The sequence below is a fragment of the Haloarcula sediminis genome (genome assembly GCF_035656455.1).
In the GTDB taxonomy this organism is placed as follows: domain Archaea; phylum Halobacteriota; class Halobacteria; order Halobacteriales; family Haloarculaceae; genus Haloarcula; species Haloarcula sediminis.
In genome coordinates, this window is record NZ_JAYMGA010000012.1 from 1 (window position 1) to 53,959 (window position 53,959).

Here is a 53,959-nt window from a genome sequence, read left to right on the forward strand (position 1 = left end):
GGTCTTTTCCTGCTAAAGTCAACACGACCACGGGAGACCGACCGTGGCCTTATCCGCGCGCCATACCTATCAACGAGTATGAGTGAATCGGACGACGCCGACGGTTCGCGGCTGCCGGGGCCGCTCCGGACAGTGACGCCGCCGTCGGGCACCCATCCCGACGCCCAGATGGACGCCATCGGCTGGGTGATACTCCTCGGCCTGCTCGTGCTGTTGCTGCCAGTTCTCCCCATCCTCGTCGTCGTCTGGCTCATCAATGCGGTCCGGGAGTCGCTGGGACAGAACTAGCGGCGTCAGCGCCCGACCAGCGAGAAGTCGGTTCCCTCGCCGGCCGCGCGGGCGTTCTCGTAGGCGACGTGTGCCGCCGCCACGTCCTGAATCGCCAGTCCCGTCGAGTCAAAGAGCGTGATGCCGTCCCCCGGCTCGCGGCCCGACAGCTCGCCGGCGACGATGGCCCCGAGTTCGCCGTGGATGTCGTCGTCGGAAAGCGTGCCCTCGCCCCACGGGACGTTGATCTCACCCGAGTGGGTACACTGTTCGTAGTCGTCGATGACCAGTTTGGCGTCGCGTAAGGTCCGGTCGTCGTGTTCGTGCTTGCCGGCGGCGTCGGCCCCGATAGCGTTGACGTGGGTGCGCTCGCCCAGCCACGCCCGGTCGACGATGGGCGACTCCACCGGTGTTATCGTCGAGAGCACGTCACACCCGGCGGCGTCCTCGATACTACCCGCGCGGGCGTCGAACCGGCCGTCGAAGCGGTCGACGAATTCCTGTTGCTTCTCGGCGTCGCGGTCGGCGACGACGACCGTCTCGATGTCGCGCACGGCGGCGATGGCCTCCAGCTGGGTGTACGACTGGACGCCGGCACCCACGAGCCCGAGCGAGTCCGCGTCGGGGACGGCGAGGTGGTCGGTGGCGACGGCGGCCGCCGCGCCCGTCCTGAGCCGGGTGAGGTTGGTCCCGTCCATCACCGAAAGCGGGAACGCGGTCTCGGGGTCCGAGTAGATGAGCGTCCCCAGCACGGTCGGCAGGTCGTGGTCTGCGGGGTTGTCCGGGTGGACGTTGACCCACTTGACCGCCGCGGCGTCCCACTCGCCGGCGTGGACGTAGGCCGGCATCGACCGGAAGTCCCCGTTGTACTCGGGGAGGTCGATGTAGGATTTGGCCGGCATGACGGTGTCGCCGCGCCAATCGGCGGCGAACGACTCCTCGACGGCGTCGATGACGGCGGGGAGGTCGGCGTGTTCTACCACGTCGTCGGGACCGAGCAACAGCGTCTGCATGGGCTAGTGTGGGGAACGGTTGCACTTAAAAACCGACGCGGGTTCGGGGACTGGTAGCACGGATGGCGGGTACCGGCTCGCCCGTCCGGACCTGTGGGCAGGAGTCCCTCCATCGGACGAACGGTCACCGGAGCATCGACGGTTTGTCGGTGTGGACACTCACAGGTGATCGAGCTATACTATTTGGAGTTTGATTTATTTGTATTAAATCACTTAGCTGTCGGAAACCGGGTACGTGTACTATCCGTAATTATATAATATATCCAATTTAAAATATTGAAATCCCAAAGCCCATCATATATCATGATTGAGGTTGGGGTGCATGCTCCAAGGGTTACCGCTGATACTGTTGTTGCTTGCGGCAGTAGCGTTTATCATAATCGCCACAGCAAAACTGGACCTGCACGCGTTTCTCGCACTCCTCATCGCCGCGTACCTGACCGGACTCGCCGCGGGGCTCGACCCCGCGGAGGCGGCCTCGCTGGTGACAGACGGGTTCGGCGGCATCCTCGGTTACATCGGTATCGTCATCCTCGCCGGGACGATTATCGGGACCTGCCTCGAACGGTCCGGGGCGGCGATCGTCATCGCCGAGACGATTCTCGACTACGTCGGCGAAGAACACACCACGGAGGTGATGGCGATTACGGGGAGTGTCGTCTCCATCCCCGTGTTCTGTGACTCCGGGTTCGTCATCCTCTCGGGGCTGAACCGCTCGCTCGCCCAGCGCTCCGGGCTCTCGCTTTCGACACTCAGCGTGGCGCTCGCCGGCGGGCTCTACGTCACACACGTGTTCGTCCCGCCGACGCCCGGCCCGATCGCGGCCGCCGGGATCATCGGCGCGGACATCGGCCTCGTCATGCTCGCCGGCATCATCGTCAGCGCGCCCATCGTCTTCATCGCCGCGCTGTGGGCCGACAGGGTCGCGTCGAACTACCACATCGACCCCAACCCGGAGATGACCATCGAGGAAATCAAAGACGAGTACGGGACGATGCCCTCGCGGGCCGCGTCGTTTGCGCCGCTGCTCGTCCCGATTGCGCTCATCGCGCTCGGGTCGATTGCGGCCTACCCCGAAGCAGCGAACCCGGAGCTCATCACCGGGCCGCTCCAGCGCTGGCTGCTGTTCATCGGTGACCCGGCGGTCGCGCTGCTCATCGGCGCGTTCATCGCGTTCGCCATCGTCCCTGACTTCGACAGCGATGTCACGGACGAGTGGGTCTCCGATGGTATCAAAAGCGCCGCCGTCATCCTCGCGGTGACCGGCGCCGGCGGCGCGTTCGGCGAGGTCCTCTCCGCGTTGCCCCTCGAAGACTTCATCACTAGTACGCTTGGCGGCCTCGGCGTCGGGCTGTTGGCCGCGTTCGTCGTCGCCGCAGCGATGAAGTCGGCGCTTGGCTCCTCGACGGTCGCCATCCTGACCACGGCCAGCCTCGTCGCGCCGCTGCTTGGCTCGCTCGGTCTGGACACCGAAATCGGCCGGGTGTTCGCCGTCCTCGCTATCGGCGCCGGCAGCATGACCGTCAGCCACGCCAACGACTCCTACTTCTGGATTATCACGGAGTTCTCCGACATGGAGACGGCGACGGCCTACCAGGCGTGGACGCTCGCGACGCTGGTACTCGGCGTCTCGAGTATCATCTGGATCGTCGTCCTCCGGAACGCCGCGGGACTGGTCCTCTAGTCGACGACCACGACCCGCAGGTCGTTGAGGTTCGTCCCGGTCGGCCCCGTCAGGAGGAGGGCCCCACGGGATTCGAGATACGGATACACGTCGTTTTCCGCGAGGGCCTCGCGGGCCGCGTCGGGGTCCTCGACGGTCGTCTCGTCGACCAGTGCGCCCGCCGCGTCGGTCGCCCCGTCGATGCCGTCGGTGTCGACGGCCGCCACCGTGATTTGCCCCTCGTCGCCGCCAGCGAGTTCGAGCGCCGCGCTCGTCGCGAACTCCTGGTTCGGACCGCCCGAGCCGTCCCCGCGGAGTGTCACCGTCGTCTCACCGCCGGAGAGTACAACGGCGGGCGGCGAGACGGGCGTGCCGGTCGCCCGTATCTCCTCCGCGATGGCGACGTGGGTCGTGGCCGCCTCGCGGGCCTCACCGCGGACCCGCGAGGAGAGCACGAGCGGGTCGTAGCCGCGTTCGGCCGCCGCCGACCGCGCCGCGTCGAGGACCGTCATCCCGTCGGCGACGACGTGGTTCGAGACGGCCCCGAGCGCGGGGTCGTCCGCGGTCGGCGTCTCGTCTATCTCGCCGGCAGCGCCGCGCTCCAGACGGGCCGTGACGGCGTCGGGCGCATCGACCTCGTAGCGGTCGAGGACCGCGAGGGCGTCGCCGAAGGTCGACTCGTCGGGGGCGACGGGACCGCTCGCGATGACGCTCAGGTCGTTGCCGACAACGTCGCTGAGAATCAGCGAGACGACCGTCGCGGGGGCGGCGCGACGCGCCAGCCGACCGCCCTTCAGCGCCGAGAGATGTTTGCGGACCGCGTTGATCTCGTGGATGTCGGCCCCGCTCGCGAGCAGGGCGTCGGTCGTCTCCTGGAGGTCGGCAAGCGAGACGTCGCCGGCCGGCGCGACCATGAGCGCGCTGCCGCCGCCGGTTATCGCCGCCAGGACGAGCGTGTCCTCGCCCGCCGCGTCCGCCGCCGCGAGCAGTTCCCGGGTCCCGTCGGCGCCGCGCTCGCTCGGCACCGGGTGGTCGCCCTCGCGGACCGTCACACGCTCCGTCTCTGTGGGGTCGTCCGTGACGACGACGCCGCGGTCGAGCCGGTCGCCGAGCTCGCGTTCGAGCGCGACGGCGACGTGGGCCGCGGCGTTGCCGCCCCCGAGGACGACCAGCTCTTCGTATTCGCCGAGGTCATATGTCGCGTCGTCGATCCGGAGGGTATCCCCGTCGAGCGTGACCGCCTCCCGGACGACCGTTCGGGGATGGCCCGCCTCGATACCGGCCTCGACGCAGTCGAGTGCGACATCGCGGGCCTCGGTCGCGGCGAGGCGGTCGTAGTCCTCGATCATACGGAGCCACCTGCTGTCACGGCGTGCGGGAAATCGCGGCTCGAAAACGAGGTCTGCGCTCGCGTCACCGGCATCGGACCGACGGGGAGATCGGGGCGCCCTATTGCGTTCATAGTCGAGATATATCCCTGGAACTGGTAATACTTGGGTTCGGAATAGCGTCCCCTGGGAGCGTACCGGCACTGTCGAGAAACGCAGCGGTCACGGTCGGAGACAGCGCGACGACCCGCAGTTGCGGGTTACAGCTCGTCCGCTCGGCGAATCTCGTTACCTCGATTCGCCTACATCATACCGCCCATGCCGCCGCCCATGCCGCCGGGGGCGCCACCGGGCGCGCCGCCGGGGCCGCCCTCGTCCCCGTCACCGGAGGTCGAGAGGTCGCCCGCGGCGATGATGTCGTCGATCTTGAGCACGAGGTTCGCGGCCTCTGCAGCCGAGGAGACGGCCTGTCGCTTGGCGTGGGCCGGCTCGACGACGCCGGTTTCGAGGGTGTCCTCGACGTCACCGGAGAAGACGTTCAGGCCGGCGCTGACCTGGCCGTCCTCGTGGGCAGCCCGCAGGTCGACCAGCGTGTCGATGCCGTCCAGGCCGGCGTTTTTCGCCAGCGTGCGCGGGATGATTTCGAGCGCGTCGGCGAAGGCCTCGACGGCGAGCTGCTCGCGGCCCTCGACGCCGTCGGCGAAGTCCCGCAGACGGCGTGCGACCTCGACCTCGGGGGCGCCGCCGCCGCCCAAGACCTGCCCCTGGGTGACGGTGGCGGCGACGACGTCGAGCGCGTCGGTGACGCCGCGTTCGAGCTCGTCGACGACGTGGTCGGTCGAGCCACGCAGGAGGAGGGTGACGCCGTGGGCGTCCTCGTTGGAGCCCTCGACGTAGAACAGCCCCTCGACCTCGTCACGGCGGACCGAGCCCTGACCCAGGTCGGCCTCGCTGGCCGAGTCGAGGTCCGAGACGACGTTGGCGCCCAGGACCTCCTTGAGGAACTCGATGTCGGACTTCTTGGCCCGCTTGACGGCGAGGATGCCCTTCTGGGCGAGGTAGTGCTGGGCCATGTCGTCGATGTTCTTCTGGCAGAACAGGACGTTGGCGCCGGTGGCCTCGACCTGGTCGACCAGTTCCTTGAGCTGCTCTTCTTCCTTATCGAGGAAGTTCTGGAGCTGGCTCGGGTCGTCGACGGAGAGCTGGGCGTCGACCTCGGTCTCTTCGAGTTCGATGGCGGTGTCCATCAGGAGCACCTTCGCGTCGTCGACGGTGGTCGGCATCTCCTCGTGGACCGGGTCCTTGTCGACGACAGCGCCTTCGAGCAGCTCGGAGTCGCCGGCGGCGCTGCCGGTCTGTGTCTCGATGTTCAGGTATTCGAGGTCGACGACGTGGTCGCCCTCGTCGGTCTCGACGGTGACGGCGTTGACCGCGTCGACGATGAGCTGACCGAGCAGCTCCTTGTTGAGCTCGGCGCCCTTGCCGGTCATCGAGGTCTCGGCGACCTTCCGGAGCAGTTCCTCGTCGTCCGGGTCGACTTCGGTCGAGATGTCCTCGATGGCGGCTTTGGCCTCCGTCGCGGCCAGGTCGAACCCTTTGATGATGGCCGTCGGATGGATGTCCTGCTCCAGCAGGTCCTCGGCGTTCCCCAGGAGCTCGCCCGCGATGGCGACGGCGGAGGTGGTGCCGTCACCGGCCTCGTCCTCCTGTGTCTCGGCGACCTCGACGATCATCGAGGCCGTCGGGTTGTCGATGTCCATCTCCTGGAGGATGGTGACGCCGTCGTTCGTGACGGTTACGTCCCCCGTCGAGGAGACGAGCATCTTGTCCATCCCCTTGGGACCGAGTGTCGAGCGAACGGACTCGGCGACCGCTCGGGCGGCCGAGATGTTGTGTTCCTGTGCGGACTTGTCTTTCATCCGTTGGGAGTCCTCTCCCAGGATGATCATCGGCTGGCCCTGCATCTGGCGCTGGCTCATAATCAACTGATTGATTGTCTGTGGTTCTATATAAAAGTGCGGGGTTCGGGGCCGTGCGGGCGAGCGCCGGGGACGGGGGCGTCGGAGTCGAAACCGCCCTACTGCGACCGGACCGGTTCAAATCCGTGTGACAGTATCGCACAGTCCGGTGATCGCAGCGCCGCCCTTTTAAGTACTCACTCGACGGGTTCCTTCCAGTGGACGACGGCCGTCCCGACGATGAACGCGTCGTCGGTGTCCCGGTCGCGCCGGAACTGAATCGTGTTTTTCCCCGGCTGGAGTTGCGTGTCCGCGATGGTGTCCATCCAGTACTGCCACCCCTCGCCGGGCGCGATGTCGAAGCCGGTCAGCTCGGCCCCGTTGACCCGTATCTCGTGGCTGAACTCGGCGACGTCGTACACCTGCATCTCCACGTACGGTTCGACCGGCGCGTCGGTCGGGACGGTGAAGCTGACCTGGTCGGTGCTGTCCCCGGAAAACTCCGCCCACGACACGTCCAGCGAGTCCGCCGACGGGCCGAGATGCTGCTGGAACGAACAGCGAGCGTAGTTGGCACGATGTGACATATCGGAGCCTCGGACGGCTGGTAGATAAAGTGCGGTGGCGCTAGCAGGAGTAAACGATTCAGTAATCACTGATTCAGAGAGTCCACTAGCAATCCGTGTCAAAAGCATTGCTAACAGCCAGAAAGCCCCGCTGGGCTAAACTCGGGGGACTCGTTGCGGTCCTCAGACGCTACGCGTCTTGCGGTCCTTACGTCGTCCGCCTTCGTTTAGCCCAGCGCCCCTTTCAGTCCCACCCATAGCCGGTTGGTCAGTCCTTGCTAGGTGGGACTGAAAGGGGCCGGACGCTCGGCGTTCGAGGCGAAGTAAGCACCGAAACGAAGCGAGGAGCGCAGCGAGCCGCAGTTCGCGAGGGACCAAAGGTCCCTCGTCTTGGCGAGCGGCGAAGCCGCGAGCCAAAGCCGAGCGTCCGGGGGCTTTCTGGCTGTTAGCATCAACTACCAACGGGACCGTCTGGCTGGTAAGAGCAGTATTCGCGTACCCGGACTAACCAGCGATAACTCAATAAAGCGGGTCGGGTCCGGGCGGCATCGCGCGCTTGTGCGCGCTGGCCTCGTACATCTCCCGGACCTGGTCGACGACACTGGGCGGGACGCCGATGTGGTCGGCGGTGGCGTCTCTGGGCACGCCGCCGTCGATATGCAGCGCCAGCACCGAATCGAGCGTGTCATAGGTCATCCCCATCTCGCCGGCGTCGGTCTGGCCCGACCACATCTCGGCGCTTGCGGTCTTCTCGGCGAGGTCGTCGGGGACGCCGACGTGTTTGGCCAGCTGGCGGACCTGCTGTTTGTACAGCCCCGCGATGGGGTGGCAGTCGACGGCGCCGTCGCCGTACTTCGTGTAGTAGCCCACCAGCGCCTCGCTGCGGTTGCCGGTCCCCAGGACGAGGGCGTTCTCGTGGTTGCCCACGAGGTAGTTCAACACGGCGCGACAGCGCACCCGGAGGTTCCCCACGGCGAGCTGGTCGCCCTCGGCCGCTGGGTAGGCATCCAGGAAGGCGTCCACGAGCGGGTTGATCTCGATGACGTCGTAGTCGATACCCAGCAGGTCGTTTGCGACCCGCTCGGCGTCGCTCATGTTGTCGGCCGCGTTGACCTCGCTGGGCATGACCAGCCCGTGGACCGCGTCCCGACCCAGCGCCTCCACGGCGAGGTGGGAGACGAGCGTGCTGTCGATGCCGCCCGACAGCCCCATGACCGCGCGGTCGACCCCCGCCGCGTCGAGTTGGCCCTCGATGAACGCGGTGATGTGCTCGCGGTGCGCCTCGAGTTCGGCCTCCGAGAAGGCCAAATCGAGCGGGTCCGTCGCCCGCATAACCGTGTCGGCGTCAGCCATACCGGAGTGTTGGTCGGACGAAACAAATACCCATCTATCGGCGCGGTATTTTCGGACGTACGTCCACCAGCCGGCCGAGTTTCGGTCCCGGCGTCCACAGCAGTCGAAACGCTACGTTCAAGTGCGCGCCGTGTGACGTTTCAGTCAAGCGCCGTTGTTGAGCGATTCCGACGGAATCGCGATGCACGGGGCGAGTGAAAACGAGCGCCGTTGGTGAGCGAACACGGAGTGTTTGCGAGCCTCGGGGCGCGAGCGAACGAAGTGAGCGCCGTTGGTCCAGTGGTAGGACATAGCCTTCCCAAGGCTAGAGCCCGGGTTCAATTCCCGGACGGCGCACTCCCTGCGGTCGTTTGCCGTCCGACGTTCGCGAACGCTATGCGTTCGCTCACTCCCGGACGGCGCAGTTCTGTGGGCAGCACACGTGAGAGCTGTGCGTGTAGGAGACAGAACGAGCCGTCCGGCCAGTTACTATTCCTTAAACAGGTCTAGGCGGGACATTTATGCCAGAGAATAACACACATGTCACGTACACCCATGGCAGACTGCGACAACTGCAACGACGAGGTTGGCCACCTATGGAAGCACCGGCGACCGACCGAGACGATGACCTACCGGCGCGAGGAGTGGCTCTGTGCCGGCTGTCACCCCCGGGTACACGAGGGGCTGGCCCCGAGCGGGGCCTGACCCGCACATTCATATGGTGGAATAGCTAACCAGTTAGGCATGGACTGCGGGCAAACCGTCCTCGTCTGTGGGGACGACGAGGAACAGGTTGCGAAGACGGCGGCCGGCCTCGACGCGATCGAGGGGGTACTGGACGTTCGGACGGCGACCGGCGGGACGACGGCCGAGTCGGTCGGCGATGTCGACTGTGTGGTCAGTCTGGCGTTCGACCCGCCCGACCTGGTGGCGGACCTCCGGGCGGAGCGGCCGACGCTCCCGGTAGTGGTGTTCACCGAGGGCGGGCCCGAGCGGGTCAGGGAGGTGTTGGCCGACGAGACGCTTTCGTACGTCCGGCCGGGCGGCGACGCGCAGTACACCGTGCTGGCCCACCGCATCGCGTCGGTGGCGAACGAGGACGGACCGACGGCGATGGGGGCGTTTGACCGTCACAGCGAGGTCATCGACGCGCTCGACGACGGGGTGTACGCGCTCGACGACGATGGGGAGTTCGTCTTCGCCAACGAGGCGCTGGCGGAGCTGACAGGCTACGACATCGAGGAGCTGCTGGGCGAGCACACCGCCGTCATCAAGGACCGGGAGACGGTCGAGCTCGCGGAGTCGAAGCTCCGGGAGCTGCTGTCGTCGTCGGGCCGCGACGACATCGGGACCACCTTCGAGCTGGAGCTTCGGCGGGCCGACGGGACGACCATCGCCTGCGAGGACCACATGACGGTGCTGTACGGTCCCGACGGCGACTTTCGCGGGACCGCCGGCGTCATCCGGGACATCGCCGAGCGCAAGCGCCGCGAAGAGCTGCTCTCGGCGCTACAGGAGACCTCCCGGAGCCTGATGCAGGCCCCGAGCCGCGAGGACGTGGCGAGCATCGTCGCCGCCGCGACCGAGCGGGTACTCGGGCTGGAGATGGCCGTCGTCCGGCTGTACGACGCCGACGAGGAGGTGCTCCGGCCGGAAGCGGCGACCGACGCGGTCGTCGAGCGGCTTGGCGAGCGGCCGGTGTATGACTTCGACGGCGGGGAGGCGGGCCGGGTCTTTGCCTCCGGCGAGACGCTGCGCTACGACACGACCCACGAGCTCGACGAGAGCGGCACGACCGTCGGCTCCGGGCTGTACATGCCGGTCGGCGTGCACGGCACGTTGAGCGTGCTCTCGACCGACGAGGAGGCCTTCGACGACATCGACCGGCAGGTCGTCGCGCTGCTTGCGACCAACGCCGCCGCGGCCTGCAACCGCGCGAAGCGCGAACAGGAGGTCAGAGAGACCAGAGAGCGCATCGCGACCATCCTCGAACGCATCAACGGGCTCATCCAGAACACCGTCGAGGTGCTGGTCGAGGCGACGACGCGGGAGGCCGTCGAGGCCGGCGTCTGTGCGGAGCTGGCGGCGACGGAGCCGTACACGTTCGCCTGTATCGGCCGCCCGGCGGTGCGGGGCAGTCGCCTCGACATCAGCGAGTGGGCCGGTGAGACGGCACTGGTCGGAGAGTCGATACCGGTCGACGACGGCGCGCCGGGGGCGACCGCGCTGGCAGAGGGCCACAGCGAGATTATCGACGACCTCGGGGATATCGACGAGGAGTGGGTAAAGCGGGCACACGGGGCCGGCGTCGAGTCGATGATGGCCATCCCGCTTTCCTACACCGACTCGACCTACGGCGTGTTGTTCGTCTGTTCGGACCGCCCCGACGCCTTCGACGACCGCGAACAGGTCGTTCTGGAGGCGCTGGGGCGGGCCGTCGCCAACGCCGTCAACGCCATCGAGAGCGGAAAGATACTGTCGGCCGACAAGGTCATCGAACTGGAGTTTACCGTCAACGACCGGGCCCTACTGCTGAGCCGGCTCTCGGCGTCGACCGAGGCGGCGTTGACCTCCGTCGGGACCGTGACCCAAAACGACGGGTCGCTGCGGCTGTATCTCGACGCCGAGGGCGGCGAGAGCGAGGCCATCCTGACGGCGCTCGAAGCCGACGACGGCGTCCGCAGTGTCACCCAGGTGGCCGAACACGAGGGGTCGGCGCTGTTCGAGGTCACCATGGGCGAGTCGCTGCTGGCGACGCTGGTCGACCACGGCGCGGTGCCAAAGGAGATAACCGGCGAGAACGGCATCGCCCGTTACACCATCGAACTCCCCTACGAGGGCGACGCCCGCGAGGTGTTCTCGCTGGTCGAGGACAACTACGACGGCACCGACCTCGTGGGCTATCACGAGCACGAGCGGCCGGTCCAGACCCAACAGGAGTTCCAGGCGTCGCTCTCCGAGCGCTTTACCGACCGCCAGGAGACGGCGCTGCGGACCGCGTATCTCGGCGGCTTCTTCGACTGGCCCCGCGAGGTCGACGGCGACGAACTCGCCGAGGCGATGGACATCTCCCGGCCAACCTACCACCAGCATCTCCGGGCCGCCCAACAGAAGGTGTACGAGGAACTGTTCGAGTAGGGGGTTGGCACCGAGCGTAGCGAGGAACCACCATGCGAAACGGCGACCGAGGGGCGCCGTGGAGCGCGAGGAAGCGACTGAAAGGAGGGCTCGAAGCGGGGAACGCAGTGCCCCACGGAGCGCGAGGAAGCGACCGCAGGGAGCTTCCCCGGAACAAGCGAGCGGAGCGACCCGCTGGCGTCCATCGCGGACGCATATCGGACCGACACCCGGGTAGTGAACGTCTGGTCCCCGAGACGGTCCCGCTTGCGGGTCGGGTCCCACAATCCTGCGAACTGTTATCACGAACGGCCGCGTAGCCGTAGCATGAGTGTCGAGGGGGACGTTCTCGAACGGGCGCTGGACACCCTGGATGACGTCATCTACATCTACGACGAGACGGAGCGGCTGGTCTACTGGAACCAGCGGCTCAACGAGCTGTATGACCTGAGCGACGAGGAGCTGTCGGGAATGGCAGCGACGGAGTTCTTCCGGCCGGCGGACCGGCCGACGGTCGAGGCGGCCATCGACGAGATACGCGAGACGGGCGAGACTGTCGTCGAAGCGGTGAGTCCGACGGTCGAGGGGCCGGTCCGCTTCGAGCTAACCGGGCGGCGGCTCACCGACGACGACGGCGAGGTACTCGGGTTCGCCGGCATCGGCCGGGACGTGACCGAACGCTCCGAACAGGCGGGCCAGCTCAGCCAGCAAAACGAGCGACTCGCCGAGTTCGCGGACCTGCTGGCACACGACATCCGGAACCCGCTGTCAGTCGCGAGCGGTCACCTCGCGCTCGCCCGCGAGGGCAGCGAGGGGTCGCTCGACGCCATCGAGTCGGCCCACGACCGCATCGACCGCATCATCACCGACATCCGACTGGCGACCCGTGAGGGGACGCTGGCGACCGATATCCGTCCGACCGACGTCGGCGCGGTAGCCCGCGAGGCGTGGGAGTACGTCGACACCGACGACGGCGTCTTCGACGGCCCGGACGACCTCCGTCTCGACGCCGACGCCGACCGGCTCCTGCGACTGTTCGAGAACCTCTTCCGAAACGCGATGGAACACGGGCGGTCTGACGACGGGACCGTGACGGTGCGACTCGACGCCACGCCCGAGGGCTTCGCCGTCGAGGACGATGGCCCCGGTATCGACCCCGCCGTCCGGGGGCGCATCTTCGACCCCAGCGTGAGCGACACCGCCGGTGGGACGGGGTTTGGCCTGCACATCGTCCACACTATCGCGACGGCCCACGGCTGGGACGTCGCGGTGACCGACGCGGCGGGCGGCGGCGCACGCTTTGAGTTCACCGTCTAGGGCATCCCGCCCAGCCCGAACGAGGACAGCAGGCTGGTCACCAGTCCGTAGACGACCAGCCCCAGCCCGCTCACCACCAGCGCGAGCCCGGCGGCCAGAATCAGACTCTCCCAGGCGACCAGGCCGATACCTGCAAGCAGGACGACGATGCCGGCGACGCCGGCGACACCGAGTTTCTCAAACATGGTCGTCCTCCGACCGTCGACCGAAAAAGCCCGTCGAAGGTCGTCGGGTCCGGACGGCAGGGCAGCCACACGGGACAGTGGCCCAGCGTGGCTGCGGTGCCGCGCTGAAGCGCCGTCCCGGACGGCTGTTCTGCCGCCCGGACCCGTGGCTCAGTACTCGAATTCGGTGTCGATCGACTGGGCGGCGGCGACCATCTCCGAGACGGCGTCCTGGCGGCGCAACAGGGTCATGGTGTTGCCCGCCACGTCGAAGGTGCCGTCCATGACGGACTCGGAGACATCGAGTTTGCCCGAGAGCAGGTCGGCCCAGGCGTCGTAGGGGCCCCGCATGGCGAAGTCGTGGTCCGCCTCGTCCGCTACCAGGGCCGTCTCGGTGCAGGCGCCGTCGGCGAGCTCGACGAGGAAGCGAACGGGGTCGCCGTCGTAGCGGTCGTCGGCCCGTATCTCGAAGAGGAACGTCGCCTCGAAGTCGTCGGCAGCGGCCGCAAAGTCCTCCCGGTCGTTGATGCGGTCGCGCCAGGTGGTAGCCCACGCGGCGGCGTCAGCCGGCAGTGACAGTGTCATTGGCAGCCGTTCTGTTGGCCGGGTCTTGGGCCTTTTGACATCACACCGGCCCCGTCGCGACGGGCAATCGTACAAAACTTAACCCTCCCGGGACCGAACACCCGGGTATGAGCGACAACGAGGGCCGGAAGGACCTGCGGATGCCCGAGGACAGCGAGGTGTTCGCCGTCGTCACCAACATGCTCGGGGCGAACCGCGTGAAAGTCCGCTGTATGGACGGGGTGGAACGCACAGCCCGGATTCCGGGCAAGATGCAAAAGCGCATCTGGATTCGCGAGGACGACGTGGTCCTCGTCGAACCGTGGGACTGGCAAGACGAGAAGGCAGACATCACCTGGCGTTACGAGAAACAGGACGCAGACCAGCTCCGCGAGGAGGGACACATCAAGGAGTAGCGCCGAATGCACCGCGCCACAGCGTCGACGGGTGACCGGACGTGACAGACAGCGACTTCGGGCTGCTCGACACCGACGAGGTCGACGGCGTCGGCGACGAGTGGGAGGAGATAGACGTAAGCGACACCGACGCCGACCGCATCGCCCGCAAGCGCGACCGGGAGTTCAGCGAGTTCCGCGAGCGCATCAAGGACGCGGACCAGTTCAAGGTCGAGGCCAGCGTCTTCGACGACGCCACCTACGGCGCGCTGTACAAGCTCGTCCAGGACGGCCACATCGACGCCTTCGGGGGGCCCATCTCGACGGGCAAGGAGGCCAACGTCTACACCGCGCTGGCGGGCAGCCAGGCGCGTGGCGCCACGGACGGGGAGAGCGAGGGGCCACAGGGCCACGAGGTCGCGGTCAAGGTGTACCGCATCAACGCCTCCGACTTCAAGGACATGCGGGGGTACCTCGACGGCGACCCGCGCTTTGAGGGCATCGGCTCGGACAAGAAGAAAGTCGTCACCGCGTGGGTCCGCAAGGAGTCCTCGAACCTCAAGCGCGCCCGCCGTGCCGGGGTGCGGACGCCGGAACCCATCGCCGTCGAGCGAAACGTCCTCGTGATGGAGTATCTCGGCACCGAAGAGGGGCGGGCCAAGCGTCTCAGCGAGGTCCACATCGAGAACCCCGACACCGCCTACGAGGTCGTCAAGGAGTATCTCCGTCGCCTGTACGACGCCGGGCTGGTCCATGGCGACCTCTCGGAGTACAACATCGTCTTCCACGAGGGACAGCTGTACATCATCGACCTCGGGCAAGCGGTGACGGTGCACCATCCCAACGCCGACGACTTCCTCGAACGGGACTGTCGCAACGTCGCGAACTTCTTCGCTCGCCAGGGCGTCGAGACGACGCCAGAGGAGTTGCTCGCGTACGTCCGCGAGCACGCGACGCCGGACGACAGCGAGGACACCGCGCCCGGCAGCGACGACGACGCCGTGCCACAGGGGACCCTCGAAGAGCAGCGGGAGTGAGCGAACCGAAGCGTTTGTGAACAGGTGCAAGGGAGACGGTTTTCTCAAGGTTTAATGTCCGGCCTGCGATACCCACCCACATGAGTACGGCAACGAAAATTGTCCTGGGTACCATCGCTATCGCCGCACTGCTCTCGGTCGCCATCGTCGCGAACCTCATCGTGTTCTCGGCGTAGATGTTCAGCGAGCGCACCCTCGACGGGGACGTGGCCGCTGTGCGTGACGCCTACGTGCCCGAGGCCGTCGTGCTGAACAGCTCGACGGACTTCGAGACGCTGGACCCCGGAGCCGCCGAGGACCTGCTTCTGGTGACCGACTCGGTCGACCCGCTCGCGCTCGACCCGTCGTGGGTCCCCGAGAGCGCCCCGGACCAGCTCCACCGGTACATCGGCGGCGACTTCACTATCGGCCTGCCCGGCGACGGCGGTGTCGCCTGGACCACACAGACCGAACCGCCCTGTGTCATCGTCAAGCCGCGGCTGGAGACCTCGCCCGACGACTTCGTCGACTTCCTCGTCGCCGAGGCCATCGTCGAGACGGGGCTGGGCGAACCGGAGCAGTTCATCGAGTTCTTCGGCGAGGCGTATCGCGAGCTTGCGGCGACGACCGACCCCCAAGTCGGTCCGTCGGGCACCTACCAGCTCGCGGTGGCGCTGTACGACGCCTATCTCGGGCGACAGACGCGGTCGGTCTTCGAGGGATGGGCCGACGACCACCCCGAGCTGCATGCCGCTTGGGCCGACGCCGGCGAGCGGCTGAAGCCGCGGCTGTCGGACCTCTCGGGCGAGCTCGCTCGCGGCCAGACCGACTTCGCCGCCGCCGCGGAACTGGCCTGCAGCGCGGTCAAACACGGACTGGAGCTGCCCGCCCCCTTCGCGGCGCTCGATACCGCGGCCTACGACGACCACGGCGCCGACTACGCCGTCCGGTGGGCCGAGAAGACCTTCGAACAGCTGTCCTGATCACGCTTCGGGCGGCCGGATCGTGAAGCCGACTTCGGCGTCGAGCGCGTCGATGCGATAGGTGTACGTGCCCGGACGGTTGATGCGGAAGTCCGTCTTTTCGACCTCGACCGCCTCGCCGGCCGGAACGTTCTCGCGGTACTGGGAGTCGAGCGCGACGGAGTCAGCCCTGGCGGGGTCGACCGTGACGGTGTCGGTGACAACGCTGCTGTCGCGGTCGCTCAGGTTCCGGAACTCGAGTGTCCAGTCGAACGCCTCGCCGGCGACGGCGTCGTCCGGGAACTCGGCGACGGTCATCTCGACCTCCCCCTCGCCGAGCGGCTCGACGAGTTCGGCGGCCACCTCGGTCGAGGTCGACGTTCCGTAGTTCTCGGAGTTGACGACTACCTCCGCGGTGTAGCTGCCCGGCTCCCAGTCAGCGGTGCCGAAGCTGAACCAGGCCCGGCGGCTCACGCTGTCGCCGTCGGCGACGACGTCCACCTCCTGCGTGTAGGTGTCGAGACGAGTGTCGCCGTCGAAGACACGCGCTTCGGCGAGTCCGCGGGCGCTGCCCCCGCTGGCCGGCAGGTCGTACTCCACGCCGACGACGAGCGGGGCGCCCCGACCGACGCTGTCGATGTCGCCGAGGGCGTCCGCCCTGCGGTCAAGCAAGAGTCCCGCGTCCGTCACAGTCGGCGTCGGGTCGGACCGCTCGGGTGTCGCAGTCCCCTCCCCGGCCGGCGTGGGCGTACCGTCAGTGGCCGCCGTGCCGTTTGCTGCCCCTGTGTTTTCCCCCTCGCTACAGCCGCTGACGGCCGCGGCGGCTGCCCCCAGTGCAGTGAGATAGGCTCTCCGGTCCATGGTGGGCCGGGACTGGCCGCGGTATCGTACTTAAACGTACGGCCTCAGAGCCGTTCCAGCACGGCGTCGGCGTCGTAGTTGAGCGTCAGCTGGCGCGAGCGGCCGCGCCCCTCCACCTCGGTGTAGTCGGCGTCGATGATGCCCAGCTGGTCGAGCTTGTTGATTATCTCGGAGTAGCGGGTGTATCCCAGCCCGCTTTTGTCGTTGAACGCGTCGTAGATGTCGCCGGCCCGTTTGCCGTCGTGCTCGGCGATGACCTCGACCAGCGCCCGCTCGGAGTCCGACAGCTCCTGTAGCCGCCGGGAGAGGTGGACGTACTTCGACTTGTCGTAGGCCGATTCCACGTCCTCCAGTTCGACGGAGCGGGACGCGCGCATCTCGGCGTTCATCCCGGCCCGCCGGAGGAGATCGATACCGACCCGCAGGTCGCCGCCCTGTTGCTCCGTGAGTTCGGCCACGCGGTCCAGCACCGTGGGGCCGACGACGCCCTCGTTGAACCCCCGCTCGACGCGCTCGTCGAGGATGTCGACGATCTCGGCCTGGCCGTACTTGTTGAAGTAGACCTCTTCGGGCCGGAACACCGACTGAACACGGGTGTCCAGTTCCTCGATGACGTCGAGTTCGAGGTCCGAGGAGACACAGATGACGCCGACGCGGGCGCCCGAGTGGGCCTCGTGGGCGCGCAGCAGGGAGTACAGCGTGTCGCTGGCCTCCGATTCATAAAAGAGGTAGTTCACGTCGTCCAGCGCCACCACCAGTACCTCGTCCTCCTCGACGAGCTTGTCGGTTATCTGGGAGAACAGCTTCTTGAAGGATATCCCGGAGGAGGGGGGCTCGTAGTCGAAGATAGCGGCAAAGAGCCGGGAGAAGACGGCATAGCGCGTCGAGTCGACCTGGCAGTTGACCCGCACCGCCTGGACGTCCGTCTGGGCGGTCAGCTCGTCGAAGAGGATCTGGGTCGAGGTGGTCTTGCCGGTGCCGGGCGGGCCCCGCGCGATGACGTTCAGCGGACGCGAGCCCCGGACGGCGGGCCGGAGCGCGTATTTCAGCGTCTCCATCTGCGTCTCGCGGTGTTTGAACGTCTCCGGCAGCCAGTCTATCTCGAAGACGTGTTCGTCCCTGAAGACGGACTCGTCCCACCCGAGCATGTCCTCCTCAGGATTGTCGCTCATCACTTTCACCGAGCTTCGCTGCCCACTTAACCATTTGCCACCGACAGTGAACGTGGAGCTGCGGGGCCGAGACGGTTCCCGAGCGGCCAAACTGACGACCGGGCAGCGACGCCCGCCGCGGGCAACGCGTGGCATCCGTTCGGCGGGTCGCTCACCGCGTCGGTTTCGAGGCCTTCCCGACCCGTCGGGAGCGCCTCGCGCTACTCGAACTTCTCCAGCAACCCGCTGTAGAAGCCGTCGCCGTCCTCGGCGAGTTTCTCGACGATAAGCTCCGGTGTCGAGCGGGCCAGCTCGCCTTTGACCGGCGAGCGGTTGACGCGCAACTCGCCGTCGACGAGCCCCTCGGCCTGGATGCCGTCGACGGAGAGGTCGGCCTCGGCGGCTTCGAGGATGTCCTCGGCGAGGTGGGAAACGAAGACACCGGCGGCTTCCCGCTCGGCCAGCGATTCGAGGATGCCGGCGATGATGGTCGCCGCGGCGCCGGGCTCGGTGATGGATTCGAGCTCGTCGACGAGCACGAGGACGGGGCGGTCGGCCGAGACCTCGCTGACCAGCTCGCCGAAGTCCCGCAGTGTGGTCTCGAAGGCGCCCGCGTCCAGGGTCCCCTGGGTCTTGGCGTGGTAGTGGAGCTCCGATATCCGCCCGACCCGAGCCGACTCGGCGGGGACGGGCAGCCCCATGTGGGCCAGGAGGGTCACGAGCGCGACCAGGTCAAGCGTCGAGGTCTTGCCCCCGCTGTTGACTCCCGAGAGGACGGTGACGCCGTCGACGGCGTAGTCGATCGGCTCGACATCCTCGAAGGGAACGTCAAGCAGCGGCGACCGGCCGCCCTCGATGGCGAACCCCGGTTCGTCGGTCAGTTCGGGCATCGTACAGCCGAAGTCGTCGGCAAAGCGGGCGACGGCAAGCTCCACGTCCAGCTCCAGGGCCGCATCGACCAGCGCCTCGGCGGCGGGCCGCAGCGACGCCAGCTCGTCCGCGATAGCGCGCTTGCGCTGGGTCGCCCGCCGGTCACGCGTCGCGGTCAGCTCCTCACGCAGCCGCGAGACGACCCGTTCCTCGTGTTCGACCGGGTAGGTGGGCTCGTCGGGGAACGCCCGGCGGGCCATCGACGCCGTCTCGCGCAGGTCGAGCGCGTCGACCAGGTGGTCACGGGCCCGCTCGACGGCGGCGGCGTACTCGTCGGCCAGCTCCCGGTCGAGCAGCGAGTCCACGCCGGCGCCCCGCTCGACCAGTGACAGCAGGTCCGTCCCCTCGATGGTCACGTCCCGCTCCTCGATGGCTTCCCGCAGGTGGTCGTTGGCGACGCTCTCGGCGGCGGAGACGGCGGCATCGAGGTCGTCGACCGCCGTCGAGAGCCGGTCGAGCTCGTCGTCGCCCCGGACCCCGCCGTCGGCGTCGAGTTGGGCCAGCGCGTCGGCGAGGGCGTCGAGGTCACAGTCCGGGTCGAGGTCGGCCGCCCGATGGACCGCGATGGCCGCCTGCACCGCGTCGCGGTTCCGGGCGAAAAACGTGAGGACGCGCTCGGGGACGACCGAGGCCGGCTCCGCCAGCGCGTCTGGCTCGACGCGTACGTCCCCCTCGACGTCGACGCCGGCGAAGGCCTCGTCCAGCACCACGACCGTCGCGTACGAGCGGGCCAGTTCCGCGAGCTGGCGGGCGTCGTCGACGAGTTCGACGCTCACCTCCGGGATGGCCGACCCCGCGGCGGCGTACGTCTCGGCGTCGCCGGTCGCCAGACAGCGGTCCCGGACCCGCACGTCGCCGGGCTCTGTCAGGGGTTCGACCCCGGCGAGTGCCTCGCGGACCGCGGGCGTCGGCTCGCGGGCGAGCGCCCGCTCGGTGAAGGCCCGTACCTCGTCGATGCGGCTCGGGACGCCGCTGGGGTAGAGTGTCTCCAGACGCTTGGCGCCGTAGTCGGTGACGGTACGCTCCTGAAGCAGGGCGAGTGCCGCCTCGTACAGCTCTCTGGCCCGGGGCGTGGCGGCGAAGCCACCGGGGTCGTCGTGTTCGGCCCGGATCGCGCCGCGAGCGATGTGGGCGGCCCGGCCCTCGCTGATACCCGGGGCCCGCGAGAGCGCGGCCACGTCGCCCTCGCTGAGGGCCCGCTCGGGGTCGTCGAGTTCGCGCAACGCCTCGGCCGTCTTCGCCCCGACCCCCGGTACCGATTCGAGCTCCATCTGTCGGCTCATTCGCGGCCGGCGAGAAAAAACCTCCCGTGGCAGCCCCGTGTCGGCGATGCGTGGACACTCCCGCCGTACGGACAGATAGTTTAAGCCAACCGGTGTTCGATAGCACACATGACGCGCCGACCGACGAGACGCGAGTACCTGCTGGCGCTGGGAATCTCCGGGACAGCGGGGCTCGCGGGCTGTAACACGACGGAGAGTGAGCCGCCGACGGAGACCGACGCCGGGACCGCCACGCCGACAGAGCCCGACACGCCGGTCGACACGCCCGAACAGCCAAGCGAGTCGGAGCCGATAGACGCCGACTCGATAGGCGGGTGGCCGATGTTCGGCGCCAACCCGGCCCACACCAGAACGGCGCCCGGGGAGACCGGGCCCACGGAAAACGTCACCACGCGGTGGACGTTCCGGGCGGACAATATCATCCAAACGTCTCCGGCCGTCGTTGACGACACGGTCTACGTTGGGAGCCACGATGGCTACGTCTACGCACTCGACGCCGCCGACGGGAGCCGGCAGTGGGCCTTCGAGACAGGTGGAGTCGTCCAGTCCTCGCCGGCCGTCGTCGACGACACGGTCTACGTCGGCAGCAGCGACGGCTACGTCTACGCGCTCAACGCGGCCGACGGGAGCCGGCAGTGGCGCTTCGAGACGGACGGTCCCGTCGTCTCGTCCCCGACAGTCGTCGACGGTATCGTCTACGTCGGCAGCAACGACAACCACGTGTACGCACTCGCCGCGGCCGACGGGAGCCAGCAGTGGCGCTTCGGCACACGGGGCCGCGTGCAGGCCTCGCCGGCGGTCGACGACGGCACCGTCTACGTCGGCAGCCTCGGCCAGCGAATGTACGCGCTCTCCGCCGCCGACGGGAGCCAACAGTGGGTCTTCGAGACCGGCCGATACGTGTACAGTTCGGCGACGGTGGCCGGCGGCCTCGTCTACGTCAGTACGTCGAACAACACCGAGGGAACGCTGTTCGTGCTGTCGGCGAGTGACGGGACCGAACATCGGCGCTTCCAGGCCAGGACGAACCGCGGGCCGACGGTCGCAGTCGCGGACGGTACCGCGTATCTGGGTACGACACACGACGACATCTTCGCCCTCGATGCCGCCACCGGCGCCGAGCAGTGGCGGTACCGGCCCGGCGGCTGGCTGGCAGCCGAACTCAGCGTCGTCGGCGACACCGTCTACGCCGGCTGTGGCGACGGGATAGTCCGCGCACTGGACACCAGCGACGGCAGCGAGCGCTGGACTGTCGATACGGGCGCCCTGATTCGGACGCCGCCGGCAGTCGTCGACGGTATCGTCTTCGTCGGGAACTACGACGACACCGTCACGGCGATTGCCGAGGAGTCGCGCTAACCGTCGCCCGCGTTCGGGGCGTGGACGGCCACGGGCCGACGCGAAGGCGTTTTGCCCGTCCGGCCAGTATCTCGCCGCATGTCCGCTGTCGCCGAGACCGCCGCCGCCGTTCGCGAGGACCTCGCCACACGGGACGGCGTCCTGATAGCCTTCTCCGGGGGCGTCGATTCGAGCGTCGTGGCGGCGCTGGCCCACGACGCGCTCGGCGACGACGCCGTCGCCTGTACCGCGAAGTCGGAGACCCTCCCCGCGGCTGAGCTCGACGACGCGGTGCGGGTCGCCGAGGAGATCGGTATCCGCCACGAGCTCGTCGAGTTCTCGGAGCTGGACAGCGACGATTTCGTCGCCAACGACGAGCAGCGCTGCTATCACTGCCGCTCGATGCGGCTGGGCGCGATGTACGACCGCGCCCGCGAACTCGGCATCGACGTGGTCTGTGACGGCACCAACGCCTCCGACGCCGGCGAGGGGCATCGTCCGGGCCTGCGGGCCGTCGAGGAACTCGACGCCTACTCGCCGCTGCTGGAACACGGCATCGAGAAAGAGGAGGTCCGTGCCATCGCCCGCGAGTACGACCTCTCGGTCGCCGACAAGCCCTCGATGGCCTGCCTCTCCTCGCGCATCCCCACAGGGTTAAACGTGACCGAGGAGCGTCTCTCCCGCGTCGAGAAGGCCGAACGGCTGCTGCGAACCTGGGGGTTCGAGCAGTTCCGGGTCCGGGACCACGACGGGCTGGCGCGTATCGAAGTCGGGGAACAGGAGCTAGAGGCCGCGCTCGACCCCGATTTCGTCCGGGCCGCCCGGGACCACATCGGGGACTGTGGCTTCGACCACGTGACACTCGATTTGCACGGTTATCGGACTGGCAGCGTCAGTCCCGAAGACGAGCAGTCGGGCGAGGACGTGGTCGCGGACGTGTTCGACGCCGACTATCCGAGCGCGGAGTAGTCAGTCGCGCCACGGCGTGGCGCCAAAGCGGACCAGCTCGGGGTCACCGTCGAGCCCGACCTCGGTGACCGAGCAGTTCGGCGGGGAGTTCCGAGCCAGCGAGGCCAGCGAGCCCCGGTCGGTCAGCAACGCCCGAACGAGCTTCAACACGCCACCGTGTGTGACGACGAGGGCCGTCTCGCCGTCGGCCACGGCCTCGGTGACGAGCCGCCAGGCGCGCTCGACGCGGTCGAGAAAGGTCGCCACGGACTCCCCGTTCAGCGGGTCGACGTCGAGCGTGAGGAAGCTCTTCGCGCGGTCGTGGTCGGGGAAGCGGTCGGCCACCTCCTCGGTCAGGAGCCCCTGATAGACGCCGAAGCCCCGTTCGCGAAGCGACGGGTCGAAGGTGGGGGCGGGGAGCCCGCCGGCGGCCTCGCGAACGGTCGCGGCGGTCGCCCGGGTCCGTTCGAGGTCCGAGGCCAGCACGCGGTCGACGGTGTGAGCCGTCCCGAGCCACGCGCCAAGCGCCCGGGCCTGCTCGTCGCCCCGGTCGGTCAGCCCCGTCGCGGCCCACCCCTGGACCCGCCCCTCGCGGTTCCAGGGGGTCTCGCCGTGGCGAGCGAGCAGCAGCGTCGTCACTCTGCACCGCCCCCGCTCGCGGCGCGGCGGGCGACCAGTAGGCCACCCTCGAACGCCAAGAACAGGGCCAGAGCGACCCCGGCGGCCGCGGTCGGCGCCAGGCCGAACTGGTCGACAAGCCGGAACAGGGTCGGGTCCGGCGTCGAGAGGTAGCCGACGACGATGGCGACCGTCCAGACCGGCAGGCGGACCCGGCGGAGGCCGCGCCACAGCCGCGCGCTGCCGTAGTAGTTCTTGTTGAGGTAGGCCGTCAGCTCAAAGAGGAGGATGAGCCCGCCACCGACCAGGATGGAGGGGGCGAAACCGACCTCGGCCAGCGGCCCCGTGAGCGAACTCGGCAGAGCGCCGTAGTAGCCCGTCGGCACCGGGAGCGGGCTGAGGACGTAGCCGACGAGGGCAAAGAGGAGATAGGCGTAAGGCCGGCGCTTGGCCACGTCCTCGGCGGTCGGAACCGGGGAGCTGGTGCCGGTCCACCGCAACAGGAGCAAGGTCCCCTCGAAGAGGCCGATCATCGTCACCGCGACCATCAGCGGCGCCATCCCGGTCGGGTCCGGGCTGAAGACGAAGGCGATGGCCGCGAAGGCCCCCCAGAAGTAGAGGCGGCGCTGGACGAGCCACCGGCGGGTCACGACCCCCATCATGATGGCCAGCATGACAAAGAGCGGAATCTGGAAGACGATGGCGAAGAAGCCGAGCATCAGGATGATGAGGTTGAACGTCTCACCCAGGCCGAACGCGAGGTCGGCCGCCCGGTCGGAGTACGTGATGAAGTAGTCGAACATCGCCCGCAGGACGAGGAAGTACGCGAACGCGACGCCGACCGCGGCCAGCACCAGGCTCGTCGGCACCGCGGCCAAGTAGTAGCGGCGCTCGCTGGGGTACAGTCCCGGGCGCATGAACAGGTACGTCTCGTAGACGAACACCGGCAGCCCGACGACCAGTCCCACCAGCGAGGCGACCTTCAGCCGCGCGAGGATGAGCGCGAGCGGGCTGTAGACGTGCGGGCAGTCGGCACCGGCGGGACCGGCCGCCTCGCCGCCCGGCTGGGCGTCGACGGCGATGCGGGCGCAGCTCTCGGCCGGCCCGTCGAGGAAGGAGTACCACAGGAAGTTGATGAGCTCGTCCGATGCGGGCAGGGCGAGCACGGCGACCCCGGCCATCACGGCCAGGACGATGAACAGCCGCGTCGCCATCTCTTCGACGTGGTCGGCCAGGGGCATCTCCTCGTCGTCCGGGGCGCCCTCGAAGGTCCCGTCCGACGCGTCCGGCGCAGGCTCGGCGCCGGCGGCCGCTCCCGCGTCGCCGGCGGCCGCCGGAACCCCCCGGGGGTCCAGACTCGGGTAGATATCGCTCTCGCGCCGTGAGATGTCCCCGTCGAAACCCGAGCGGTCCCCGTCGTTACCCATCTGGGAGCGGTTTAGCGGGAGGTCGTTGTAAACTTTCTTTTCGAGCGAAGCGGGCCCCGCGGGCCATGAACAAATTGATAACGGTTAGTCGGCTACCCTCACGAGAGATGTCGAGCGCTATCGACGAGGACACCGTCCGCACGGTCCAGAGTGGCCGTGAGACGCTGGGCGCGATGCTTTCGGCCGCCCAGTCGAACCTCCAGAAGGTGTTCATCGTCTTCGTCGTCGGCATGATCGGGACCATCATGGCCCTGCAGTACGGGGCCTGGGACCGCCTGCGGGCGGACCTGCTGTACTCCCAGATGGACCTGACGACGTCACAGGCGACAAACATCGTCGCCGTCACGCCCTTCGACGTCATCCTCCTGCAGGTGAAAATCGGGGCCGTCATCGGGATTCTCATGTCGGTACCCCTGTTGATCTACTTCGGCCGCGACGGGCTGCGCCGCCGGGGCTGGTGGCCGACCGAACACATCCCCGCCTGGAAGGGCGCGCTGTTCGTCGTCACCAGCCTGGGGCTGTTCGCCGTCGGCGTCGCCTACGCCTACGAGCTGTTCTTCCCCATCATGTTCAACTTCCTGGCCGGCAACGCGCTGGCCGCCGGATTCACCCCCCAATACTCCATCGTCAAGTGGTTCCAGTTCGTCTTCCTGCTTGCGGTTTCGTTCGGCCTGGCCGCCCAGCTCCCCCTGATGATGACCATCCTCTCGTATACGGGCATCGTCCCCTACGAGACGTTCCGGGAGAAGTGGCGCCTGGCCGTCCTCGCTATCTTCGGGTTCGGGGCGCTTTTCTCCCCGCCGGACCCGTTCACACAGATTATGTGGGCCATGCCGCTGTGTGGGCTCTACGGGTTCAGTCTCGCGCTCTCGAAGCTCGCGGTGACGGTCAAGCGGTCGGGCGACCTCATCAGCACCCGCCGGGTCGCCCGCGAGCGGTGGAACACCGTCCTGGGCGCGTTCGTGGCCGTCGGCGGCGCGGTGTATCTCCTCCTGACAACGTCGGCATTCGGCGCGCTCCGGGCCATCGACGCCGCCGCCGCGCCCTACTCGGAGAGCCTGAAGGGGAACCTCGCACGGCCCGACCTGCTCGGGCTCTCGGCCACGGAGACGGCCCTCGCCATCGGCGCCGTCGTCGGGCTCGCGGGCGCGGCGGCCGTGCTGTACTACCACGTCCTGCAGGCGCTCTCGGAGAGCGCCGTCCCCGACGGCCGGCGCCACGGCGACCCGACCGCCATCGACATCGGCGAGCTGGACGCCTCGGCGGTCAGGGTCGCCCCCGAGGAGGCCTTCGAGGTCATGACCGAAGAGGAGGCGCTGGGTCACGCCGACCGGGCGCTGTCGAGCGGCGACGAGGAGAAGGCCCAGGCCGTCCTCGACCGCTGGGACGCCGTCCACGAGGACGGCGGGCCCGACCCGGGTCCGGCGGACAGCGACGAAGACGCGGCCGCCGAGAGCGACCAGTCCGAGGGCGGCGACAACGTCCTCGCTTCGACCACGGCCGGGATGGCCGACGCCTTCACCGAGGAGGAGACCACCGAGGACGACATCGGCGGCTACTACTACGACATCCGCTTCATCCTCGACTCGCTGCTCTCGAAGGCGTTCTGGATACTGGGGCTGTTCGGCGCCGTGCTGGCCGGCGTCTTCCTCTTTCTCTACCAGGGCGGCATCGGGGCCATCCGCGAAGTGTTCGTCGGCCGCCTCCCCGAGGGAATGCGCGCCGGCGTGAACATCGTGACCCTGCATCCGGTCGAGCACCTCGTCTTCATCGTGAAGTTCTCGACCATCGTCGGGGCCGTCTCGATAATCCCGCTCGTGGCGTACTTCGCGTGGCCGGCGATGAAAGAGCGCGGGCTCGTCGTCGGCGACCGGAAGATACTGCTGGTCTGGGGCGGGTCGCTCTTTGGCGCGCTCGCGGTCGGCAGCCTCGTCGGCTTCCTCTATGTCGCGCCGGTGACCATCTCGGCCATCGCCCGCGACCAGTTGCAGGCCAACATGATAATCTCCTACCGCATCAGCAGCTTCGGCTGGCTCGTGTTCTTCCTCACGGTCGGCATCGGCCTGCTCGCGGAGATCCCCATCACGATGTTCCTGTTCCATCGGGGCGGCATCATCCCCTTCACCCGGATGTACGAGCGCTGGCGCGAGGTCGTCATCGGCATCATCACCCTCTCGGCGCTGTTCTCGCCGAAAGGCATCTTCACGATGTTTCTGGTCGGCGTCCCCGTCTCGCTTGCGTACCTGCTCGGCCTGGCCATCCTGTGGGTGTACACGCTGGGCGGCCGTCGAACGCCCAAGCGACGGGGCGAACCGGCCGATTAGCGCGGAGACGGACGATTTAAGCCGGCCGGCGGTATTCTCCGGATATGCCCAAGATAAGCGTGGAAGTGCCCGCCGAACTCCTCGACGACCTGGACGACCACGTCGGCGAGGACGGGAAGTTCGTCAACCGCAGCGAGGCCATTCGGGCCTCTATCCGGAAGACGCTTGACCTGCTCGACGACATCGACGAGCGACAGGGACGGTTGGACGATGAGCAGTAGCAGCGAGGATCCCGTCCGTATCGGGCTGCTCGCGCTCTTTATCACGTCGCTGGTGGTCGCCCAGGTCACCGCCTCGAAGCTGCTGGCGTTCTCGCTGCCCGTCTCGCTCCCCGTCGCCGGGGACACGCTCGTGCTCCCGGGCGCGGCGCTTGCGTACGCGCTGACCTTCTTCGCCTCCGATAGCTACGCGGAGCTGTACGGGCGACGGGCCGCGACCGTCCTCGTCAACGTCGGCTTCGCGATGAACTTCGTCCTGCTGGGGCTGGTCTGGAGCACCATCCTCGCTCCCAGCCTCCCGGCGGCCGCACAGCCGGTCGACCCCGAAGCGTTCCGTTCGGTACTCGCGGCGAGTACGAGCATCGTCGTCGCCAGCCTCGCTGCCTACGTCGTCAGCCAGAACTGGGACGTGTTCGTCTTCCACGCCATCGGCGAGTACACCGACGGCGACCACCTCTGGCTCCGCAACATCGGCTCGACGGCCTCCAGCCAGCTACTCGATACGGTCATCTTCGTCGGCGTCGGCTTCGTTCTGCTGGGAGACACCGGGACGGCAGCGGCGCTGTCGCTGATTGTCGGACAGTATCTCCTGAAGCTCCTCATCGCGCTGGTGGACACCCCCTTCGTCTACGCCGTCGTCGCCGTCGCCCGCGGTCGGGAGCGGGGCGCCCGACCGACGCCGTGGTGAGCGAGGAACCGAACGAAGTGAGGTGCCTCGACGAAACGGCGAACGGAGTGAGCCATGGAGTAAGCGAGGCGATTCGCTGCGCTCATCGACTCGAAAGCGAACGGTGAAACCGTGAGCGAAGCGTGGAGGAAACGAGACATCGACCACCGGTCCCTCGCTACTCGGCCGGCTGTGCGAACGCGAAGCGCGGTTTCACGTCGTCGATGCGCACCTCGACCGTCTCCCCTTCCTCGACGCCGCTGACGAAGACGGTAAAGCCCTCGACCTTCGCGATGCCGTCGCCCTCCTCGCCGATGTCGTCGATGGTCACCTCGACCACGTCGCCCTCGCGGACCGGCGCAGTCAGGCGGTGTTTCGCGACGAGATACAGCTCCGAGGAGGAGTCCCGGGAGGCGTCCGGCCGCACTTCACGGACGTACTCGAACTCCGGCTCGATGTCGGCCTTGAGGTCCTGTAGGTCCTGGCCGTCGAACACCTTCGCCGCGAAGTCCCCGCCCGAACCGAGCAGGTCGGTCGCGACCTCGAAGGCCTGTCGGACCAGGTGGACCGAGCGGGCGTGGTCCAGGTCGTAGTCGCCGCTCATGTTCGGCGCCATGTCGGAGATGACCACGTCGACGGGACCGCCGAGTTCGTCCGAACTGCCGCCGACGGCGTCGCGGACCTTCTGTTTCGTCGATTCCTCGGTCATGTCTCCGCGGACGTACTCGACCGTCGGCTCCGGGTCCTCCAGGTGCTCGATGCGCTGGCGGTCGACGCCGACGACGGTGCCGCGCTCGCCGACCTCCTCGGCGGCGACCTGCAGCCAGCCGCCGGGAGCCGCGCCGAGGTCGACGACGGTGCGGCCCTCGCCCAGCAGGCCGGCCGTCTCGTCGAGTTGCTGGAGCTTGTAGGCAGACCGGGCGCGATAGCCCTGCTGTTTGGCTTTGTTGTAGTATTTGTCTTTGCCGGACATTTCCCGTCGGTAGTCCCCGAACAGGGTTAGGCGTGTTGTTTTCCTGAGTTGGGACCCGAGGCGACCGCTCCAGCGTCGTACCCGGTGGATTTCCCGCGCGCACGCGAATCAATGAGGGACTTTTTAATGCATGGGGGCGTAGCCCGGTTCAAGATGTTCAACGCCATCGTGAGTGCGGACACGCTCAAGTCGGCTCTCGACTCAGTGAGCGTGCTGGTGGACGAGTGCAAGATCCACCTCGAAGACGACGGGCTGGAGATTCGGGCGGTCGACCCGGCCAACGTCGGCATGGTCGATCTGCGACTCGACGCGGCGGCCTTCGAGTCCTACGAGACCGACGGCGGCCTCATCGGCGTCAACCTCTCTCGCCTGGAGGACATCGCCGGGATGGCCGACGCCGGCCAGCTCGTCCACCTTGAACTCGACGAGGAGACACGCAAGCTCCACATCGCCATCGACGGCCTGGAGTATACGCTCGCACTCATCGACCCCGACTCTATCCGCCAGGAACCGGACCTCCCCGATCTCGACCTCTCGGCCCATATCGTCATCGAGGGGAAAGACATCAACCGCTCCGTGACCGCGGCGGACATGGTCAGCGACCACATCGCGCTGGGCGTCGACGCGACCGACGAGCTGTTCTACGTCGACGCCGAGGGCGACACCGACGACGTCCACCTGGAGCTGACCACCGAGGACCTCATCGACCTCACGCCCGGCGACGCCCACTCCCTGTTCTCGCTTGACTACCTGAAGAACATGAACAAGGCCATCCCGAAAGACGCCGAGGTCGAGATGGAGCTGGGCGAGGAGTTCCCCGTCAAGATGCACTTTGACTTCGCCGAGGGGCAGGGCCGGGTCACCTACATGCTCGCGCCGCGCATCCAGAGCGAGTAACGTCACCTGCGAGGCTCAGACTTTTTTGTCCGGTCGGCCGGAACGTCGGCGTATGGTCCCCGTGGCGGCTCCCGAGACTGTCCCGTATCCGGACAGTGCTGACCCGCAGCATCTCACTGTCGACGGCCGACGCCTCGCCTACGCCACCTACGGCGACCCGACCGGGCGTCCCGTGCTCTTCTGTCATGGGACGCCCGGCTCGCGGCTACTCGGGCGGCTACTCGCCGCGCCGGCCGCCAAGCGCGGCGTCCGTCTTATCGCCCCCGACCGGCCGGGCGTCGGTGCCTCCGAAGACGCCGCCGTCGGTATCGACGGGTGGCCCGAAGACGCCAGCGCGCTGCTGGCCTACCTCGGCGCCGATGAAGCCGGCGTCGTCGGTTTCTCCGGAGGTGCCCCGTTCGCGCTGGCCTGTCACCGGCTCGACGCCGTCCAGTCGGTGACGCTCGTCAGCGGAACCGGGCCGCCCGGCGTCGGTGACAGGGGGCGGGCACAGCGAGCGATGGGAGCGCTGGCCCGGCACGTCCCGTGGCTGTGTGCGGGGCTGGTCCGGCTCCAGCGGTGGGCGCTCGGTCGCCAGGGCCCAGCGGCGGCGCTCGACCTCGTGGCGGAGAGGCCGCCCGAGACCGACGCGCTCGGGCCCGACGAAATCGCTCGTCTGGTCGAGGCCGACGTGCTGGCGGCGACCGCTGGCGGGCCGAGCGGCGTCGTCCGGGAACTCGGGCTGCTCGCCACACCGTGGCCGTTCGAACTCGGCGACGTTTCGGTTCCGGTCGCCGTCTTCCAGGGCCGACACGACACGAACGTGGCGCCGACGACCGGCGGGGCGCTGGCCGACCGGCTCCCGGACGCCACGCTCGAACGGGTCGACAGCGACCACCTGGGGACCCTCTGTGTGGCCGCGGAGCGCGCGCTCCGGGGTCCGACGCCCGTCTGACGTACCGTTTTGTGGGACGGGACACAACGGACCCGCATGGAGCAACTCGGAGACGCGTACGGGGGTCGCCGGTGGGAGGGGCGGGACCCGCGGCGCGTCTACACCGGGGCCGCCCTCTGCGTGCTGGGCGCGCTAGCGGTCGTTCTCGGCCTGCTGGTCGTGACGACGCCCGTCGGCGGGTGGCTGGGCGCGAGCGACCTCCGGGCCGCCGAGAAGCTCGCCGGGACGCTTGGCGGGCTTGGCATCCCGGCGATGTTTCTCGGAGTCGTGGCCGTCCTCCCGTCCTCTAGGCGCGAAAACGTCGGCGTCCTCGTCGGCGCCGGGCTCTGTCTGGTCGGTATCGCGCTCTTTCAGGTGGCCTACCCCGAGCGATGGACGACCGGGGCGGAGACGCTCGCCTTCGAGACGGCGATGGCGTACTTCCTCGGGGCCGCCGTAGCGTTCTGGTTCGTCTTCACCGCGATGGCGAGTTTCCGCACCCGGAACAACCCACAGGGGATGGTCCGGCTAGAGCTGACCCGGCAGGGCGGGTCGAAGACGGTGACCGTCTCCCGCGAGGAGTACCAGCGCTACGCGGCGGCGATTCGCAGCGACGGCGGCGAGACCGAGGAGATTATCCGGGAACTTGAGTCCCGAGCAGAAGAGTAGTCAAACCGTCCCCGAAACGCCCTCAGTCCGCTGTCTGTGTCCCGGTTCCGCTCTCGGCCGCTGTGGTTTCCCCAGTCGAGGTCTCCTCGTCCGTCGAATCCTCGTCGGTTTCGTCCGCCGGGTCGACCTCCTCGACGTCGACGTCTTTCCCGGCGACGCCGCTCTCGCTGATGACCGGCAGGAGGTTGTAGCCGCCGTTGCCCTTCTTTACGACGTTGATGTCGAAGACGAACTCGATGGGCTCGTCGGCCGTTATCTCGAACGGTTTGGTTATCTGGAGCTTGTTGCTCGGGACCGTCACGTCGACGGACTCCCCGTCGACGACCCCATTTACGTCGCTCACGTACAGCTCTATCTTGCTGTACTCGCCGGTCTCCAGCTTCCCGTCGAGGACGCCGATGGCCTTCTCGCCGACGACCTGTGTGAGGTCGACGGTCGGCGAGTCGAGGTCGAAGACGGTGAAGCCGCCCTCGGCGTCGTCTTCGTCGTCAGTCCCGTCCTCGGCGTCGGTTCCGGTTGCCGTCGCTGTCTCGGTTTCCGTCGCCGTCGCTTCGGCCGTTCCGTCCTCAGTCTCGTCCGCCTCGCCGTCGGACTGCCGGCGGTGGACGCGAGCCCTGTCGAAGGTGACATCCAGCGAGTCGAAATCGTCGATATCCGCCGGTCGGTCGCTGATGAGCAGGCGGAAGCTACCCGTGGTCGAGCCGCTCGGCGTGTCGGTGCTCCCGCTGTCCGTTCCGGCTTCGCCGGTCGGGCTGCTACTGTCTGTCGAGCCGCCACAGCCGGCGGCGAGCGCCGTGCCGGTGACCGTGGTCATACTGAGGAATTTGCGTCGGTCCATACCCAGTCCGTTCGGTTGTCCCCGTATATACGAACGGGACCGTTCAGTGCTACCGGCCCGGATGAACCGAATGAACGCTGGACATGAACGGTTTTACCGACGTGGGACCACCACTCGGCAATGGCAAACTCGAACGCGAAGGGTGACCGCCGCGAGCGGGAACTCGTCAACGCCTTAGACGAGGCGGGCTTCGCGGTGATGCGCGCGCCGGCAAGCGGCAGCGCCACCGAGCGGGAACTGCCCGACGTGCTGACCGGTGACGGGGAGACGTTCTACGCCATCGAGGCCAAATCCAGCGCCGGCGACCCCATCTACCTGGACGGCGAGGAGATAGAGGCGCTGCTCTTTTTCGCGCGGAACTTCGGCGCGAAACCGCGCGTCGCGGTCCGCTTCGACCGCGAGGACTGGTTTTTCTTCCACCCGGGCGAGCTCTACACCACCGACGGCGGCAACTACCGTGTGAAAAAGGAGACGGCGCTGTCCGAGGGCACCGACTTCGACGAGTTCGTCGGCAACACCCGCAAAGTGACCCTCGACGAGATGGCCGACGAGAGCGGCCCGGACCAGGCCGTCCTCGACATCCTCTCGGCGTTCGAACGGGGCGACCTCTCGAAGGACGAGGCGGCCGAGATGCTGTAGCGGGTTAGGAAACGGTAGTCACAGCGGACGGCGTGGCACCGTCGCGGGGCCTCACTCGACCAGTTGCTCGTCGGTCCGGTCCAGCCGCGACCGCGGGAACGCGTAGCGACGGGCGGGGTTCGAGCCCCGGGCGTCACGCAGATACGTCGCCGCCACCACGCGGTCGTCGGCGGGATAGCCGTCGTTGCGCTCGTACTCGGCGACGGTCTCCCCCGTCGCCTCGATGACGCGTTCGTCGGCCCGCTCGTCGATCACGCGGGCGACGACGAGACGCTTGCCCGTCTCGCGGTCGAGGACGATATCGCCGGGGACGAGCCCACAGCGCCGGCAGCGGTGGGGCGGGACCTCAGCCTCGGAGACGAACGTGACACGGCCACACACGTCACATCTCGCCCGCTGACGGCCCGGCGGCGCGACGCTGCGGGCGGTTATCTCGATGGCGACCCGCCGCAGGTGTTTGCATCGCTCGCCGCGGATTCGGTGGTCGGGGCAGCTACAGCTGTGCTCGCGCAGGTCGACGCGGTAGGTGTGGCCACTCTCGGTGGTGACGGCGTACGTGTCGTCGTCGCGGCGGTCGACCAGCATCCGCTCGGTCCAGGCGCGACGGGAGCGGGGCTCAAGTCGCTCGGGGTCGGGTGCCAGTGCAGTCGGCTCGGTGTCGTCCGAGGGGCGAATCAGTGTCATAGCGGGCGGACACGGCTGTTTTCTTCGGTGTGTCCAGTCGAAACGTAGGGTCCGAACGACCCTAAATCCCTCGGCCAGGATTGGTCGTAGGTGTTAGAGCGACTGTGAACGTGGACAGCCAGAAAGCCACGCTAACACGGACCGAGAACCACACCGCCAACAGCCAGAAAGCCCCCGCGCTATCGACTCGCGACTCGCTGTCGTGGGACCGTAGCAGGCCGGGGCTCTCTGGCTCTCAGAATTAATCGTTGCTGAAGCAAAAGCTGTTCCTAGAGCGCTTCGACACCCTTTTGCCCGCCCCGAGGATATCGCGGGACATGGAAATCGAGCGGGAGGCAATCGTACAGGTCGTCATCTCGGCCATCGCCCTCGTGACGTTCATCGCCGCAACCGTCTTCGTCGCCTCGACCTACTCGGCCGACGGCGGGCTGACGCCCCAGGGTGGCACCGCGCTGGTTGGCGCTATCGGGCTCTTCGTCGTCGTGATGCTCGGTGCGGGTATCTGGCTCGAACGTCAGCAGTTCTAGGCCTCGGCCGCGTCGTCGCTGTCGTCCGTGTTCTCCTCGCGCCAGTCTTCCAGTTCCTCGTCCTCGGCGTCGTCTATCTTCTTCTCGTAGTACGCCATCGGATGCGAGATTCGCTCACAGAGCTCGTCCATGTTGACACAGTCCCCGTAGGACTGCATGGTCGAACACGCTGGCGTCGAGTACTCGGTCGGGCTGGTGTCGCCGCGGATGTGATCGACCTGATAGCGGGTCGCCTCCTCGCCGAAGCCGGGGTTGACGTTGAACAGGTCGACGATCTCGTCGGTCGTCATCCCGATGCTCGTGAGGAAGGCGGCGATGGCGAATCGGGAGTGGTGTTCGAGGTGTTCGCCCTTCTGGACCTGGTCGAGCAGGGCCTGCATACACGGCGGGAACAGCTCCGGAACGACGGTGTCTATCTCCCGAGTGAGGTCGAGCTCCGCGAGCACCTCGTTTAGCCGCTCGACCTCGTCGCCGAGCTCGTCGGCGATTGCGTCGGGCACCTGGAACGGGAGTCCCTCGGTGACGCGGTGGCGGATCGCTTGCTTCAACAGGACGTGGAGCTCGTCGGCGGCGATGCGGACCCGCCCGTCGGCCAGGGGCCGGTTGACCAGCCGCCAGCGGTCCCCCCGCTGGTCGGCCGCCAGGTCGAGATACGTCCCCACCTCGACCCAGTAGCCGTCCTCGGCGTCGGTGACGGCGCTCGCGAGGTCGAACTCGGCCAGCAGCTGGTCGAGGCTCACCCGTTCGGTGCTCGTCGACTTGAACTCCGTCGTCGCCGCGAACTCCTCGCTGAAGCGGTCCTGGGCCGTCTCGGCCTCGGCTTGGGCGTACTTCCGGGTACAGACGTTCGTATCGACCAGCGAGACGAGCACGCGGGCCACCGGATAGGAGAGCAGTTCGACGCGGGTGCGCCGGTGTGGCTCGCCGACCGTGCCGTCGGTGATGGCGTGTTCGACCCGCTCCACGGCCCGTTCGGTGACCGCCTCGTCCGTCGCGACCACCTCGCCCAGGTCGACCGCCGCGGTCTCGACGGCCTCGCGGGCGGCGGCCAGGAACGGGTAGCGCGCGTGGAGGGGCTGCATGGACACCGCTTGCGCGTGTGGCCGAATAAAATTGCCGTCCCGCCGTCAGCGGTCGTGTGGAGCGTGGGCCGTTCGGAACGGTGTCAGCGCCCCCGCCTGTAGACCAGCCAGTACGAGAGCGGGAGCGTCACCGCCAGAATCGCCAGCGTCGAAAGCACCTGCGAGTACGGGTCCGGCGGTAACAGGAACGCAGCGGCGGCGAAGCCGACCATGATGAAGGCGGATTCGACCGCGAGAAACTCGACGTGGGACTCACCTGTCACTGATACGAATAGCAGTCTCCCGCTCTAATCGATTCCGATTGTCACAACACTGCGATAGCCCACGGATCGGCCAGCGTACTGCTTGCGGGTCACTGCGTTCCCCGTTCGGCCGTGTCCGAGAGGCCCACTTCGTTCGCGTCTCGCCGGGCCTCTCCGCGGGTCGTGACACTCCCCGCTCACTCTACGACGCCCTTCACTGTGCTCAGCCCGCCCGCGCCTCACGGGTCACTGCGTTCCCCGTTCGGCTGATAGGTGGTCGCTCACTCCGTTCGCGACCACCCTACGTCCCGTGCTGCCAGGAGTCCATATACTCGGCCTGGGTCTCTGTCAGCGCGTCGAACTCGACACCCTCGGCGTCCAGTTTAATCTCCGCGACCTCCTTGTCCAGCCGGTCGGGCACGTCGTGGACGCCCGCCTCGTACGCGTCGCCGTTCTCGACCAGTTCGCGGACCACGACGGCCTGGATGCCGAAGCTCTGGTCCATCACCTCGACCGGGTGGCCAAGCGCGATGGGGGTCGCCAGGTTCACAAGTCGCCCCTCCGCCAGCACGTTCAGCCGGCGGCCGTCGGCCATCTCGTAGGCCTGGACGCCGTCGCGGGCCTCGTAGGTGTCGACGGCCAGCTCCGAGAGGGCGTCGAGGTCGATCTCGACGTCGAAGTGGCCGGCGTTGGCGAGCAAGACGCCGTCCTGCATCGCCTCGAAGTGCTCGGAGACGATGACGTCTCGGTTGCCCGTCGTCGTGATGAACACGTCGCCCTCGGCGGCGGCCTCGGCCATCGGCATCACGTCGTACCCCTCCATGTGCGCCTCCAGAGCGCGACGGGGTTCGACCTCCGTGACGACCACGTCGGCGTTCTGGCCGCTGGCCTTCTTCGCGACGCCTTTCCCGCAGTGGCCGTAGCCGGCGACCACGACGGTCTTGCCGGCCCACGAGAGGTTCGTCGTCATCGCAATCGAGGCCAGCGAGGACTCCCCGGTGCCGTGGACGTTGTCGAACAGCCGCTTCATCGGCGTGTCGTTGACGGCGAAGACGGGGTAGTCGAGCTGGCCGTCCTCGTCCATCGCACGCAGGCGGTGGACGCCGGTCGTGGTCTCTTCGGCGCCGCCGACGATGGTGTCGATGAGCTCGGGGTAGTCCTCGTGGATGGCCGCGACAAGGTCCATCCCGTCGTCGACGGTGATGGTCGGCTCGTGGTCGATGACGGCCTCGATAGCGGCGTAGTACGCCTCGTCGTCGACGCCGCGCTCGGCGTAGGAGGTCACCCCGTCGACGGCGTCCAGGGCCGCGCTGACGTCGTCGTGCGTCGAGAGCGGGTTACAGCCGGTGATGGCGACCTCCGCGCCGCCGGCGGCCAGAATCTCGGCCAGGATGGCCGTCTTCGCCTCGACGTGCATCGCCATACCGATGCGCTCGCCCGCGAAAGGCTGTTCGGCCTCGAACTCCGAGGCGAGCGCGTCGCAGATGGGCATGTGCTGGGCTGCCCAGTCCATCTTCCGGCGGCCCGACTCCCGGGCCGCGTCGGCGTCGTCGAGTCGCTCAGAAATGGGCGCTGTCATGCCCGGAACGAAGGAGAGAGTTCGTAAAACGCTACCGAAGCCGGTCAGTTACCGTTGCCGCGAGCGTGGTCCGGGGGCCCGCCGCTGTCGTTGTCCGTCTCGTCAGCGTCGTTCTCGTCGTCCGTCTCGTCAGCGTCGTCCGTCTCGTCAGCGTCGTTCTCGTCGTCCGTCTCGTCAGCGTCGTTCTCGTCGTCCGTCTCGTCAGCGTCGTCGCTATCCTCGGGCGGACCGGCGTGTTCGGGCGGTCCGTTCCGGTCGTCGTCCGTCTCGTTGTCGTCGGTCTCGTTTTCGTCGTCGCTACCCTCGGGCGGACCGGCGTGGTCGGGCGGGCCGCTCCTGTCGTCGTCGGTCTCGTTGTCGCTATCCTCGGGCGGGCCGGCGTGGTCGGGCGGGCCGCGCCTGTCCTCATCCGCGGGCGGACCGGCCCATGCTGGTGCGTTACCCGGATTGTTCTCGGTCACGTACTCGGCGACCTGCTGGCCGACGCCAGTCGTGTTGTCCGAGAGCAGCGACTGGACGAACGTCGAGACGCGTTCGCCGAAGCCGACGGACTCGTTCCCGCTCGAAACAGTCAGGTCGGCCGTCGTCGAGCCCGTTGCGTTACCGGCGGTCGCGGTCACCTCGACGGAGACGTTCTCTTCGGGCTCGGGAAGCGCCACCGTCCCGTTCGCGTCAGTCGAGTAGTTCTCGCCCGCACCCTCGTACGTGCCGTTGTCGAGGGGGTCGGCGGCCACGGTGGCGTTGTCGACGGCGGTACCGTTGTCAGTCACCGTCACCGTCGGCTCGTCGTCTGCCTGCTCGACCGCCACGTCGAGCGCGTCGTTACCGGCGCTGTCGGCCGCGACGGTCGCTGCCCCCGGACCCAGCGCGAACAGGACCACCCCCACTGTGGCCATCACTGCGAACAATCTGGTATACATCACACGTCTATCCTGGGGAGATATCTGATTAAACCCCCTCTCCCGTTCAGTTCGTTCACCCGGTTCGCTACCGCGACAGGACACACGCAGAGACAGTTAGAGAGTTTATAACGCTATTCGAGGGTTTAACTCACGCTGTAGCCCGCTCGACGAGCGCCGCGGCGTGTTCGCCCGCCCGCTCCCGGACCGCCGCCTCGTCGAAGACGGTGACCTCGCGGTCCCGCATGAGCACCTGCCCGTCACAGACCGTGTGGCACACGTCGCTGCCGCGGACGGCGTAGGCCAGATGCGAGACGAGGTCGTGGGCCGGCGTCAGGTGGGCGGCATCGAGATCGACGACGGCGAGGTCGGCGTTCGCGCCGGCTTCGATGCGGCCCGAGTCAAAGGCCAGCAGTTCGGCCCCGTTCGCGGTCGCCATCTCCACGACCGTCTCGGCGGGGACGGCGCTCGCGTCGTCGGCGGCCAGTTTCCCGACCATCGCGGCGTCGCGCATCTCGTCGAACATGTCGAGGTCGTTGTTCGAGGCCGCCCCGTCCGTGCCCAGCCCGACGGTGACGCCGGCGTCGACCATCTCCTGGACCGGCGCCATCCCGCTCGCGAGTTTCATGTTCGAGGCCGGGCAGTGGACCGCGCCGGTGCGGGAGTCGGCCAGCAGGTCGATTTCGGTCCCGTCGACGTGGACACAGTGTGCGAGGAACGTGTCCGCACCCAGCAGCCCCACGTCGTCGGCGTATTCCAGCGGGCGAACGCCGTGGTCGTCGACGAGCGGGTCGACCTCGTCGGTTGTCTCGTTGGCGTGTAAGTGGATGGGCAGGCCGGCCTCGACGGCCTCCGGGACGAACTCACGGAGGTACTCCTCCCCGACGGTGGTGAGGCTGTGGGGCTGGAACGTCGTCCTGATGCGGCCGTCGGCCGCGCCGTCCAGTTCCAGCGCCGTATCGAGACTGGCCTGCATATCGGCGCGGGCCCCCTCGTCGTCCTTGGCGACGGTGACAGCGGTGTGTCCGAGGACGGCCCGCAGGCCCGCGTCCTCGATGGCCCCGGCTATCTCCTCGACGTGGAAGTACATGTCCGAGAGGGCCGTCGTCCCTGACTGAATCATCTCGACCAGTCCGAGTTCGGCACCGACGCGAACGTCCTCGGGCGTGAGTTCGGCCTCGACGGGCCAGATGTCCTCCTGGAGCCACGCGTCCAGCGGTTTGTCGTCAGCGTACCCCCGAAGGAGCGTCATCGCGACGTGGGTGTGAGCGTTGACGAGTCCGGGGATGACGAGGCCGCCGCTGGCGTCCAGTTCGTCGTCGCCCGCCAGTTCGCCAGGGTCGTCGACGGCGACGATGTCGCCGCTGTCCTGGTTGACGAGCACGTCCGCGCGCTCGACGGTCATATCCGGTCGCAGCACCTGGCCGCCGGAAACGAGGAGGTCGGTCATGGGACGGGGTTGGGAACGCCCGGTAATAGTTGGGCCGACTTCTGCCCCGTCCGTCAGCGTCTTTCCGGTCGACCGCCTTCGTCCGATATCAGATGGGTGTCACCGACCGAGTTCGCGGGGCCGTCAGCGACTCGCGGGCCGGCAAGCCCTACCGCCTGCTCGCGGCCGTCTCCGCCGGGTGGTTCCTCGTGCTGGGGATGCGCTTTGTCGTCCCCGCCGTCCTGCCGACTATCCGCGCTGAGTTCGCGGTGTCGAACACGAGCGCGGGCGCGGCGGTGACGGTCCTCTGGCTCACCTACGCCGCCATGCAGTTCCCCACGGGAGTGTACATCGACCGGGTCGGCGAGCGGACGCTGCTGGTCGGGTCGGCGCTGCTGTCCGGCATCGGGTTGCTTGGCTATCTGGTCGCGCCGACCTACGCGCTGTTTGTCCTCGCGACGGCCGGGTTCGGCCTCGGCACCGGCCTCTACGGCCCGCCCCGGGGAACGCTGCTCTCGCGGACCTTCGACGCCCGCGAGGGCGTGGCCTTCGGCACCGTGATGGCCGCCGGCTCCGTCGGCTCGGCGGCCTTGCCGCTTGTCGCCGTCGTCGTCACCGCCCGCTACGGCTGGCGGGTCGGGCTGGCGGCCGTCGCACCGCTCTTTTTGCTCGTGGCTGCCGCGCTGTGGCTCAGCGTCTCCGACCGGGAGACGGCCACGGACGACCGCTCGCTGCGGGCCGACCTCCGGACGGTGCTGGCCGGCCTCCGCGACCGCCGGCTGGCCCTGGCCGTCGGCGGCGCGATGGTGATGTTGCTCGTCTTCCAGGCCGTCACGGCCTTTCTGACGACGTATCTGGTCACCACGCGGAGTATCACGCAGGGGACCGCCGGAGCCATCCTGGCGGGGCTGTTCGTCGGCGGTGCCGTCTCACAGGCGGTGACCGGCCGGCTCGCCGACCGGCATGGCACCCCGGCGGTACTGGTCGGGGTCTGTGTCGTCAGCGCCGTCCCGCTTGCGCTCCTGCCGCTGCTTTCGGGGCGGCTCGTACTGGGGCTGGGCGCGGCGGCTATCGGCGTCCGGATGAGTTCGGGACCGCTGACCAACGCCTACATCGTCGACCTGCTGCCCGATGCCGTCGAGGGAACCGGGTGGGGGCTCCTGCGAACGTGCTTTTTCTCGGTGGGCGCGACCGGGTCGACGCTCGTGGGCCTCTTTGCCGACCGCGGGCTGTTTGACCTCTCCTTCTACGTGATGGCCGGGCTGACGCTGGTCGCCGGTGGGCTCTTTGTCCTGTTGCCGCGGCGAGAGTAAGAACGGAGGGAAAGACAGTAGGCCCGCCCCCTCCCAGTTCCGATATGCGAATCGCCGTCCCCAACAAGGGTCGCTTGCACGAGCCGGCCGAGGAGTTGCTCGAACGGGCCGGCCTCCATATCGTCGACGGAGCCGACCGCCAACTGTACGCCGACACCGTCGACCCGGAGGTGACGGTGCTGTATGCCCGCGCGGCCGACATCCCGGAGTACGTCTCCGACGGGGCGGCCGACATCGGCATCACCGGCTTAGACCAGGTCCACGAGTCCGAAGTGGACGACCTCGAAGAGCTGCTGGACCTCGAGTTCGGGAGCTGTCGGCTCGTCCTGGCCGCCCCGGAGGAGGGCGACATCCAGACCGTCTACGACTTAGACGGCGGTACCGTCGCCACGGAGTTTCCCAACATCGCCCGGAGCTACTTCGCGGACCTCGACGTCGACGTCGACATCGCCGAGGTCTCGGGCGCGACGGAACTGACGCCCCACGTCGACATCGCCGACGCCATCATCGACATTACCTCGACGGGGACGACCCTCCGGATGAACAGGTTAGAGATCATCGACGAGGTGCTGTCCTCCTCGGTTCGGCTGTTCGCCCGCGAGGACGTGGCCGACGACGAGAAGGTCGAACAGGTCCGGATGGCCCTGCACTCGGTGCTGTCGGCGGAGGGCAAACGCTACCTGATGATGAACGTCCCCGAGTCGGCACTGTCCGAGGTGAAGGAGGTCCTGCCGGGAATGGGCGGCCCGACGGTGATGGACATCGCCGGGAACGACGACGTGGCGGTCCACGCTGTCGTCGACGACAGCCGCGTCTTCGAGGTCATCAACGACCTCAAAGAAGTGGGCGCCAGCGACGTCCTAGTGACCGAGATTGAACGCCTCGTGGAATAGTACCTTTTTACTGCGGGGAGTGCTCGCGGTGCGAGCACCCCCCTTGCAAAAATCTACGCTAAAAACTCCCTTCACGCTCGTTCGCTTCGCTCACTCGCGTGAAGTGAAACCGCTCGCCGGCGGCGAGCGGTATGCTAACTCGGGTCTACCTGCCCTTCCCCGGGGAGCCACACGGAGGCGGCTCCCGGCCGCACGCCGATGGTGGTTTCATACCGCTACCACGGCGTTGTCGGTTGCAACTGGTATCAGCTGTCGCCCAGCCGCCACAGCGAAAGCGCAAAGCCCAGTCCGAGGACGGGAAACACCGCCAGCCCGAGGAAGGTCCCGTCCACGCCGACGGCCGACAGCAGATACCCAGAGATAGCCGCGCCGGCCGCGCCGACGCCAAAGGAACAGAGGTAGGTGTAGCCATAGGAGAGTCCCCGGCCGCCCGGCGGGCTGTTCTCGGCGATAGTCGCCTGATAGAGCGGCTGGAGGGCAAAGAGCAGGAAGCCAAGCAGCGCGCTGACCGCAAGCAGCGGCCCCACGCCGGCCCGTGCGGCGGGGACGAAGCCGACGGCGACCACCGCGAGGCCGGCAAAGACCGCCGCCATGCCGGTGGCCGTCGGGATGCGGTCGGTGAGCTTGCCACCGACGTACTGGCCGCCGATACCGACGGTCAACAGCCCCACGTACAGGTACGAGGCCAGGTCGAACTCGGCGGCGAGCGGGCTGTCGGCGAACAGCCCCACTACGTCGCCCACGGGCGGGAGAAAATCCCCGAGCACGTCCGGGAGGAAAGTGAGCACGCCCCGATAGAACAGCCCGTTGGCCATCACGACGAGCATCGCGAGGGTGAAGCCAGCGGTAAAGAGCGCCCGACTATCCGCGAGAAACGCCGTGAGCGAGGTCGGGGAGCCGTCGACCGAGCCGCCGCCGTCACTCGCAGCCGCGTCGACGGCCGCTGTCTCGTCGAACTCGGCGGTGCGGGCGTAGGCCACGGCGGCAACCGCCGGGAGGACGAGCAGGGCGGCGACGACGCGCCAGTCGACCACGAGCAAGAGCAGGGCTGTGACGAGCGGTCCCAGCGCGATGCCGGCGTTGCCGGCCATCCCGTGGTAGGCGAAGCCGGTCCCCCGGGCCTCGACGCCTTTCGAGATGAGCGCCAGCCCGGCGGGGTGGTAGACGCTGGCCGCGAGGCCCCACAGGCCGAGCGCGACGGCGATGACCGGGACGGAAGGTGCGACGGAGAGCAGCAGGAAGGAGGCGCCCATCCCGACGAGACAGGCGGTGACGAGCGTGTTCGAGCCGTACCGGTCGGTCAGCACGCCGCCGGGCAGGGCCCCCGCGCCGAACAGGGCGTAGCCGACGGCGACGGCGGTGCCCAGCGTGGCGGTCGTCACGGGGAACTCGGTGAGCCAGACGACGACGAAGATGGGGACGGAGAGCTCGTACGTGTGGACCAGCGCGTGGGCCAGCCCGGTAAAGGAGACGATAGCGCGGTCGTTGTCGTCCATCTATATCAGACCGAAGATGTTGTTCAGCGCGAAGCCAAGCACCGCGGCAAAGGCCAGATGCAGCGCCACGAGCGGCGCCGTCGAGCTCGTCGAGAGCCGATAGGAGAGGCTGATAGCGATGCCGTCGGCGACGATTGTGGCGACGACGACCACGAGCACGCCGAGGCTGGGCGAGACCAGCCCCGAGGAGACGCCCCACTGCTGGAGCAACATCGAGACGACAGCGGGGACGAGGGCGGCCTTCGCCGCGAGCTGTGTCGGCGTCTCGCCGATGAAGAAGGTCGCCGCCAGATGGAGGGTGACGGCGTAGAACAGCCACGTCAGCAGAAGCGTGACGATGACTGCGAGGACGCCGCCGCCCGTCAGACTCGGCGTTCCGGCCTGGAGCATACCCGACGGTTGGGCGTGCCAGTGTTTGTGCGTTGTGCTACGCCGGCCGGCGCGAACGGCTCCCGCCTAGTCCAGCAGTCCGAGCTCTTCGAGCCGGGAGACGATCTTGTCGACGGCCTCCTTGGCATCGTCGGGCTTTTTCCCGCCGGTGATGACGAGCTTGCCCGAACCGAACAGGAGCGCCACCACGTCGGGCTCGTCGAGCCGGTAGACGAGGCCGGGGAACTGCTCTGGCTCGTACTCGATGTTCTCAAGCCCCAGCCCGATGGCGATGGCGTTGAGGTTCAGATTCCGGCCCAGATCCGCGCTCGTGACGATGTTCTGGACGACGATTTCGGGGTCGTCGTCGACCTGAATTTGTAGCTCGCGGAGCTTATCGAAGACGATGCGCAGGCTCTGGTGGACGTCGTCCGTCGACTTCGCGCCGGTACAGACGATCTTGCCCGAACGGAAGATCAGCGCCGCGGACTTGGGGTCCTGCGTGCGGTAGACGAGTCCGGGGAACTGCTCAGGGTCGTAGTCGGCACCCTCGAGGTCCATCGCCACGCTCTGTAGGTCGAGCTCCTGGCCGATACCGGTCGAGGCGACGACGTTTTCGATGTTGATGGTCTCCTTGGGGTCAACCATATCTCGACTTAAAACACGTATTTAACCTTTATAAAGGTTCATGGCATGGATTGCCAGTTATCAGGGCGTCCCGAATGATAAATCGTTTTAAATGCGCCGGTCGCCCCGGTCACCGTCATCCCGGTGGACGGGGCCGCCCGTCGGCCGGGCCGCCTCGCCGTCCCCCGATTCGAGCGCCGAGCGCGGCGGACCGGCACGCTGATATCGCCCCGGGAACAGTGCCAGAGCGTGTACGTCCTCGAACTCGGCGGACAGGACGACCCCTTCGCGCGACGCGAGGCCGCGAGCGCGGCGAGCGACGTGTCCCCGCTCGCGCCCGGCCTCGCCACCGCCCGCGGCGTCACTGACCGCGCCCGCCACCTCGCTTACACCCACCGGGCCTGCGAGCTCGTCGGGACCGGCGACCCCGATATCGAGAGTGCAGAAGCCGTCCTCGAAGCGGCCACGCTCGACCGCGAGGGCACCGTCGCGGTCCGGGCCGTCGACGTGCGGGCCAGTACGCGGGTCGACACCCAGGCGGCCGAGCGCGCGCTGGGCGGCGTCCTCACCGACCGCGGGTTCGCCGTCGACCTTGAGACCCCGGACCACACCCTGTATGCGTACTTCGCGGACCCCGCCGGTGACGACGAAACCGACGACGCGGGGGCGGCCTGCTGTGCGCTCGGCTGGCAGGCCGTCGCGTCGCGCCGGGACTTCGGCGGCCGCCAGCCCACCGACCGCCCCTTCTTCCAGCCCGGTAGCATGGACCCCCTGGAGGCCCGCGCGCTGGTGAACATCGCCGGCGCCCGCCCCGACACGACCGTCGTCGACCCGATGTGTGGCACCGGCGGCCTCCTGCTGGAGGCCGGCCTCGTCGGCGCCCGCGCGGTCGGCGGCGACGCACAGGCGAAGATGGTCCGGGGCAGCCGGGAGAACCTCCGCCACGTCCTCGACGGCGCCGGACATCCCGGCCGCGGCGAGTATCCGGACCCCGCCGGCTGGGATCTCTTCCGTTCGGACGCCGCGCGCCTGCCGCTGGCCGACGGCGCCGCCGACGCCGTCGTCTTCGACGCCCCCTACGGCCGCCAGTCCCGCATCGAGGGGGAGCTTTCCCCCCTCGTTTCCGGTGCGCTGGCGGAGGCCCGCCGCATCGCTCCGCGGTGTGTCCTGGTCGCCGACCGCGACTGGGCCCCCCTGGCCCGCGAGGCCGGCTGGACCGTCACCGACCGGTTCGAGCGCCGCGTCCACCGCTCGCTAGTGAGGCACGTGCACGTGCTGACGTGACTGGACAGGAGTCAGGCACGTGTACATGCTGACGTGACTGGACAGGGGTCAGGCACGTGTACATGCTGACGTGACTGGACAGGGGTCAGGCACGTGTACATGCTGACGTGACTGGACGGTGGGCCGACAGGTCCCCACCTCAGAGTGACCAGTTGTCCAGTTTTCCTGGACAAACGTCCACTGTTGGTGACTGGTAACAATGTTTAAGCGCCCACCCGGCCATGTGTGAGTAACTATGCCACGGTTCTCAGACCCCGCCCCCTGTGACGACGAGGAACGGCTGTTCGAATGCCCCGACTGCGGTACTCGGCTCTGTAGCGAGCGCTCGACGGTGACCTGTGACAGGTGTGATACCGAGATGCAGAACCTGAGCGTCCCGCGACCGCAGTAACCTTCGGCGGCTGCCCGCAGCGGCCGAGACAGCCGCCCCGCCTCTACTTTTCTCTAGGAAGGCCGAGCCGCGTCACTCGCCTTTCCCGATAGCCCCGAAGGCCGCCTCGGCGTCCCCGTCCATCCGCTCCAGCAGCGACCGGACACGCGCCCGAACGGTCGCGTCGGGCGCGACCAGCACCATCCCCTCGTCGGGTTGCCCGTACACGACGCTGCCGGCCGCCGGAACCGCGAGCACGGCCGGGAGCGCCGCCAGGTCCTCCTCGCCGTCGACGTCGAGGAGCGTGGTCTCGGCGCTGTCGAGGCCGGTACGCATCGCCGCGAGCAGTTCACGGGTGAGTGTGCCGGCCGGGTTCTCGACCGCGACGGTCCGGTCAAAGCCCGTGATAGCGTCGGTCACCTCGCTGTCGACCGCCGAACGCTTGGTCCGCTCGTCGACTAAGGCGAGGTCGGGAACCCGACCGGCCGAGAGCAGGTGATACGTCACCATATCTCCCACAGCCACGAGCGGGTCGCCGGCGTCGGCCAGCAGCGCCGCTGGGTCGGTGTAGATAGCGCCCATCGGCTCCTTGAGTTCGCTCCGGAGCCCGCGGGGGAGATCGAGGAGAACGTCGGCCACGTTAGCGGACTTTCAGCGCGTACTGCCCCGGTTTGGTCACTTCCATCTCGGCGGCGATCTCGGACTCCTCGGGGTGGGCGATGACGACGTAGCCCGCCCAGTCCTCGGTCAGCGAGGTCCCGCCACAGGCCTCACACTGGCTCTCGATTTCGGCGTCCTGGACGCGGTGACAGTCGCGACAGACGAGTCGGTCAGCCATCAGCTATCACCGGCCGCGGCGCTCTCTCGTTTCTCCCGTTCCTCCTGGAGCCAGCCGTGTTTGCCCAGGCCGACCTGCTTTGCCGTGAGGCCGATCTTGGAGTCGCGGGGGTTGCGCTCGTCGATGCTCTTGGTGACGATGCGGGCCCGGACGGCGTCGCCGACGCCGAGCGTGCGGTTTGATTCCCTGGAGGCGAGTTGCTGGTTCTCCTCGTCGTAGGCCAGATACTCGTCGGAGATCTGAGAGACGTGGAGCAGGCCATCGACCGGCCCGATACCGATGAAGGCCCCGAAGTTGACGACCTCGACGACCTCCCCGTCGACGACCTCCTGCATCTGCGGGTCGAAGGTCAGCGCGTCGAACTCGGCCTCGTAGTAGACGCCGGGCTTGTTCGGCAAGACCGCGCCGTCACCGATGTCGTGGACCTCGATGACGGAGACGACGCTGCCGACGTCCTCGTCCATCCGGCCCTCCAGTTTGTCCTGCAGGAGCTTCTTGACCATCCCCGGACTGACGTCCGCGAGGTGGCGCGGCGGCACTTCGACTGTATCGCGTAGGCGTACCCGTTTGTACATATTATGGTTGAGTGATATCCAGTTTGTTCCGGCCCCTTAAACTAATTACTGGAATCCCCGCGTCGAACAGGCGGCGTTTGAGGGGGTTATCGTTCGTTACGGCGTGTGTCACGTCGTCGCGCTGGGCGAGTTCGAGCACGGCGTCGTCGGCGTAATCGGCCTCGGTCGCGGCGAGCGTACACCGGTCGAGCAGGTCCCGACCGACCGACGCCGCCGTCGCCTCTTTCCCGGCCCCATCGGCCAGTTTGTCGAGCTCGTCACGGACCGCTTCGGGAGCGAGATAGCCGTCGGCGGTGGGCAGCAGTCGGTCGAGTTCGTCGAAGAGGCGAACCTCGCTTTCGACCGGCATCATGAGTGCGTTCGTGTCAATCACTATCATCCACGCAGTGTGCCGACGCCGATGAGCCGCCACCGGGTGCCGACGCGACGGTTGATAGCGATTTTCGCGCCCGGCTCGGCACACACCGGCCGCTTGAGCGCGACCTCACACTCCTCGTCGCGGGCGCTCGTGACCGAACCCACGGTCGTCGCGGTGCCGATGGTGAGCATCAGCGGCTCGCCGGTCGATATCTTCTCGACCTCGCCGCCGTCGTCACCGACGATGCGTTCCAGCAGGTCGACGTCCATCGTGAACTGCTCGTGGGTCGGCGGCAGGCTGCCGGGCGGGCCGGCGACCTGGCCGGCCAGCGCGTCGCCTTTCGTGATCGAGGGGTCGAGGCCGGTCCCGACACCGAGCAGGCCGCCGGGCGTGACCTCGTCGACGAAGTCGCCGCCGGCCTGCAGCGAGCGCACGTCCGTGGTGACCGGGCGCCACTCGGTCTTGCCGCCCTCCTCGACCTCGCGGCCGGGGCGCAGTTCCAGCTCGTCGTCGACTTCCAGCTCGCCGGCGACGAGCGACCCGCCCAGCACGCCGCCCAGCAGGTCCTCGTAGGTCGTGCCCGGGCGGTTGATGTCGAACGAGCGGGCGACCATCATGCGGGCGTCCGCCTCGGGGTCGCGCTCGGGCGTCGGAATCTCCCGTTCGATGGCGTCGATGAGCAGGTCGATGTTGGCCTCCTGGCCCGCGCTGATGGGGACGACTGGGGCGTCCTCGGCGACGGTGCCCTCGACGAACTCCTGTATCTGCTCGTAGTTTTGCATCGCCCGCTCCTCGTCGACGAGGTCGACCTTGTTCTGGGCGATGACGATGTTGTCGATGCCGATGATGTCGAGCGCGGAGAGGTGCTCCTCGGTCTGGGCCTGCGGGACGGGTTCCGTGGCGGAGACGACGAGCACGGCGCCGTCCATGATGGCCGCGCCAGACAGCATCGTCGCCATCAGCGTCTCGTGGCCGGGAGCGTCGACGAACGACACCGTCCGGAGGTGGTCGGTGTCGACGTCGTGGTCCTCGCAGTGTTCGGAGACGGTGAATGCCTCGGGCTCGTCCTCCTCGGGACAGCGACGGAAGGTGGCGTCGGCGTAGCCGAGCCGGATAGAGATTCCGCGCTTCATCTCCTCGGAGTGCTGGTCGGTCCATTCGCCGGACAGGGCCTGGACCAGGGTGGTCTTCCCGTGGTCGACGTGGCCGACGAGTCCGATGTTCACCTCCGGTTGGTTGTTTGATGTCATCTCGGGAGTAATCTTGGTGGAGATTCGCCCCGTGCGACTGATAAACCTGCTGTTTCGCCCCCGGGTTCGGGGTCAGTCAGCGAGCTGCTCGCGGACCAGCGCCGCCAGACGGCGGAACTGCTCGCGGCTGGCCCCCTTCTGCAGGTAGGCGCCCCCGCGGTCGGTGACGGCGCTCTCGACCGCCTCGTCGCGACGCTGCGTGAAGACGACAAACGGCGTGTCGCTCCTGTCCCGGTCGACCAGCGACAGGCCGTCGGTCTCTGGCATCTCGTAGTCCGTGACGAGCCAGTCGATACGCCCCTGTCGCAACTGCGACAGCGCCGCGGCCGGCTCAGTTGTGTACGTGGTCCGGAACTCGCTGTCGACGTGTTCGAGTGACGCCGCGACGGCGGCCGCGAGCGCCTCGCTGTCGTCGACGACCAGCACGCGGTGCGGACCCGCTTCCCCGTCCGCCCGGTCACGTCCCCCCATTATCAACGTCTCAGGAGCGTGGAATTATAAACCGTCCCCGGCGTCTTCACGCGCTGAAACTGCGTGTGGTCGGCGGGGCGAGCGCACGGCTTTTGCCCGGTCGGCCCTTCCCTGCTGCCGTGCGAGAGTTCGGGTTCGAGCTGGCGCTGTGTGGGGCCCTCGAAGGCGACGAGCGGCTGGTGAGCCGCCAGCTCGGCGGCCACGTCCACGGGCGGCGCATCCTCGACACCGTCGTCGTCGAGGGCGACGTGCCGGCGCGGGCCGCTATCACGCCCAAACGCATCCCGACGGCGGCCATCGACTCCGACGCGGGGACGGGCCGGGCCCGCTACTGGAAGGACGCCTTCGACTGCCACCCCGACCGGGCCGAGCGGGCGGTCGAACTCGCCGTCGAGCGGGGCTTTTTCGAGCGCGAGCGCCGCGGCGGGCGGACGTACGTCCGCCAGACCGTCCGCTATCCGGAGTGGGTCGACCGCATCACGGCAGTCGAGAACAAGCCCGACCTCGACAGACCGGGCGAGCTCGAAGCCCAGCTGCGGACCGACGTGTCACTGGCGCTTGCCGACGAGGTGGTGCTGGCGACGGCCGACTACGTCACCCGCGCCCACCTCAACCGCATCCCCGAGGAGGTCGGCGTCTGGCGGTTCGACCCCGACAGCGACGAGCGCGAGGTGGTCAGGGCACCGTCACAGCTCCCGACCGACGAGCCGGGCATCGAGCGCATCGAGGGCCACCCCGGCCGGACCGACGTGCGTCCGGTGACCGCGGCCGAGAAAGCGAGCGCCCGGACGCGGCTGGCCGAGCGGGCCTACGCGAAGGGGTGGCGCACCTTCGACTATCCGGCGTGTGGGCAGTGCTCGCCGGACAGCGACGGCCTCCCACAGTGTGCGTGGAAGGGCCGCCTCGTCCGGGCGAGCGAGGAGTGTGGCAGCCAGTGTGGCGGCTACGAGCAGGCCGAAAGACCGGCGGTCGACACCGACGAGCTACGCGCCGAGCAGTCGCCGTGGGAGCCCGACCCAGACGGGTTCCGGCGTCGGCAGTCGGGGCTGGACCGGTTCCGGTGAGGCGGCCGGCGGTCCGACTACGTCTCGTCGCGCTCCTCGCCGACGCCCTCGGTGCCGCCGTCGCCGGCCGTGACCGGGGTGTAGTCCTCGAAGTTGTCGGCGGTCACCTCGGGCGCCTCGTCGGCGACCGAGTCGGCGTGGCCGGTCCGGGCGCGGTAGTTGGCCGCGGCCGCGATGGCGACCCCGGCGGCGGTGCCGACGACCAGTACCCAGTCGACGGAGCCGACGACGAGCCACAGCGCCACGGCGGCGACTACAGCACTCGTGAGTGCTGCACCGCCCGCCTCGGCGATTCCTCGGCGTTCCATTGGGACGGTGTTCACATCTATCGTACAAAGGTGTCCGGGACGCCTCACCGACCGATACGGCCGACGCGCGGTCACAGCGAGAAGCGCTCGCCGTCGACGGCGATGTCGTCGTCGAAGGCCCGGTCGGCCGGGACGTAGTGGGCCGTGTGGACGATACGGTAGTCCTCGGCCGCGATGTCGGCGGCGAAATCGCGGGCGCCGGACAGCGTCATGTGCTTGGTGCCGAAGGTCCGCGGGACCCCGTTGTCGTCGTGGTGGGCGCCACCGCTCGGGTGGCGCTTGCAGGCCTCGGCGTGGACGATGCCCTCGACCAGGGCAAGGTCGGCGTCCGACAGCAGTTCGCGGGAGCACTCGGGCACCTCATAGCAGGTATCGCCCGAGATGGCGAGTACGGCACCGGTCTCGGGCTCCTCGATACGCAGGCCGTAACACAGCAGCGGCGGGTGTTCCACGGGGACAAGCGTCACCTCGAAGCCGGCCACCTCGAAGGGCTCGTACGGGGTCCGCGGGTGAACTGAGACGGTGTCGAGGTAGTCATAGCGGCTCCTGATACCGCCGGCGACGCTCTCGCCGGTGACGGGGTCGGTCTCATCGGCCGCGTACACCGGCAGGTCGTCGAACAGCCGGTAGGCGTTGCCCAGCCCGTCGAGGTGGTCGAAGTGGACGTGCGTGATGACGGCGGCGTCGGGCAGGGCGACGCCCGCTCGCTGAAACTGGTGGCGGAAGTCGGGGCTGACGTCGACGAGCAGCGTCTCGCCGGTCGTCCCGTTTTCGACATAGACCGAAAAGCGCGACCGGTCGACGCCGTCTGTCACGTCCACGCCGCGGGCGGCCAGCGCGTCGCGCAGTCGGTCGTCCGGGTCGCGAGCGCGCTCGCAGGTGTCACAGTCACAGCCGACGGTCGGTGTGCCCGTCGTGTCGCCGGTGCCCAGCAGCGTGACCTCCATCGGTGGACACTCTCGTAGCGAAGGCCCTAAGTCCCGCGTTTCGGCGCTACTCCTCGGTCGAGAGGTCGTCGGGCTCGATGCCCTGCTTTCGGGCCGCCTCGCCGAGAATCTCCCGGGCGCGGGCCTCGGCCACGTCGTCGACGAGACAGTCGATGAAACCGGCAAGCAGGGCCGGCCTGATTCGGAGGTCGACGAACTCGACTCGCCCCTCGGCGATGACCACGTCGATGTCCCACTCGCCGGCGTCGGGGTCGGTCATGCGCACGTCGACCCACTCGTCGCTGGTGTCGTCGGGCTCCGTGAACACGTCCTCGGCGGCGCCGTCTGTGTCAGTGGATACGTCGTCTGTCATACCACGACATCGGCGCGCGAGAGCATAAGATACGGCTGAGGCGAGCGCACAGGCAACACGACGGGAGCCGGGGGATATATCTCGGTGCTGGCCGTGCCGGGAGATATGACCTTCGTCGTGCCCTTCGACGGCGCCCCCCGGACCGTTACCGCGCTCGAACGCGCCCGCGAGTTCGGCGGGGCGCTCGGGGAGGACGTGCTCGTGGTGAGCGTGGTCCCGCAGAACAACGCCGCCTACGCCCGGGAGCGCGGCTGGCTGGCCGCCGGCGAGCCCTTCGATATGGAGACCGTCGTGACGACGCTGCGCGAGCAGGTGGCCGATATCGCGCCCGACGCGGCCTTCGAGTACGAGACCTGCAGCCGGAGCGTCACCGCCAACCGCATCGCAAAGCCCGTCCGGAAGATAGCCAAGCGCAACGGTGCCGATATGGTCTTTGTCGGGTCGGACAGCGCCGGCCGCCTCACGACGACGGCCTCAAGCGTCGGCAACCGCATCGCCACCGACGGCAGCTACGACGTGGTGCTGGTCAGAGGCAAATAGCGACGGTCAGTGGTCGTGGTCGTGTCCGCCGTCGGAGGCCGCTCCCTCCCCGTCGGTGAAGTCCCCGCCCGCGACCAGGGCGTCGTGGTCGCCGTCTATCATGTCCATGTTCTTGAGGTTGTCACGCTCCTCGAAGTCCTTGATAGCGTCTTCGAGGTCGTCCTGGGTGAGCGTCGTGCGCTCCTCGGTCAGGGCCTCAAGTACCGCCTCCCGCAGCACCATCCGGAGGTCGCTGCCGGTCAACCCCTCGGTGAGGTCGGCCAGCGTCTGCGGGTCGAAGTCGGTGATGTCCATCTGCCGGGTGACAATGCGGAGGATGTCGGCGCGCATGTCGCGGTCCGGTTTGGGGAAGTTGACGATCTCGTCGAAGCGCCGCCACGCCGCCGCGTCGAGCTGGTCGGGGTGGTTCGTCGCGCCGATGAGCAGGACCTCGTCTTGAATCAGGGATATCTCGTCGATGCTCTTCAGCAGGGTGTTGACCGCGCGCTTGATCGCGGCGTGTTCGTCCGACGAGCGGGTCTTGGCGACGAAGTCGAACTCGTCCATAAAGAGGATGCAAGGCGAGAGCCGCTTTGCCACCTCGAAGACCTTCTCGACGTTTTTCGCCGTCTCGCCGAGGTACTGGCTCGTTATCATCGACAGCTTCACCTCGACGAAGGGGAGGTCGAGGTCGTGGGCCAGCGCCCGGGCGACGCTCGTCTTCCCGGTGCCCGGCGGACCGACAAAGAGGAGCTTGCCGATCTCGCGCAGGCCGATGCGGGCCAAGTAGTCGCGGTGTTCGATGGCCTTGACTATCTTCTGTATCTCGCCTTCCTGGTCGGGCGTCAGGACGAGGTCGTGCAGCGTCGTCTCGACCTCCGCGGGGGCGCGGACGTCGACGAGGTCGAGCATCTCCTCGTCGTCCTCGTCGTCGCTGTCGAAGGCCTCCTCCAGCATCGCGTCGATGAACGCGCGGTCCGCTCGCGCGGGGCGGTTCCCCTCGCGAGCGGCGTCGTAGTCGACGTCGTACTCGTCGCCGTACTCGGCCGCGAGCACCGGGTTGGCCTCGATAGTGCCCGCATCGGCCCGCTCTAGGAACCACTCCTCGGCGAGGTCCCGGTCGGTAAAGGAGAGGGTCCCCGAGAAGTCGTCCCGGTCGGTGAACATCAGCCCGGAGACGGCGCTCCAGGGCCGCTCGATGCCGGTCGCCTCCCGCGCCGTCGACGTCGTCGCCGACAGCGGCCGCTCGATGTCACCGTCGCTCCAGAACACCGCCCGGTAGGCCGCCGGCAGGTCGTCGGGGTCGAGGTCCCGCCGCTCGCTGTAGATAGTCGTCGTCAGCAGGAACTCCACGACGTCCAGTTCCGGATTGCTCATTCCCACGCAGATTACCTCGGCACGGGCATAAGTGACTCGAAGCGTCCCGCCGATTCGGGCCCGCACACAGTGACGTGTGCTGACATGACAGCTAGTATAGTTATATCCCTGGTGTGTGAAAAAGGCACTATGGCATCAGATGGAGTGCTGTCTAGGGTGTATCGCGGGCGTATCGGAACACCGACGACCGACGACGAGGTGTACGGTTACTGGCTGTTCGTGGCGGGCATCGTGTTGGGTGTCCTCGGACTCGCGCTGTTTTACGGCTCGCCGTCCCGGTCAGCGCTGCGGGAGTTCGGCTACGTCTTCGCTGCCATCGGGGTCGTCGCGCTCTTTGTCGGGCCGACGATGCGGCTTCCGCTGTCGCGGACGGCGCTGTTCGTCTCGTATGCGGCCGCACTGGTCTGTCTGGCCGCGACGCTGTGGTTTACGTTCCTCTACCCGAGCGGCTGGACCGGGCCGGAGGGGAACCCCGCGGTCACGCTGTACATCGGCGGGCTCGCGCTCGCCGCGGTCGGCGCCGTCGTCGCGCCGCTGCTGACCGGGCGAGCGGAGGCCTACGAGCGCGCCCAGGAGAGCGCCGCCGAGGCCACCGCGTCGGCCGAGCAGGCCAGTGAGAGGGCCGAACAGGCCGACGCCGAGCGGTCGGAACTGGCCGAGGAGCTGGTAGACAGCGAGTCCGCTCGCGAGGACCTCTCGGAGCTGCTCGACGCCACCGAGGGCGAACTCGACAGCGCGCAGGCGGCCATC

Annotated in this window: 59 protein-coding genes and 1 tRNA gene (1 of these 60 cut by a window edge); 27 read left to right on the plus strand and 33 right to left on the minus strand. The window is 68.0% G+C overall.

What is annotated here, in order from left to right:
• The first annotated feature begins 78 nt into the window (after window positions 1–78).
• The gene (locus tag VJ162_RS16820) at window positions 79–288 is read left to right on the plus strand and encodes a DUF7535 family protein (protein ID WP_324665889.1); all 210 of its coding nucleotides are present in this window, start codon (window positions 79–81) and stop codon (window positions 286–288) included.
• Window positions 289–293: 5 nt separating this feature from the next.
• On the opposite strand, the gene VJ162_RS16825 is transcribed toward VJ162_RS16820, so the two are convergent.
• The gene (locus VJ162_RS16825; RefSeq protein ID WP_324665891.1) at window positions 294–1,280 is read right to left on the minus strand and encodes an ornithine cyclodeaminase family protein; all 987 of its coding nucleotides are present in this window, start codon (window positions 1,278–1,280) and stop codon (window positions 294–296) included.
• A 322-nt stretch (window positions 1,281–1,602) separates the two neighbouring features.
• Between VJ162_RS16825 and VJ162_RS16830 the strand changes: the two genes are divergently transcribed.
• A complete protein-coding gene (locus tag VJ162_RS16830) occupies window positions 1,603–2,964 on the plus strand; it encodes a GntP family permease (protein WP_324665893.1) in 1,362 nt (453 codons plus the stop codon).
• Here the strand turns inward: VJ162_RS16830 and VJ162_RS16835 are convergent.
• From VJ162_RS16835 to VJ162_RS16850, 4 genes are all read right to left on the minus strand, one after another.
• Entirely contained in the window at window positions 2,961–4,292 is a 1,332-nt protein-coding gene (locus VJ162_RS16835; RefSeq protein WP_324665895.1) for a glycerate kinase type-2 family protein, read from the minus strand. The two genes, VJ162_RS16830 and VJ162_RS16835, sit on opposite strands and share 4 nt — an antisense overlap.
• Window positions 4,293–4,573: 281 nt before the next feature.
• Window positions 4,574–6,250 carry a thermosome subunit beta gene (gene thsB, locus VJ162_RS16840; RefSeq protein WP_407066876.1) on the minus strand — a complete coding sequence of 559 codons (1,677 nt, stop codon included), beginning with the start codon at window positions 6,248–6,250 and terminating at the stop codon, window positions 4,574–4,576.
• A gap of 176 nt (window positions 6,251–6,426) precedes the next feature.
• Complete coding sequence (locus tag VJ162_RS16845) at window positions 6,427–6,816, minus strand: DUF7383 domain-containing protein (protein WP_324665896.1); 390 nt, start codon at window positions 6,814–6,816, stop codon at window positions 6,427–6,429.
• Between the two features lie 498 nt (window positions 6,817–7,314).
• Window positions 7,315–8,148, minus strand: coding sequence for an NAD+ synthase (locus VJ162_RS16850; RefSeq protein WP_324665897.1), 834 nt, complete (start codon window positions 8,146–8,148; stop codon window positions 7,315–7,317).
• Window positions 8,149–8,413: 265 nt separating this feature from the next.
• Here VJ162_RS16850 and VJ162_RS16855 point away from each other — a divergent pair.
• The 4 genes from VJ162_RS16855 (at window position 8,414) to VJ162_RS16870 (ending at window position 12,561) form a co-directional block, all read left to right on the plus strand.
• Window positions 8,414–8,484, plus strand: a tRNA-Gly gene (locus tag VJ162_RS16855).
• Window positions 8,485–8,667: 183 nt separating this feature from the next.
• A complete protein-coding gene (locus VJ162_RS16860; protein ID WP_324665898.1) occupies window positions 8,668–8,832 on the plus strand; it encodes a hypothetical protein in 165 nt (54 codons plus the stop codon).
• Window positions 8,833–8,871: 39 nt separating this feature from the next.
• Window positions 8,872–11,265: a bacterio-opsin activator domain-containing protein gene (locus tag VJ162_RS16865; RefSeq protein WP_324665899.1), complete on the plus strand. Its 2,394-nt coding sequence runs from the start codon at window positions 8,872–8,874 to the stop codon at window positions 11,263–11,265.
• Between the two features lie 306 nt (window positions 11,266–11,571).
• Window positions 11,572–12,561, plus strand: coding sequence for a PAS domain-containing sensor histidine kinase (locus VJ162_RS16870; protein ID WP_324665901.1), 990 nt, complete (start codon window positions 11,572–11,574; stop codon window positions 12,559–12,561).
• On the opposite strand, the gene VJ162_RS16875 is transcribed toward VJ162_RS16870, so the two are convergent.
• Complete coding sequence (locus tag VJ162_RS16875) at window positions 12,558–12,746, minus strand: DUF7470 family protein (RefSeq protein WP_324665903.1); 189 nt, start codon at window positions 12,744–12,746, stop codon at window positions 12,558–12,560. The two genes, VJ162_RS16870 and VJ162_RS16875, sit on opposite strands and share 4 nt — an antisense overlap.
• 150 nt (window positions 12,747–12,896) lie before the next feature.
• A complete protein-coding gene (locus VJ162_RS16880) occupies window positions 12,897–13,310 on the minus strand; it encodes an SCP2 sterol-binding domain-containing protein (protein ID WP_324665905.1) in 414 nt (137 codons plus the stop codon).
• 107 nt (window positions 13,311–13,417) lie between these two features.
• Here VJ162_RS16880 and eif1A point away from each other — a divergent pair, with 107 nt between their 5' ends.
• The 4 genes from eif1A to VJ162_RS16895 all read left to right on the plus strand — a co-directional run bounded on the left by eif1A (window position 13,418) and on the right by VJ162_RS16895 (window position 15,683).
• Window positions 13,418–13,705 carry a translation initiation factor eIF-1A gene (gene eif1A, locus VJ162_RS16885; RefSeq protein ID WP_324665907.1) on the plus strand — a complete coding sequence of 96 codons (288 nt, stop codon included), beginning with the start codon at window positions 13,418–13,420 and terminating at the stop codon, window positions 13,703–13,705.
• Between the two features lie 41 nt (window positions 13,706–13,746).
• Window positions 13,747–14,721, plus strand: coding sequence for a serine/threonine-protein kinase Rio1 (rio1, locus tag VJ162_RS16890; RefSeq protein WP_324665908.1), 975 nt, complete (start codon window positions 13,747–13,749; stop codon window positions 14,719–14,721).
• Between the two features lie 80 nt (window positions 14,722–14,801).
• Complete coding sequence (locus tag VJ162_RS18630; protein WP_455429324.1) at window positions 14,802–14,897, plus strand: hypothetical protein; 96 nt, start codon at window positions 14,802–14,804, stop codon at window positions 14,895–14,897.
• Window positions 14,898–15,683 carry a DUF7089 family protein gene (locus tag VJ162_RS16895; RefSeq protein ID WP_324665910.1) on the plus strand — a complete coding sequence of 262 codons (786 nt, stop codon included), beginning with the start codon at window positions 14,898–14,900 and terminating at the stop codon, window positions 15,681–15,683.
• Here the strand turns inward: VJ162_RS16895 and VJ162_RS16900 are convergent, their stop codons facing one another.
• The 3 genes from VJ162_RS16900 to VJ162_RS16910 form a co-directional block, all read right to left on the minus strand.
• Window positions 15,684–16,523 (minus strand): hypothetical protein, encoded by an 840-nt coding sequence (locus VJ162_RS16900; RefSeq protein ID WP_324665911.1) that lies wholly within the window; start codon window positions 16,521–16,523, stop codon window positions 15,684–15,686.
• Window positions 16,524–16,567: 44 nt separating this feature from the next.
• The gene (locus tag VJ162_RS16905) at window positions 16,568–17,695 is read right to left on the minus strand and encodes an ORC1-type DNA replication protein (protein WP_324665913.1); all 1,128 of its coding nucleotides are present in this window, start codon (window positions 17,693–17,695) and stop codon (window positions 16,568–16,570) included.
• A 200-nt stretch (window positions 17,696–17,895) separates the two neighbouring features.
• Window positions 17,896–19,875 carry a MutS-related protein gene (locus VJ162_RS16910; protein ID WP_324665915.1) on the minus strand — a complete coding sequence of 660 codons (1,980 nt, stop codon included), beginning with the start codon at window positions 19,873–19,875 and terminating at the stop codon, window positions 17,896–17,898.
• A gap of 120 nt (window positions 19,876–19,995) precedes the next feature.
• Between VJ162_RS16910 and VJ162_RS16915 the strand changes: the two genes are divergently transcribed.
• Window positions 19,996–21,246 (plus strand): outer membrane protein assembly factor BamB family protein, encoded by a 1,251-nt coding sequence (locus tag VJ162_RS16915; protein ID WP_324665916.1) that lies wholly within the window; start codon window positions 19,996–19,998, stop codon window positions 21,244–21,246.
• A 78-nt stretch (window positions 21,247–21,324) separates the two neighbouring features.
• A complete protein-coding gene (larE, locus tag VJ162_RS16920) occupies window positions 21,325–22,194 on the plus strand; it encodes an ATP-dependent sacrificial sulfur transferase LarE (RefSeq protein ID WP_324665918.1) in 870 nt (289 codons plus the stop codon).
• On the opposite strand, the gene VJ162_RS16925 is transcribed toward larE, so the two are convergent.
• Both VJ162_RS16925 and tatC read right to left on the minus strand, forming a co-directional pair.
• Window positions 22,195–22,812: a histidine phosphatase family protein gene (locus VJ162_RS16925; protein ID WP_324665919.1), complete on the minus strand. Its 618-nt coding sequence runs from the start codon at window positions 22,810–22,812 to the stop codon at window positions 22,195–22,197.
• On the minus strand, window positions 22,809–24,218 hold the full coding sequence (gene tatC / locus VJ162_RS16930; RefSeq protein WP_324665920.1) for a twin-arginine translocase subunit TatC: 1,410 nt from the start codon (window positions 24,216–24,218) through the stop codon (window positions 22,809–22,811). Before tatC ends, VJ162_RS16925 begins: the two co-directional genes overlap by 4 nt.
• 107 nt (window positions 24,219–24,325) lie before the next feature.
• Between tatC and VJ162_RS16935 the strand changes: the two genes are divergently transcribed.
• The 3 genes from VJ162_RS16935 to VJ162_RS16945 are packed head-to-tail and all read left to right on the plus strand — an operon-like array spanning window position 24,326 to window position 27,448.
• Window positions 24,326–26,542, plus strand: coding sequence for a twin-arginine translocase subunit TatC (locus VJ162_RS16935; RefSeq protein WP_324665921.1), 2,217 nt, complete (start codon window positions 24,326–24,328; stop codon window positions 26,540–26,542).
• 44 nt (window positions 26,543–26,586) lie between these two features.
• On the plus strand, window positions 26,587–26,763 hold the full coding sequence (locus VJ162_RS16940) for a ribbon-helix-helix domain-containing protein (RefSeq protein ID WP_324665922.1): 177 nt from the start codon (window positions 26,587–26,589) through the stop codon (window positions 26,761–26,763).
• Entirely contained in the window at window positions 26,753–27,448 is a 696-nt protein-coding gene (locus VJ162_RS16945; RefSeq protein WP_324665923.1) for a queuosine precursor transporter, read from the plus strand. Before VJ162_RS16940 ends, VJ162_RS16945 begins: the two co-directional genes overlap by 11 nt.
• 157 nt (window positions 27,449–27,605) lie before the next feature.
• Here VJ162_RS16945 and VJ162_RS16950 read toward each other — a convergent pair whose 3' ends face one another.
• A complete protein-coding gene (locus tag VJ162_RS16950; protein ID WP_324665926.1) occupies window positions 27,606–28,400 on the minus strand; it encodes a 23S rRNA (uridine(2552)-2'-O)-methyltransferase in 795 nt (264 codons plus the stop codon).
• Between the two features lie 153 nt (window positions 28,401–28,553).
• On the opposite strand from VJ162_RS16950, the gene VJ162_RS16955 reads away from it, so the two are divergent.
• Genes VJ162_RS16955 through VJ162_RS16965 form a run of 3 tightly spaced genes read left to right on the plus strand, consistent with a single transcriptional unit; the run spans window position 28,554 to window position 30,879 of the window.
• Window positions 28,554–29,297: a DNA polymerase sliding clamp gene (locus VJ162_RS16955; RefSeq protein WP_324666031.1), complete on the plus strand. Its 744-nt coding sequence runs from the start codon at window positions 28,554–28,556 to the stop codon at window positions 29,295–29,297.
• Window positions 29,298–29,349: 52 nt separating this feature from the next.
• Window positions 29,350–30,231, plus strand: coding sequence for an alpha/beta fold hydrolase (locus VJ162_RS16960; protein WP_324665928.1), 882 nt, complete (start codon window positions 29,350–29,352; stop codon window positions 30,229–30,231).
• A 36-nt stretch (window positions 30,232–30,267) separates the two neighbouring features.
• Window positions 30,268–30,879, plus strand: coding sequence for a DUF7139 domain-containing protein (locus tag VJ162_RS16965; protein WP_324665930.1), 612 nt, complete (start codon window positions 30,268–30,270; stop codon window positions 30,877–30,879).
• Between the two features lie 22 nt (window positions 30,880–30,901).
• On the opposite strand, the gene VJ162_RS16970 is transcribed toward VJ162_RS16965, so the two are convergent.
• Entirely contained in the window at window positions 30,902–31,717 is an 816-nt protein-coding gene (locus VJ162_RS16970) for a DUF4382 domain-containing protein (RefSeq protein WP_324665933.1), read from the minus strand.
• A gap of 120 nt (window positions 31,718–31,837) precedes the next feature.
• On the opposite strand from VJ162_RS16970, the gene hjc reads away from it, so the two are divergent.
• A complete protein-coding gene (gene hjc / locus VJ162_RS16975) occupies window positions 31,838–32,356 on the plus strand; it encodes a Holliday junction resolvase Hjc (protein ID WP_324665935.1) in 519 nt (172 codons plus the stop codon).
• A 51-nt stretch (window positions 32,357–32,407) separates the two neighbouring features.
• On the opposite strand, the gene VJ162_RS16980 is transcribed toward hjc, so the two are convergent.
• On the minus strand, window positions 32,408–33,040 hold the full coding sequence (locus VJ162_RS16980; protein ID WP_324665936.1) for an SWIM zinc finger family protein: 633 nt from the start codon (window positions 33,038–33,040) through the stop codon (window positions 32,408–32,410).
• A gap of 317 nt (window positions 33,041–33,357) precedes the next feature.
• On the opposite strand from VJ162_RS16980, the gene VJ162_RS16985 reads away from it, so the two are divergent.
• A complete protein-coding gene (locus VJ162_RS16985) occupies window positions 33,358–33,567 on the plus strand; it encodes a DUF7472 family protein (protein ID WP_324665937.1) in 210 nt (69 codons plus the stop codon).
• Here VJ162_RS16985 and priL read toward each other — a convergent pair.
• The 5 genes from priL to VJ162_RS17010 all read right to left on the minus strand — a co-directional run bounded on the left by priL (window position 33,564) and on the right by VJ162_RS17010 (window position 38,819).
• Complete coding sequence (gene priL / locus VJ162_RS16990; protein ID WP_324665939.1) at window positions 33,564–34,649, minus strand: DNA primase regulatory subunit PriL; 1,086 nt, start codon at window positions 34,647–34,649, stop codon at window positions 33,564–33,566. The genes VJ162_RS16985 and priL overlap by 4 nt on opposite strands.
• 83 nt (window positions 34,650–34,732) lie before the next feature.
• Window positions 34,733–34,912: a DUF7534 family protein gene (locus VJ162_RS16995; protein ID WP_324665940.1), complete on the minus strand. Its 180-nt coding sequence runs from the start codon at window positions 34,910–34,912 to the stop codon at window positions 34,733–34,735.
• A gap of 280 nt (window positions 34,913–35,192) precedes the next feature.
• Window positions 35,193–36,470 carry an adenosylhomocysteinase gene (locus VJ162_RS17000; protein WP_324665942.1) on the minus strand — a complete coding sequence of 426 codons (1,278 nt, stop codon included), beginning with the start codon at window positions 36,468–36,470 and terminating at the stop codon, window positions 35,193–35,195.
• A 44-nt stretch (window positions 36,471–36,514) separates the two neighbouring features.
• On the minus strand, window positions 36,515–37,390 hold the full coding sequence (locus VJ162_RS17005; protein ID WP_324665943.1) for a hypothetical protein: 876 nt from the start codon (window positions 37,388–37,390) through the stop codon (window positions 36,515–36,517).
• Between the two features lie 130 nt (window positions 37,391–37,520).
• Window positions 37,521–38,819 carry an amidohydrolase gene (locus VJ162_RS17010; protein WP_324665946.1) on the minus strand — a complete coding sequence of 433 codons (1,299 nt, stop codon included), beginning with the start codon at window positions 38,817–38,819 and terminating at the stop codon, window positions 37,521–37,523.
• A 92-nt stretch (window positions 38,820–38,911) separates the two neighbouring features.
• Between VJ162_RS17010 and VJ162_RS17015 the strand changes: the two genes are divergently transcribed.
• A complete protein-coding gene (locus tag VJ162_RS17015) occupies window positions 38,912–40,111 on the plus strand; it encodes an MFS transporter (RefSeq protein ID WP_324665947.1) in 1,200 nt (399 codons plus the stop codon).
• Between the two features lie 44 nt (window positions 40,112–40,155).
• The gene (hisG, locus tag VJ162_RS17020) at window positions 40,156–41,004 is read left to right on the plus strand and encodes an ATP phosphoribosyltransferase (RefSeq protein ID WP_324665949.1); all 849 of its coding nucleotides are present in this window, start codon (window positions 40,156–40,158) and stop codon (window positions 41,002–41,004) included.
• Between the two features lie 245 nt (window positions 41,005–41,249).
• Here the strand turns inward: hisG and VJ162_RS17025 are convergent, their stop codons facing one another.
• The 3 genes from VJ162_RS17025 to VJ162_RS17035 form a co-directional block, all read right to left on the minus strand.
• Entirely contained in the window at window positions 41,250–42,500 is a 1,251-nt protein-coding gene (locus VJ162_RS17025) for an MFS transporter (protein WP_324665950.1), read from the minus strand.
• Window positions 42,501–42,890, minus strand: a complete 390-nt coding sequence (locus VJ162_RS17030) for a DUF7473 family protein (protein WP_324665952.1) — start codon at window positions 42,888–42,890, stop codon at window positions 42,501–42,503.
• A gap of 66 nt (window positions 42,891–42,956) precedes the next feature.
• Window positions 42,957–43,517 carry a TATA-box-binding protein gene (locus VJ162_RS17035; protein ID WP_262179453.1) on the minus strand — a complete coding sequence of 187 codons (561 nt, stop codon included), beginning with the start codon at window positions 43,515–43,517 and terminating at the stop codon, window positions 42,957–42,959.
• A gap of 228 nt (window positions 43,518–43,745) precedes the next feature.
• Here VJ162_RS17035 and VJ162_RS17040 point away from each other — a divergent pair, with 228 nt between their 5' ends.
• Window positions 43,746–44,780 carry a TIGR01177 family methyltransferase gene (locus tag VJ162_RS17040; protein WP_324665955.1) on the plus strand — a complete coding sequence of 345 codons (1,035 nt, stop codon included), beginning with the start codon at window positions 43,746–43,748 and terminating at the stop codon, window positions 44,778–44,780.
• A gap of 235 nt (window positions 44,781–45,015) precedes the next feature.
• Complete coding sequence (locus VJ162_RS17045) at window positions 45,016–45,171, plus strand: rubrerythrin-like domain-containing protein (protein WP_324665957.1); 156 nt, start codon at window positions 45,016–45,018, stop codon at window positions 45,169–45,171.
• A gap of 72 nt (window positions 45,172–45,243) precedes the next feature.
• Here the strand turns inward: VJ162_RS17045 and VJ162_RS17050 are convergent, their stop codons facing one another.
• From VJ162_RS17050 to VJ162_RS17075, 6 genes are all read right to left on the minus strand, one after another.
• A complete protein-coding gene (locus VJ162_RS17050) occupies window positions 45,244–45,789 on the minus strand; it encodes a GTP-dependent dephospho-CoA kinase family protein (protein WP_324665958.1) in 546 nt (181 codons plus the stop codon).
• 1 nt (window position 45,790) lies between these two features.
• A complete protein-coding gene (gene spt4 / locus VJ162_RS17055; RefSeq protein WP_324665959.1) occupies window positions 45,791–45,988 on the minus strand; it encodes a transcription elongation factor subunit Spt4 in 198 nt (65 codons plus the stop codon).
• Window positions 45,988–46,563, minus strand: coding sequence for a DNA-directed RNA polymerase (locus VJ162_RS17060; RefSeq protein ID WP_324665960.1), 576 nt, complete (start codon window positions 46,561–46,563; stop codon window positions 45,988–45,990). Before VJ162_RS17060 ends, spt4 begins: the two co-directional genes overlap by 1 nt.
• Before the next feature lies 1 nt (window position 46,564).
• On the minus strand, window positions 46,565–46,942 hold the full coding sequence (locus VJ162_RS17065; RefSeq protein WP_324665961.1) for a twitching motility protein PilT: 378 nt from the start codon (window positions 46,940–46,942) through the stop codon (window positions 46,565–46,567).
• Window positions 46,939–48,171: a translation initiation factor IF-2 subunit gamma gene (locus VJ162_RS17070; protein WP_324665963.1), complete on the minus strand. Its 1,233-nt coding sequence runs from the start codon at window positions 48,169–48,171 to the stop codon at window positions 46,939–46,941. Before VJ162_RS17070 ends, VJ162_RS17065 begins: the two co-directional genes overlap by 4 nt.
• A 72-nt stretch (window positions 48,172–48,243) precedes the next feature.
• Window positions 48,244–48,642 (minus strand): response regulator, encoded by a 399-nt coding sequence (locus VJ162_RS17075; RefSeq protein WP_324665965.1) that lies wholly within the window; start codon window positions 48,640–48,642, stop codon window positions 48,244–48,246.
• Window positions 48,643–48,761: 119 nt separating this feature from the next.
• Between VJ162_RS17075 and VJ162_RS17080 the strand changes: the two genes are divergently transcribed.
• Complete coding sequence (locus VJ162_RS17080; protein WP_324665966.1) at window positions 48,762–49,706, plus strand: DUF5787 family protein; 945 nt, start codon at window positions 48,762–48,764, stop codon at window positions 49,704–49,706.
• 17 nt (window positions 49,707–49,723) lie between these two features.
• Here the strand turns inward: VJ162_RS17080 and VJ162_RS17085 are convergent, their stop codons facing one another.
• From VJ162_RS17085 to VJ162_RS17095, 3 genes are all read right to left on the minus strand, one after another.
• A complete protein-coding gene (locus tag VJ162_RS17085) occupies window positions 49,724–50,014 on the minus strand; it encodes a hypothetical protein (protein ID WP_324665968.1) in 291 nt (96 codons plus the stop codon).
• Window positions 50,015–50,085: 71 nt separating this feature from the next.
• On the minus strand, window positions 50,086–50,961 hold the full coding sequence (locus tag VJ162_RS17090) for an MBL fold metallo-hydrolase (protein ID WP_324665969.1): 876 nt from the start codon (window positions 50,959–50,961) through the stop codon (window positions 50,086–50,088).
• Between the two features lie 46 nt (window positions 50,962–51,007).
• Window positions 51,008–51,313 (minus strand): hypothetical protein, encoded by a 306-nt coding sequence (locus VJ162_RS17095; protein ID WP_324665970.1) that lies wholly within the window; start codon window positions 51,311–51,313, stop codon window positions 51,008–51,010.
• Between the two features lie 105 nt (window positions 51,314–51,418).
• Between VJ162_RS17095 and VJ162_RS17100 the strand changes: the two genes are divergently transcribed.
• Window positions 51,419–51,853 carry a universal stress protein gene (locus VJ162_RS17100; protein ID WP_324665972.1) on the plus strand — a complete coding sequence of 145 codons (435 nt, stop codon included), beginning with the start codon at window positions 51,419–51,421 and terminating at the stop codon, window positions 51,851–51,853.
• Between the two features lie 6 nt (window positions 51,854–51,859).
• On the opposite strand, the gene VJ162_RS17105 is transcribed toward VJ162_RS17100, so the two are convergent.
• On the minus strand, window positions 51,860–53,209 hold the full coding sequence (locus tag VJ162_RS17105; RefSeq protein ID WP_324665974.1) for an ATP-binding protein: 1,350 nt from the start codon (window positions 53,207–53,209) through the stop codon (window positions 51,860–51,862).
• Window positions 53,210–53,338: 129 nt separating this feature from the next.
• On the opposite strand from VJ162_RS17105, the gene VJ162_RS17110 reads away from it, so the two are divergent.
• Window positions 53,339–53,959, plus strand: partial view of a YegP family protein gene (locus VJ162_RS17110; protein WP_324665975.1) — the 5' portion only. 942 nt of this gene lie beyond the right edge of the window; the window shows 621 of its 1,563 coding nt (coding positions 1–621); the start codon lies at window positions 53,339–53,341; its stop codon lies beyond the right edge, outside the window.

Coding starts and splice junctions, on each gene's coding strand:
- thsB (WP_407066876.1), bottom strand. CDS start 6,250: ATGAGCCAGCGCCAGATGCAGGGCCAGCCGATGATCATCCTGGGAGAG.
- VJ162_RS16945 (WP_324665923.1), top strand. CDS start 26,753: ATGAGCAGTAGCAGCGAGGATCCCGTCCGTATCGGGCTGCTCGCGCTC.
- VJ162_RS16935 (WP_324665921.1), top strand. CDS start 24,326: ATGTCGAGCGCTATCGACGAGGACACCGTCCGCACGGTCCAGAGTGGC.
- hisG (WP_324665949.1), top strand. CDS start 40,156: ATGCGAATCGCCGTCCCCAACAAGGGTCGCTTGCACGAGCCGGCCGAG.
- VJ162_RS16860 (WP_324665898.1), top strand. CDS start 8,668: ATGTCACGTACACCCATGGCAGACTGCGACAACTGCAACGACGAGGTT.
- VJ162_RS17075 (WP_324665965.1), bottom strand. CDS start 48,642: ATGGGGGGACGTGACCGGGCGGACGGGGAAGCGGGTCCGCACCGCGTG.
- VJ162_RS16960 (WP_324665928.1), top strand. CDS start 29,350: ATGGTCCCCGTGGCGGCTCCCGAGACTGTCCCGTATCCGGACAGTGCT.
- VJ162_RS16950 (WP_324665926.1), bottom strand. CDS start 28,400: ATGTCCGGCAAAGACAAATACTACAACAAAGCCAAACAGCAGGGCTAT.
- VJ162_RS16880 (WP_324665905.1), bottom strand. CDS start 13,310: ATGACACTGTCACTGCCGGCTGACGCCGCCGCGTGGGCTACCACCTGG.
- VJ162_RS16985 (WP_324665937.1), top strand. CDS start 33,358: ATGGAAATCGAGCGGGAGGCAATCGTACAGGTCGTCATCTCGGCCATC.
- VJ162_RS16905 (WP_324665913.1), bottom strand. CDS start 17,695: ATGAGCGACAATCCTGAGGAGGACATGCTCGGGTGGGACGAGTCCGTC.
- VJ162_RS17060 (WP_324665960.1), bottom strand. CDS start 46,563: ATGTACAAACGGGTACGCCTACGCGATACAGTCGAAGTGCCGCCGCGC.
- VJ162_RS17070 (WP_324665963.1), bottom strand. CDS start 48,171: ATGACATCAAACAACCAACCGGAGGTGAACATCGGACTCGTCGGCCAC.
- eif1A (WP_324665907.1), top strand. CDS start 13,418: ATGAGCGACAACGAGGGCCGGAAGGACCTGCGGATGCCCGAGGACAGC.
- VJ162_RS16910 (WP_324665915.1), bottom strand. CDS start 19,875: ATGGAGCTCGAATCGGTACCGGGGGTCGGGGCGAAGACGGCCGAGGCG.
- VJ162_RS16820 (WP_324665889.1), top strand. CDS start 79: ATGAGTGAATCGGACGACGCCGACGGTTCGCGGCTGCCGGGGCCGCTC.
- VJ162_RS16830 (WP_324665893.1), top strand. CDS start 1,603: ATGCTCCAAGGGTTACCGCTGATACTGTTGTTGCTTGCGGCAGTAGCG.
- VJ162_RS17095 (WP_324665970.1), bottom strand. CDS start 51,313: ATGACAGACGACGTATCCACTGACACAGACGGCGCCGCCGAGGACGTG.
- VJ162_RS18630 (WP_455429324.1), top strand. CDS start 14,802: ATGAGTACGGCAACGAAAATTGTCCTGGGTACCATCGCTATCGCCGCA.
- VJ162_RS16845 (WP_324665896.1), bottom strand. CDS start 6,816: ATGTCACATCGTGCCAACTACGCTCGCTGTTCGTTCCAGCAGCATCTC.
- VJ162_RS17045 (WP_324665957.1), top strand. CDS start 45,016: ATGCCACGGTTCTCAGACCCCGCCCCCTGTGACGACGAGGAACGGCTG.
- VJ162_RS16895 (WP_324665910.1), top strand. CDS start 14,898: ATGTTCAGCGAGCGCACCCTCGACGGGGACGTGGCCGCTGTGCGTGAC.
- VJ162_RS17105 (WP_324665974.1), bottom strand. CDS start 53,209: ATGAGCAATCCGGAACTGGACGTCGTGGAGTTCCTGCTGACGACGACT.
- VJ162_RS16970 (WP_324665933.1), bottom strand. CDS start 31,717: ATGGACCGACGCAAATTCCTCAGTATGACCACGGTCACCGGCACGGCG.
- VJ162_RS17010 (WP_324665946.1), bottom strand. CDS start 38,819: ATGACCGACCTCCTCGTTTCCGGCGGCCAGGTGCTGCGACCGGATATG.
- VJ162_RS16915 (WP_324665916.1), top strand. CDS start 19,996: ATGACGCGCCGACCGACGAGACGCGAGTACCTGCTGGCGCTGGGAATC.
- VJ162_RS17100 (WP_324665972.1), top strand. CDS start 51,419: ATGACCTTCGTCGTGCCCTTCGACGGCGCCCCCCGGACCGTTACCGCG.
- VJ162_RS17025 (WP_324665950.1), bottom strand. CDS start 42,500: ATGGACGACAACGACCGCGCTATCGTCTCCTTTACCGGGCTGGCCCAC.
- VJ162_RS16955 (WP_324666031.1), top strand. CDS start 28,554: ATGTTCAACGCCATCGTGAGTGCGGACACGCTCAAGTCGGCTCTCGAC.
- VJ162_RS17015 (WP_324665947.1), top strand. CDS start 38,912: ATGGGTGTCACCGACCGAGTTCGCGGGGCCGTCAGCGACTCGCGGGCC.
- tatC (WP_324665920.1), bottom strand. CDS start 24,218: ATGGGTAACGACGGGGACCGCTCGGGTTTCGACGGGGACATCTCACGG.
- VJ162_RS17090 (WP_324665969.1), bottom strand. CDS start 50,961: ATGGAGGTCACGCTGCTGGGCACCGGCGACACGACGGGCACACCGACC.
- VJ162_RS16980 (WP_324665936.1), bottom strand. CDS start 33,040: ATGACACTGATTCGCCCCTCGGACGACACCGAGCCGACTGCACTGGCA.
- VJ162_RS16940 (WP_324665922.1), top strand. CDS start 26,587: ATGCCCAAGATAAGCGTGGAAGTGCCCGCCGAACTCCTCGACGACCTG.
- VJ162_RS17005 (WP_324665943.1), bottom strand. CDS start 37,390: ATGTATACCAGATTGTTCGCAGTGATGGCCACAGTGGGGGTGGTCCTG.
- VJ162_RS17065 (WP_324665961.1), bottom strand. CDS start 46,942: ATGATAGTGATTGACACGAACGCACTCATGATGCCGGTCGAAAGCGAG.
- VJ162_RS16965 (WP_324665930.1), top strand. CDS start 30,268: ATGGAGCAACTCGGAGACGCGTACGGGGGTCGCCGGTGGGAGGGGCGG.
- VJ162_RS16900 (WP_324665911.1), bottom strand. CDS start 16,523: ATGGACCGGAGAGCCTATCTCACTGCACTGGGGGCAGCCGCCGCGGCC.
- VJ162_RS16875 (WP_324665903.1), bottom strand. CDS start 12,746: ATGTTTGAGAAACTCGGTGTCGCCGGCGTCGCCGGCATCGTCGTCCTG.
- priL (WP_324665939.1), bottom strand. CDS start 34,649: ATGCAGCCCCTCCACGCGCGCTACCCGTTCCTGGCCGCCGCCCGCGAG.
- VJ162_RS16825 (WP_324665891.1), bottom strand. CDS start 1,280: ATGCAGACGCTGTTGCTCGGTCCCGACGACGTGGTAGAACACGCCGAC.
- VJ162_RS17035 (WP_262179453.1), bottom strand. CDS start 43,517: ATGGTTGACCCCAAGGAGACCATCAACATCGAAAACGTCGTCGCCTCG.
- VJ162_RS17030 (WP_324665952.1), bottom strand. CDS start 42,890: ATGCTCCAGGCCGGAACGCCGAGTCTGACGGGCGGCGGCGTCCTCGCA.
- larE (WP_324665918.1), top strand. CDS start 21,325: ATGTCCGCTGTCGCCGAGACCGCCGCCGCCGTTCGCGAGGACCTCGCC.
- spt4 (WP_324665959.1), bottom strand. CDS start 45,988: ATGGCTGACCGACTCGTCTGTCGCGACTGTCACCGCGTCCAGGACGCC.
- VJ162_RS17085 (WP_324665968.1), bottom strand. CDS start 50,014: ATGGAACGCCGAGGAATCGCCGAGGCGGGCGGTGCAGCACTCACGAGT.
- hjc (WP_324665935.1), top strand. CDS start 31,838: ATGGCAAACTCGAACGCGAAGGGTGACCGCCGCGAGCGGGAACTCGTC.
- VJ162_RS16865 (WP_324665899.1), top strand. CDS start 8,872: ATGGACTGCGGGCAAACCGTCCTCGTCTGTGGGGACGACGAGGAACAG.
- VJ162_RS16870 (WP_324665901.1), top strand. CDS start 11,572: ATGAGTGTCGAGGGGGACGTTCTCGAACGGGCGCTGGACACCCTGGAT.
- VJ162_RS16835 (WP_324665895.1), bottom strand. CDS start 4,292: ATGATCGAGGACTACGACCGCCTCGCCGCGACCGAGGCCCGCGATGTC.
- VJ162_RS17000 (WP_324665942.1), bottom strand. CDS start 36,470: ATGACAGCGCCCATTTCTGAGCGACTCGACGACGCCGACGCGGCCCGG.
- VJ162_RS16850 (WP_324665897.1), bottom strand. CDS start 8,148: ATGGCTGACGCCGACACGGTTATGCGGGCGACGGACCCGCTCGATTTG.